Here is a 57,671-nt window from a genome sequence, read left to right on the forward strand (position 1 = left end):
TGCATTCTGGTCGCGCGGACCGGGACGCGCCAATTAGATCGCCCAGACCGATTGATTAGGCACGGTTATGGATAGCCGCCACGTTCGCATAGGCGCTCAGGTTCACGTTCCTCCAGGCGAAAAAAATGCGCCGACCAGGTCGACGCATCACTCTCTGCGGCTACTACAAAGCCATCTCACATAGGCGGCGCGACCCCGTCTTTTTCGACGACCACATTGCGAGCCTCCAGCTTTCCATCGCTAGCTGGCGCCGCAATGACGAATACCTTCTTACCCGCGACGAGGTCACCCGGCGAAGCTGGCACCGACGTGACGATCGGTACGGTCGGCGGCACGGTAATCTGATTCGATCCGCCTTTATAGGAAAGCTTCAGGTCGCGTCCGCTGGTGCCTGTTACCACGGTGTCGACATTCGCGTTCGTCATCGTGCTGTTCGCCCCAAGATCCCATCCGTAATGTCCCTCGCCAGTTCCGCGCGCCGCTTCGGGAAAGACGACCACCTCCAGCGCGGTCATCTTGCCGTCAACGCCAGTCTTCGACGCAACGCCTACATACGAGCCGGGCTTGATGTCGGCAAGCGCCACGGGTTTGACCGTTAGCACCGGCTGCGCCGGCTTGAGGCTGATCGCAACAGTGTCGCCGCTACGCCGATGCACCGTGACCGCGTCTGAAGTTGCGGATACGATGTCACCGCGGATACGCGCCGGAGCACCTGCACCTTGTGCGAAAGCGGCGGGCGCGATTGATGTCGTCACGATAGACGCCAGCGTCAATGCCGCCATGACGCCGCTCCTGTTTTGTTTCTTCATCTCTTGCTCCAAAAAAACTGCGCACGGCGCAGCAAACGGTGAAATTCACGAACCGCCGAACCAGTTATAACCCTGGTTTTCCCAGTAACCGCCCGGATAGGTGTTGGTCACCGAAATCGCCACAATATGTTTCGGGTTCTTGTAGCCCAATTTGGTCGGCATGCGCAGCTTCATGGGAAATCCGTACTTCGGCGGCAATGTCTGGCCGTCATAGCCGAGCGTCAGCAGCGTCTGCGGATGCAACGCAGTCGGCATGTCAATGCTGGTGGAATAGTTGTCGGCACATTCGAAGGCGACGTACTTCGCTGACATGTCCGCTCCAGCGCGTGCCAGAAACTGCGAAAACGGGATGCCGTCCCAACGGCCGATCGCGCTCCAGCCCTCAATGCAGATGTGACGCGTGATCTGACTCATTTTGTGGCAACGTGCCAAGCTCGGCGAGCGTCCACTGCGTCTTGCCGCTAATCAGGCCTCGTACTTCCAGCTTGTATGTCGCTCCATCGATCTGCGGCACGTCGTCGATATCGTAAAAGGCATTGAACGGAAACGGCCGTGTAACCATCGCTTCGAAATACGTGGGCGCAAGTCTGCGCGGATCGAACAGCCAGCCTTGCACCCTGTCGTTAAACCGGGAGATGTTGCGCAGCATCGCGTCGACCGATCGTTCATCGGTGAGGCTGCAACCGGACAGCAGCGCTAGGCCACCCTGAGTCAAAATGCGTTTGCCAAGCGCACGGCGCAGCGGGTCGGCCATTTCACGGCTGACGTCTTTGATAATCGACTGTGCGTCGAGCGCTGGCTTGCGTTTATCACGCACGATAGAGGCCATCGGTTACTTTCCTCGAATCATCGTCAACAAGGACCGCGGCACGATCGCGACCATCACGACATGGACGGCAACGAATCCGACCAAAGTCACCATTGCAAAAAAATGTACAACCCGTGCATCATCGAATCCACCGAGCAGATCGCGCAGGAAAGGAAGTTGCACCGGCTTCCACAGGGCGAGCCCCGAGGCAATCAGCAGCGATAGGTCGAATAGCACGAACAGATAGGCAAGCTTCTGCACGGCGTTGTAGCGCGATAGATCGTCATGAGAGAGCCTGGCGGTAAGCGCGGCACGCAAGTCAGTCCATACGCTCGACGGTGTGAGCGGGAAGAAGCGTCGCCGCCAGCGTCAAGTTAACGTATTAGCGATGACATACAAAGCCAGATTCAACGCGAGCAGCCACATCGCCGCGAAATGCCAGAGCAACGCGCCGCCAAGCCATCTGCCAAGCGTAATCGATGCGGGGAAACGGATCTGTCCGAAGATACGCGACGCGTTGTACACCTGCCAGCCGCTTGTGACCATCAGCACGACGGCGATCAGGTTGATCCAATGCCAGATTCGCAACCATAACGGGTGAATAGCGACGCGATGCGTCATGCAGCCTCTCCTTTCTCTCCATGGCGTTGCCTGCAACGCGAGATCGACGCGGCGGCACACCATAAACCGGTGTGCCGCCCGCGGCCTGCATGCGACTCAAAGCGTGCGCGTGCCGTGTCAATCGAAGTTCGTCGCTGAGGCGACCGGTTCCCAGGCAGTCACTTCCTGGCTGAACGTATCGAGCTTGCAGCGGATAAACGCGAGCGCGTCCGTCCCCAAGGGCAGATGGACCGGCGGCTTCGGCGAATCCACCAGCGTCAGGATGGCCGATGCTGCCTTGGCCGGATCTCCCGGCTGCTTGCCGCTGCGTTCCGCGCGAGCTTTGCGCAACGGTGCGAAGAGCGGCTCATAGTCCGCAATGCTTGCACTGCCCCGGTTCATCGAGCGTCCAGCCCATTCGGTGCGGAATGCGCCAGGCTCCACCGCCGTCACCCTGATACCGAGGTCCGCCACCTCCTTTGACAGCGCCTCACTGATCCCTTCGAGCGCAAACTTGCTTCCGTGATAGACGCCGAGACCGGGAAACGTGACGATCCCGCCCATCGAGGTGATATTCACAATATGGCCGCTGCGTCGCGCCCGCATATACGGCAAGACCGCCTGAATCGCCGACACGGCACCGAACACGTTGACGTCGAACTGCTTGCGGTATTCATCGAGCGGCGTTTCCTCGATCGTGCCTTCATGACCATAGCCGGCGTTGTTGACCAGCACGTCGATCGGGCCGAAACTTTCTTCGACCAGAGCCACTGCCCGGCGTACGTCATCGTGCCGCGTCACGTCAAGGCGCACACCGAGCGACAGCCCCGGCTTAAGCGCATCGAATGCCGCGCGTTGTTCTTCGCTGCGCAGTGTTCCGGCCACACGGTCCCCGCGCTCAAGTGCCGCTTCAGCAAGCGCCCGCCCAAAACCACTACTCACGCCCGTAATAAACCAGGTTTTCATCTCACTTCTCCTGTGGAATCCGCGCGGACTTGGCTCCGCGCGACAGGGGCAGTGTCGTCGAACGGCCGTGCAGCTCCCAATTCGAAATGACAGTAGTGCTGATAAGCGGCTCTAATCGGCCCGAAAGCCTTGTCCAGCAAGGCTCACGCCGTCACACTCAGGGTTGGGCCGTTGCCTTGCGAAGCTTCGTGACCTCGGCGGCATCGACTGCGGGAGCGCGGTTGTTCCAGTTGCCGCGCACGAAGGTCAGGACGTCGGCGATCTGCTGATCATCCAGCACCGGGTGATAGCGCGGCATCGGATAGGCGGCCTGCAGACCGCCGATCATCAGTGGCCCGGTTCCGTTCAGCGTCACATTGATGAGCGAAAGAGGGTTGGGTTCGAGCACGTTCGGATTACCTGCGAGCGGCGCTAGCCAAGGGGCGGCTCCTCGCCCGTCCGCCCCATGGCAATGCAGGCAATACGTCGTGTAGATCGTGGCGCCAGGATGGCCCGCCGGCCGACGCAGCAGGCCCGCAGTATTCTTCAGATCGGTCACATCGGGCTTATAGGGCTTCCATGGCGGGCCTTCTTCCGCCCGCGTCGCTGGCAGCGATTTGATGTAGTGCGCTATCGCCCGCGAATCGACATCGTTCAGCGCCTGCGTACTGTTGTTGATCACGTCGGTCATCGATCCGAAGGCGGTGGCATGTGCGTTTGCACCGGTGCGCAGGAATACGCTCAGATCCTCTTCACTCCACCGGCCAAGGCCCGTGTTCGTATTGCCGGTGAGATTCGACGCGAACCAGTTGTCGACCGCGGCGCCGCTAAGGAATGCATGTCCGCCGTCATCGCTTGCCTTTTCCTGGAACGCGATCCCGCGCGGCGTATGGCATGCGCCGCAATGGCCGAGGCCCTGCACCAGGTAGGCGCCACGATTCCATGAGGCGTCCTTGTCCGGACGCGACTCATACGGCTTATTGTCGAGAAAGACCATGTTCCAGAATTTCAGCGGCCAGCGCATGTTCACCGGCCACGGAATGTCGGAGACAATGTTGGGTTGAGCGACGGGTGCTACGCCCCGCATGAAATACGCGTACAGCGCCTTCATATCGGCATCGCCGACTTTGGCATACGACGGGTAGGGCATCGCGGGATACAGGTTGTGGCCGTCTTTCGCAACACCTTCGCGCACCGCGCGGATGAAATCCGCTTCGCTGTACGTTCCTATTCCGTGTTTCGCGTCCGGTGTGATATTGGTCGAATAGATACGACCCATCGGCGTCGCCATCGGCAGGCCACCCGCAAACGGTTTGCCTCCCGGCGCCGAGTGGCAGGCAATGCAATCTCCCGCTTTAGCCAGATAGGCCCCTCGCGTCACGAGGCCCCCGTCGCCCTGTGAAAAGGCGGGCGTCGAAAAGAGCGCAATGCCTAACACATAGAGAAAAGTCGGCGCAGCGCGACGCATCGCCCGGATAAAAGTTGAATTCAATCTGGTTCTCCTCACGCGGACTCTGAGGTCTGCAACTGATTGCCCACCGGCAGGCGTCGCACCCGCCGCCCACTAGCCGCGAAAATCGCGTTGACAAGCGCTGGAGCGACGGCGGCCGTACCTGGCTCACCCATGCCGCCCGGCGCTTCGCTGCTGGCGACAATATGCGTGTCGATATGCGGTGCTTCGTTGATGCGCATGACGCGATAGTCGTTGAAATTGCTCTGCTCCACGCGGCCGTTCGAGAAAGTGATCTGGTTGAACAGCGCGGCGCTGAGACCGAAAATTGCACCGCCTTCCACCTGCGCCCGAACCGTGTCGGGGTTCACCACCTGTCCGCAATCGACGGCGCACACAACCCGTTCTGCCCGTACGCCGCCGTTGTCCATCGATACCTGGACGACCATGCAGAAGAAACTGCCGAACGCATTCATCACCGACACGCCGCGCCCTTTTCCCGCCGGCAAAGGGCTACCCCAGTCTGCCGCCCGTGTCGCGACATCGAGCACATGCAGCAAGCGCGGCGAACGGCCGAGCAGCGCGCGCCGGTACGTGACTGGGTCGGTCTTGGTTTCGTGCGCCAGTTCGTCGATGAAACCCTCGACGACGAACGTACTGCGCGTCGGCCCGACGCCCCGCCAGAATGCTGTTGGCACACCTCGTGGCTCCTCCCGCACGTAGTCGACGAGTTGCGCGGGAATGTCGTACGGCAGCTTGTCTGCGACCTCCACCGCGTCGGGATCCAGCCCGTTCTTGAACCAGGCCGGCGCCCAACGCGCGACAATGGAAGACCCGGTGATCCGGTGAGTCCACCCGGCCGGTTTTCCGGACGAATCCAGCGCAGCGGCAATGCGGTCGTAGTAATACGGCCTATACATGTCGTGCTGAATGTCTTCTTCACGTGTCCACAGTACTTTCACCGGAGCGTTGACCTGCTGCGCAATCCTGACCGCCTGCATCAGGACATCGACCTCCAGCCTGCGTCCGAAGCCTCCACCAAGCAGAGCGTTATGCAGGACGATCTGGCCGGGCGGAAGGCCGGTGATTTTCGCTGCGGCATCCACGACACGAGTGGGCACCTGCGTGCCGCACCATATTTCGCAGCGGCCATCGTGCAGATGCACGGTGCAGTTCATCGGCTCCATCGTCGCGTGCGCGAGGAACGGCAATTCATATACCGCTTCGATCTTGCGAGATGCCTGGCTAAATGCGGTCGCCACGTCGCCGGCCTTGCGAGCCACTGCGCCCGGCCGTTGCGACGCGCGCTGCAGATCACCGACCAGCGTCATGGTCGTCATCTGGGAATTCGGGCCTGAATTCCATTCGATCGCCAGCGCACTAGCCCCCGTTTTGGCTGCCCACGTATGCGTACCGATGGCCGCGACCGCGTTGTCGAGCCTGACGATCTGGCTTACACCCGGCACCGCCCGCGCCACCCTGTCGTCGACCCGCGCAAGAGAGCCGCCAATTACTGGGCAATTGACCACCACTGCGTACACCATGCCGGGCAGTTGGGCGTCGATACCAAACCGGGCGACGCCATTCAACTTCTCCGGAGAGTCGAGCCGCTTCACCGGTTTGCCGATGATGGTGAACGCCGACGGTGACTTCAGCACGATCGACTTCGCCAGATCGGACGTCATCGCCAGCGAAGCAGCGCACTCGACCAGTTGACCGTATGTCAAGGTGCGGTTACTCGCCACATGCCGCACCACTGCGTTGCGTGCGACGCAACCCGCAGAATCGACGCCCCATGCCTGCGCTGCCGCATGCAGCAGCAGTGTTCTGCCAACCGCCCCGGCTCGCCGCATCGGCTCCCACATGGCCCGCATCGATGTCGACCCGCCCGTGACTTGCATGCCAAGCAGCCCGTCCGCGTATAACGCGGCGTCGGGTGGTGCGTGCTGGAGCGTGACGTTATCGAGCGGCACTTCCAGTTCTTCGGCAATCAGCATCGGGATTGACGTGTAGACGCCCTGGCCCATTTCGACCTTCGGTACAACGATAAATACGTGCCCTTCCCGACCGATCCTGATAAATGCGTTCGGCGCTAAGTCACCTCCCGGCGCGGGTACCTGACCGTCTCCACCTATGACGCTGCCGGCGGAGCGAATCGCCGCGGTGATGCCGCCGCTTGCGGTTGCCTCGGACGCGCTGTTTGCTTTGAAACTCACGCCGAGCAGCAAGCCGCCGCCCGCAGCAACCCCCACGCTCACGCCAAGCTGCAGGAAATCGCGCCGGCTGAACGATCGCTTGTCCAACAGTCGTGTGGCCATATCAAGCGCCCTTTGCTGCTTGCTTGATCGCCGCGCGAATTCGCACATAAGTTCCACAACGACAGATATTTCCGGCCATGGCTGCGTCGATGTCGGCGTCGCTAGGCGCTGGGTTCGATGCAATCAGTGCAGCCGCGGACATAATCTGGCCGGATTGGCAATAGCCGCATTGCACGACGTCGATGTCGAGCCATGCCTTCTGAACCTTCTGACCGGCCGGCGTCGCGCCGATCGCCTCGATCGTCGTAATCCGCCGGCCGCCGACCGCCGCGACAGGCGTCACGCAGGAGCGGGCCGGCTCGCCATCGAGATGCACGGTGCAGGCTCCGCACTGAGCAATCCCGCAGCCGAACTTCGTGCCGGTCAGTCCGACGATGTCGCGTATGACCCAAAGAAGCGGCATTTCCGGTGGTGCATCGACGACGTGGTTCTGCGCGTTGATGGTTAGTTCAATCATGGTCGGTTTCGTCGCCTGGAGTGTTTAGAAAGGATGTTTGCCGCGACCTGCACGCGTCGGCCGGATCATCCCAGGATGAGTCCGCGTGTACGCGCAATCAGCACCGCTTGTGTGCGACTCGACGCTTTAAGCTTGTCGAATGCACTGGATACGTGTTTCTTGACGGTGGCCTCGCAGATTGCAGCGCGCGCGGCAATCTGCTTGTTCGAATGGCCAAGCGCCACGCGTTGCAAGATGTCGAGCTCGCGCAACGTGAGCCTCGGTTGCTCGACTCGCGATGCCAGCTTCGCCGCAACCTGATCGGGAGGTGCGTAACACTCGCCACGCGCGACCGTCTCCAGGCAGTCCAGAAGCGTCTCGAGCGAGGCTTCCTTCAGCAGATACGCGCGAGCGCCGGCATTGAGTCCACGGTAGATGTCCTCTTCACCGTCGAACGTCGTGAGAATCACGATCCGCGACTGCGGATCGATTCGACGAATCTGCTGGATCACCTGCACGCCGCCATAGTGCGGCATCCGCAAATCAGTCAGCACGATCCGCGGGCGATGGATACGGAATTGAGCAACCGCCTGAATACCGTCGTCGGCCTGGGCAATCACGTGAAACCGGCCCGTCGACTCGAGCAACGCGGCGATACCGGCGCGGACCACGCGGTGATCGTCTGCCAGCAAGACAGTAATGGCTGTCGACGCACTCATCAGCGGGCCTCATCCGAATAGGGCACCGTCACCGTGATGCGTGTGCCTCGTCCCAGGCTGCTAATCACGTCGAGTTGAGCTCCGATCAGATCGGCACGCTCATGCAAGCCGAGAAGACCGAATCCGGAAACGGGCTGGGACAAGTCGAACCCGCGCCCGTCGTCCCTGACCTCAACCAGCAGGCCGGCGCTGCCGTCGACGATCGTGCATTCCAGCGTGTCGGCCTGCGCGTGCCGCATCGCGTTCGTTGCGGCTTCGGATACGATCATCGCGATCTCATGAACGACGTGAGCGGACAGCAATAGCACCTCATGCCGCGTGTCGAAGTACACGGATGTGCACGTTGCGCGGGCGACGCTGAGAGCAAGACACTCCCTGACGGGCCGTATCAAATCACATGTGCCGTCGGCACCGCACCCGGGGAGTGCCATCGGGGGGTCGCGCAGCTGACGCATGAAATCGTTCAGTTGTCGCAGCGCGCTCGATGCCGCAGCGAGTGCTTCGTGAACAGGGTCGCTCTCTTGCGTACCGGCATCCTGGCACCGTCCTGTTTGCAGCGCCTTCATGGAGGCCACGCGCAATTGCACGACGACACCGGTCAGCCCTTGCGCGAACGTGTCATGAACGTCTCGCGCGATCCGCGAACGGTCTGCCTGGAGCGCGCCAGCAATGAGTGCCTGCGTCCTCAGATCCGTCAGGGGCGAGGCAGCCGCCCGTGCACGGTCGATCGCGCGCCCGTCGTTCTTCGCAAAGTCGCTGATCGACTCGCGCCCGAACGAACGCAACGTCCGATCGAGAGACGGCCAGACAGGCTCCGCGCCGTCGTCCTGCACGATGGAATGACTCATGACTGCTCCCCTGTCAGTCCGACTGCGCGGACAATGAAACGCTTTCCCAAGCGGTGATTTCGGCTTTCAGCGCGGCTATTTTTTCCCGCACCCATTGCACGGCGTTCTCTCCTAGCAGCAAATGAGCGGGCGCGGCGCCGGTCCTGAGCGCCGCGAGCAATGCGCGCGCTGCGCGGCCTGGATCAAGCAGATGAGACTCCGTCACGGGCACCGCCCGCGATGCGCCGAGTGCCCATGCATAGTCCGCGTGAAGGGTCGACGTCTGCGTTCGTGCCGGGACGCCCGACGAGAAGTCCACGGTGACCGGGTTGCCTGAAGCCGCGGGGTTTGAATCGCCGGTTGATGGCTCGTTCGACCGTCCGTACCCTGGCTGCAAGCCGCCTATCTCGACAGCAGTCACGTCGATTCCGAGCAGTTTCAATTCCTTGCGCAGACTCTCTGTGAGCCCTTCGAGCGCAAAGCGGCTTGCGTGGGAGAAGCCGAAACCCGGGAGTCCGACCAACCCGCCGATCGTCGTCACATTCACGATCTGGCCGGCGCGGCGTCGCCGCATCTGTGGCAGAATCGCCTGAATCAGAATCGTCGGCGCAATCAGGTTGACCGCCAGTTGGTGCTCCAGGGCCTCGATCGGCGATTCTTCAACCGTTCCTGCATGCAGGCAGCCTGCGTTGTTGACCAGCACGGTGATTGGCCCTGCCTCGAGTTCGATCCGTTCGACGAGCAGTGCGATTGCGCCTTGATCGGCCAGGTCGAGCAGATAACCGTGCGTTTGTCCCGGAGCCAGCGCCTCGAAGGCCAATCGCGCGGCTTCGTTACGTACGGTGCCGGCTACTCGGAATCCCTCCTCGAGCGCCGCCTGTGCGAGTGCACGGCCAAAGCAGGAATTAGCTCCGGTGATTAGAATGGTCCCGCTCTGCGACATCATGCCGAAGCTCCCTATGATTCCCACTAGGCCGATTCGGCTGACTTACCGGCGACTCGAGGACTTGCTGCGAGTATGCGCATCACCCGGGGAGCCACCAAAGTGAATCGTCGTGAATTTATGTGAGAGAGCGACAGAAAATTGCATCCAGACATGCGTAAGCCTTTCTGAAGTGCTAAAACGGTTCAACGGCATTTCGCCGCCACCAGTCAATCCGACATCGATGTATCCGTCTGATATCTGTTTTGCATTCGGCGTATTTCGCCTCTTTCCTGCACAGCAAAGATTGCTGCGCAATGGCACGCCCGTCGCTGTCGGCGGCCGCGCCATGGATATCCTTTTGGCACTAGTCGAACAGGCCGGACAGGTGGTGGACAGGGAAACGCTGACTAACCGGGCATGGCCCACCACCGTAGTGGAGGACAGCAATCTCCGGGCGCAAGTCGCCGCCTTGCGGCGTGCACTGGGCGACACTGGCAGCCGGCAACAAGGCTCCCAACCGCTGATTGCAACCGTGTCGGGGCGTGGTTACCGGTTCACGGGGGTTGTAAGTCGCGATAGCGGCACTACGGCAACCGCTCTACCGGTGGCGATGGAACTTTTACGGGCAGAAACGTCGCCGCCCTCCAGCGTCGCCCGAATCCAGGGCAACCTGCCAGTGCGCCTCACACGCATGGTCGGCCGCACGGAAGCGGTGTTCGCTATTGCAGGCAAGTTGCGCGATCGCCGCTTTGTCACCATCACCGGAGCCGGCGGCATCGGCAAGACGACGGTCGCGCTGGCCGTCGCGTCGAGCTTGGCCGGCTCTTATCCCGACGGCGTGTTCCATGTCGACTTCGCACCTCTGGCCGACCCTCGCCTGCTGCCGGGGGCGCTGGCCGCGGCACTTGGAATCGCACCAGGTAACGCAGCACCGGAAGTCGCGATCGGTCACTACGTCGAGAACCGGCGGATGCTGATCGTGTTCGATTGCTGCGAGCATGTGCTCGATGCGTCGTCGTTTCTTGCCGAATCCCTGCTCAAACAGTCGCCCGGCTTGTATCTGATAGCAACAAGCCGTGAACCGTTACGCGCCGATGGCGAGCAGGTCTACAGGCTCGCGCCGCTAACGTCGCCCCCGCCCGACGTCGAGCCGTCTGCGGAACACGCATTGGCTTATCCCGCCGTGCAACTGTTCGTCGAGCGGGTCACCGCCAACCACCACCAGTTCGAACTCACCGACCCGGAAGCGCCGCTCGTGGCGGATATTTGCAGGCGCCTGGACGGCATCGCGCTGGCGATCGAGCTAGGTGCCGGCCGCGTCGATGCGTTCGGCATTCACGGGCTTGCCACGCTGCTCGATGACCGGTTCCGCTTGCTGATGCTTGGCCGCCGCACTGCGTCGCCGCGCCATCGAACGCTCGCGGCCATGCTCGACTGGAGCTATCAGTCGCTGCCGGAACGGCAGCAAGTGCTGTTGCGTCGTCTTGCATTGTTTCCGGGCACATTCGCCTTCGATGCCGTGCGCGCGGTAGCGGGCTCGACGATTGACGAAGGAGGGCTGATCTTCCTGCTCGCCGACCTTGTGGGAAAGTCGCTGGTTTCCGCTGACACCGCCGGCCCGGTCCCACGCTACAGGTTGTTGCACATCACGCGGGCCTATGCCCTGGATCGGCTGAACGACGCCGGGGAGACACGCGAGGTCGCCAGGTTCGCAGCGCGGCATCTGCTGACCCTGTTGAAGCAGCACGCGCACACGGCGGGGAAAGAGGTGAATGGCAGTGCCGCGCATAGCAGCCCAATCGCATGGGAAATCGACAACGTTCGGGCCATGCTGGCCTTGGCCTGGTCCGACGATGCTGATACGTCGCTCGCGCTCGAACTCACCGCCGCTACCGTTCCATTGTGGTCAACGCTGTTTCTCTTCGGCGAGTGTTCGCGCTGGGTGGATCGGGCGCTCGCAACGGATCCGCACACGACACTCGCCCGCTCCAGTCTGGACTCTGCGCTTCAGCTTGAACTATGGCGCGCACGCGCGGCCGCACTGACGCACCGCGACGGAGGCGGCGAGACCATGCGCGCCGCGTGGCAGGAGGTGTTCGTCCGCGCTGAGCAGATCAACGACATGGAGCGACAGGTCCAGGCGTTGTGGGGAGTATGGGCCGCACAGCGAAATGCCGGCGACTATGGTTCAGCTTTTGAAACAGCGCGTCACGCCGCTTTGCTGGCTGCCCATACCGGCAACGCCGCGCATGTGGCGCTGAGCGACCGGATCCTGGGAACGACTCATATGTACAAAGGCGAACTCGAGGAAGCGCGGTCGCGTCTGAAGTCCTCGATCGGGTATTACTCGACTGTCGAGCCGGTGAAGCGGATAGGCGAGCTGCTGCAATTCGACCAGCTCGTCGTTGCTCGTGCGTTCGATGCACAGGTTCTCATGTTGCAAGGCGATATGGAGGAAGCGCTGGCCGCAGCCGCGAGCAATCTCGACGACGCGCTGGCAACCGACCATCTCCCTACAGTCGTCTATGCCCTGGCGTACGGCGCCTGCCCGGTTGCCCTGTACACCGGCAACGCAGAAATCGCCGAGCGGTACGTAACCATGCTCCTGCACGATACTTCCCAAGCCGGCCTCGAAGCGTGGCAAGAACTCGCACAGTTGTTCGCTGGTATGCTCGCCGTACTGCGGGATGGTCCGACTGCCGGGTTGCCGGTCCTCAAAGCAGCTCTCGAAGCCGTCGCGCCGATCGGCCAAGGGCCGGTATATTCGCTTGCGCAGATGGCATACTGCGACGCGTTGACCCGCTCCGGCGACGTGGCGAATGCTCGCATCGCGGTTGACGCCGCGCTTACGCGCGCATCGGGCTGTGACGAAGCGTGGACGATGCCAGAGCTTCTTCGTATCAAGAGCGAGGTTCTGTTTCAAGATCCAGCACTGCATCCCGAAGTCGCACGCGCTGCCGCTGAAGCCCGCCTGTCGCGCGCTCTTGCTATCGCTCGCCGCAACGGTGCAGGGCTCTGGGCCAGGCGGTGCGCCGATAGTTTGATGCGGCTCGCACACGCGCGCGAACCGTCGGCATTGCCACTGACAGACAACGAATCCTGACAAATTAGCGAAGCACGCTTCCTTCTTCGTCCGAACCAATCAGTCGAGCTGCCTTGCCTTCTGACCCGGCAACCCCCACTACTTTCGACTGATGCCGCGCGTCGCGGCGTTCTCCACGCTATATCCGTATCGCGCGGGATCCGCCTGCCGTACCGATACTTATCAGTACCAGTCGCGTTTCTAATTGGCCCGGTGTACTGCGCCTGGACACAATGCTTTCCATCGGCCGGCACCCAATGCTGTTGAACTGGAGACCGGCGATACGCAAAGCAAGCCTGTGCCGCGCAACGCGTGCACCGCGGGCTCACTCAACGAATCCGCGACAAAGGAAATACTGACATGTCATCCCACACGCTTTTCGACCCGCTGAAGTTGGGCGCACTGGAACTGCCGAACCGAATCGTGATGGCTCCGTTGACGCGGCTGGCGAAAGGTCACCGATGCGGTGCACGCACGCGGCGGGCGAATGGTCCTGCAGTTGTGGCGAGCGCCGCAGTAGAGGAAGGCCTCGTCGACGCCGTCGCCTTCGGCCGCTATTTCATAGCCAATCCCGACCTCGTCGAACGTCTGCAACAGAATGCGCCGATTAACGCCTACGACCGCCCGACTTTCTACGGCGGCGACGCGACTGGCTACACCGACTATCCGGCGACGAGTACCGTCGACGCTTGACGTTCGCCGCTACAACCCGTTGCAAAGCGGACGGGGAACGTACGCCGAATCCACCAACGCGTTTTGCGTCTGGTGGATTCATGCATTCCCTCACGGTCCGTATCTCGCCCGAGTGAACCACAGCCTGCTTTCCCGGCTTCGCTCTTCTGCGATGCCTGTCATACTCCCTTCGTCTACCGTCGTGCCTCACTCCACACCACCCGGCTTGGACACCCGGTAGAATCAGATCTGGTTACCGGATTGCGCTGTACCGCATGTAGCCCGCCCTTAAAACCCGCTGTCCATTTTGCCGAGGCCTTCATGCGAGGAGTCGAACTCCGCCAGCTGCGCTACTTTTCCATCCTCGCGAAGGAATTGCACTTTGGCCGCGCCGCCGAACTGGCCTTCGTCACGCAACCCGCGCTCAGTCAGCAGATCGCCAAGCTCGAAGAACTGGTCGGCGTGCAGCTCTTCATGCGCGATCGTCGCCAGGTCATGCTGACACCTGCTGGCGCAGCGCTACGCGACGGCATCGACAAAGCGTTTTCGCAAATCGAACTATCGCTGCGTCTAGCCCGCGAAGCCGGCGACCACCAGGAATTCGTCGTGTCGATAGGACTCGTCGAATACACTAACTTGCCGTTCGTGCCGCCATCGCTGATCCGTCTTCAATCGCTGTATCCGGACGTGAAGATCGTGCGCCACGAAATGAACGCGGCGCAACAATACGAGGCGCTCCTGAAGCATCAGATCGACGTCGGCTTCGGTGTGCCGGTGGTCCCGCTGCCGCCCGGCGGCGAACTTCGCGGGGAGCCACTTGTCAGTTCGGGCTGGGCGCTGCTGATGCGCGATGATCACCGGCTTGCGTCACTCGATCGCTTGCGGCTCGATGATCTGGCCGCGGAAAAGCTGATCATCTTCAGCCGCAACGTGAATCCGCCGCTGTACGACTCGGTGGTGGACCTTTGCCGCGGAGCTGGCTTCACACCGCATTTCGTCTACGAAACCATGCAGGCGCAGATGGGCGTGACACTTGTCGAGCAAGGCTTGGGCGTCATGCTCGGCGCGACCTATGTGTTTGCGTCGTTGCCAGCAGGGCTACGCTGCGTGCCGATCGATGGCTTCAACGAACTGACCGTGCACCAGTTCTATCGTGCCGACGAAGCGAACACGTTGATTCTCGACCTCATCGACGTGGCAAACGAGGAAGCGCGGCGAACTCAACTGCGCCTGAATGCAATGGCGGGAACGCCAGAAGGCGTGTAGCACCAGGACGTACGGGAAGCGGAGCCACGCCGCCCAGCGTGGCAAGGCAAAAGAAAAAAGGGACGTGCGCAGCGCGCGACGTCCCTCTTTCTCGCCTGATGATCGGTTATCGACCGGCGAGTTCTTCCGCAGCCTGAATCGCTTTGGCCACGCCCGCACCATAGGCCGGGTCAGCCTTCGTGCAATGTTCGATGTGGCGATGCTGGATAGGTTTCGACACGCCGGTAATGGCGCGTGCGGTGTTATCAAACAGCGTCTGTTGCTGCTCTGCCGTCATCAGACGAAACAGTGCGCCAGGCTGCGAGAAATAGTCGTCGTCCTCACGATGGTCCCAATGGTCTACCGCCCCTTGCAAAGCGAGCGGCGGTTCGCGCAACGCGCGCTGGTCAGCCCACTCACCACGCGAGTTGGGGTTGTACGAGGTTGTGCCGCCACTATTGCCGTCGACCCGCATCAGACCGTCGCGGTGATAACTGTGCACGGGACATTTCGGTGCATTCACCGGAATCTGGTTATGATTGACGCTCAGACGGTAGCGCTGCGCATCTCCATACGAAAACAGCCTGCCTTGCAGCATGCGATCGGGCGAAAAGCCGATGCCCGGCACAACGTTCGCCGGGTTGAACGCAGCCTGCTCTACATCGGCGAAATGATTTTCAGCGTTGCGGTTCAATTCGACCACGCCTACTTCAATCAGCGGATAGTCTTTCTTCGGCCAAACCTTCGTGAGATCGAACGGATTGAACTGGCACGTCGCCGCTTCCTGCTCGCGCATGATCTGAACATAAAGTGTCCAGCGTGGAAACTCATTACTTTCGATGCTTTCGTACAGATCGCGATGCGAGCTCTCCCGGTCCTTGCCGGCGAGCGCCTCGGCTTCGGCGTCGGTCAGATTCTCGATGCCCTGCTGGGTACGAAAATGGAACTTCACCCAGTGCCGCTGGTTATCCCCATTGATGAAACTGAAAGTGTGACTGCCGAATCCGTGCATATGACGGAATGACTTCGGCAAGCCTCGGTCACTCATAACAATCGTCACCTGATGAAGCGCTTCGGGCAGCCCCGTCCAGAAATCCCAGTTGCTTTCCGCGCTACGCAATCCTGTCCGTGGGTCGCGTTTGATCGCGTGATTCAGGTCAGGGAAATTGAGCGGGTCACGAAGAAAGAAAACCGGCGTATTGTTGCCGACCAGATCCCAGTTGCCCTCCTCCGTATAGAACTTCAGTGCGAACCCCCGGATGTCACGTTCCGCATCAGCAGCGCCGCGCTCACCGGCGACCGTCGAGAAGCGCGCGAACATTGGCGTCGCCTTGCCGATCTCCGAAAAGATCTTCGCGCGCGTATAGCGCGTAATGTCGTGCGTCAACGTGAAGGTACCGAATGCTCCGGATCCCTTTGCGTGCATACGTCGCTCGGGAATAACCTCGCGGTCGAAGTGCGCCAGCTTCTCGAGAAACCAGACGTCCTGCAACAGCGCGAGGCCCCGCGGACCGGTAGTCTGGATATTGTTGTTGTCGACTACCGGAGCACCGAAAGCCGTCGTGAGTTTCTTCATAGATCGTCCTGACTGAAAATGATAAGGACGCCAAGTGGCGCCCGCTAGATAAAGCGCAGCGAATTATTCGAACGCACGTGCGTGAATCATCGCGTCAACGTTGACGGGCAACCAATGCCCGCGACTGCGCGGGCGGTACACAGCATCCCCCCGGCGGATCGCGACGCCACTTACAGCGCAAACACCAGACTGTCGAGCGATACAGCGCATCCAGACCTGATCGCCGTAGTGACACGCCGTGCAACGCCAACTGAGCGTTACCGCCACGCTGGAAAGACGCTCTATCAGGGTAACGACTGGCGCAGATCGCGCAGAATCGCCGGACTGTCTTGCGGTACGTGAGCGCTGGGTCCCCTCTAAATTTTCTTGTCCCGGCCCTGCGACGCCGGAAGACAGAATCCTCAGGAGTTGCAGCGTCTGACTCCATGCATCCCGCGTCCATCCGCTAGTGACAGGTATCGCACATCCATTCGCGTGCCTGCGCGAGGCGGAAGACAAAGTTTCCGATGCATTCATCGATCACCTCAGTGTGAGTTCGGTCGGTTGGAGCGCATCAGTACCGTGTTACCGACGCAATCTCGTTGTATTCGACCCACTTCGCAGAACTCGGGCCTCTGCGCAGGAGCCACTAATCGATCGTAGTCCCACGAATGAATTAAGGCGCGTGAAATGTCGTGAAATGACGCAAACCGTGAATCTGATCGATCACCCGCCGGATCTGTGTTGCATTCGATTCGCGCCGCTTATCGAAATGCCCAGCATTTCCGATTGGCTCCGCGCGTCCCACTCGGAGATGATTCGAGCATCCGCCTGGGTCTTTTCGGTCCTACCTGCACGAGCATGTGGAACGCCGCCCAGTTCGTCCCGTCTCTTCGCCAGCGAGCCATCATGGAACCTGTATCGAACTTCTTACCAGACGCGCACCGCAACGGCATGCGTTCGTCGGGTCGCCGTGGTATCTCGTGGATGAACTATGCAGGAGCCGGCGCTCTGGTTGCGGTCGGTTATATGGATCCAGGCAATTGGGCAACCGCGCTTGCCGGGGGAGCTCGATATGGATATCGGCTGCTCAGTGTGGTCGCATTGGCGAGCCTGATGGCAATGCTTCTTCAATGGATTGCCGCACGCGTGGGCGTGGTCACGGGGCGCGACCTCGCGCAACTGTGCCGCGAGCGTTTTTCGCGGCGCACCACACTGGCGCTGTGGATTGCAAGCGAGGTTGCGATCGTCGCCTGCGATGTCGCTGAGGTCGTAGGTAGCGCGGTGGCATTGCAACTGCTGCTTCACGTCCCACTATGGGTCGGAGTCTTGCTGTCGGCGCTCGGCACACTTGGGATGCTGGTGCTCCACGGACGCTCCCGCTCGCTCGAAGCGACGATCACTCTGTTGCTATTGTTCATCGCCATATGCTTTGTTGCACAACTCGCCCTGGCCGGACCGGACTGGAGCGAAGCCGCCCACGGCCTTGTGCCTTCGAGCGGATTGGTGCGCGATGCAGGCATCGTCTGGCTTGCCGTCGGCATCGTCGGGGCGACGGTGATGCCGCACAATCTTTATCTGCACTCGGCGCTCGTAAAAAACCACGGTCTGGAAGACGCAAAAAGCACATTCGCAACTGCGCGCGGCAAAGCTACCGCGCTGCTCACGCCACTGCAGACGGCCGAGACACGACGCAAACTGACCGCGACTCTCCGCGCTGTATCCATCGACACGCTCGGGTCGCTGTCGTTTGCTTTCGCAATCAATGCGTCGCTTCTCATCGTTGCCGCTGCCGTCTTCCACGCCAGCGGACACACGGACGTCAGCGATCTCAGCGAAGCACACCGGTTACTGGCGCCACTGGTCGGCTCCCATTGGGCAAGCCTGCTGTTCGCCTCCGCTCTGCTTGCGTGTGGGCTTAACTCAACGGTAACCGGCACACTCGCGGGACAGGCCATCATGGAGGGTTTTCTGCAACTGCGTCTGGCCGCCCCGCAACGGGCGCTCGTGACGCGCGCTCTGGCAATCGGACCCGCTCTCGCAGCAGTGCTTATCTGGGGCGAACACGGCTCGGCCAACCTGCTCATCGCCAGCCAGGTGGTACTGAGTCTCACGTTGCCGCTTGCGGTCGTGCCGTTGATCCGCTTCGCAGCCGATCGTACGTTGTTGGCCGATTGGAGACTTCGCGGTATCACGTTATGGCTTGCGTGGATGGCAGCTGGCATCATCGTGCTGCTGAATATCGTACTTCTCTGGCAAAGTGTTACTGGATGATAGGCACTAGCCCCTGACGCCCGTCGGTTCACATGCCGCCCGATTCGATGTGATGTTCTGGATATGCAGATGTTGAACCCGGCACCGCCCAAACGACTCAAACCTTCCAGGTAACAGACATGAGCACTGTCCCTCCTGAAACTATCGCCGCCCTTGCCCCGCACGGCGTCCTGCGCGCCGCTATCAACCTCGGCAACGCAGTGCTGGCGCAACCGCGCAATAGCACACACGGCGATGCGGCACCGACAGGCATTACGCCCGAGATTGCCTTTCGTCTTGGCGAAGAATTGGGCGTGCCGGTCCGCCTGGTGCCGTTCAATGCTGCCGGTCTCGTCGCCGAGTCCGCTGCCAACGACGTGTGGGACGTTGCATTCCTTGGAATCGATCCGCAGCGTGCAGCACACATCGCATTCACCGCGCCGTATCTACTGATCGAAGGAACATATGCCGTGCGAAAAGAAACGCCTTTCGTGAGTGTCGCAGATGTCGATCAGCCGGGTATGCGCATCGCCGCAGCGCGCAAATCTGCCTACGATCTCTTTCTCAAACGTACGCTCAGACACGCCGAACTGGTCTACACAGATACTTCTCAGGCCGTTGTCGACTTGATGCTTAAAGAGGATCTGGATGCGGCAGCAGGTATTCGTCAGCCTTTGATCGCGGCCGTGGCACTCCACGAGGACATACAGGTGTTGGCTGACCAGTTTATGTCTATCGAGCAGGCGATGGGCATGCCGCTCACCCGCCTCGGGGCAGGCCACCGTTTCCTCTGCGATTTCGTGGAGCGGGCGAAGTTCTCTGGATTTGTCGAGACGACGCTGCAAAAGTACGGTGCGAGGGGAGCGACTGTCGCGGCGAGCGCCGAATAGTCCAGCGGCTTGGTTAGGCCCGCGAACGCATTTCGTCGATCCAGCCAGGCACCGCGCCAAACAGATCGCCCACCAGACCATAGTCGGCGACGCTGAAAATCGGCGCTTCCGGGTCCTTGTTGATCGCGACGATCACCTTCGAGTCCTTCATGCCGGCCAGATGCTGGATCGCGCCTGAGATACCGACTGCCACATACAGTTGCGGCGCGACGATCTTGCCCGTCTGGCCGACCTGATAGTCGTTCGGCACGAAGCCCGCATCGACCGCCGCACGCGATGCGCCCAGCGCCGCGTTCAGCTTGTCGGCCAGTGGCTCGAGCACCTTCATGTAGTTCTCGCCATTGCCCAGACCACGGCCACCCGACACGATGATCTTCGCGCTCGTCAGTTCCGGACGATCGAGCTTCGTCACTTCGCGGCTCACGAACTGCGCGAGGCCTGCGTCGGCTGCCGCTTCAATCTTCTCGACCGCTGCGCTGCCGCCTTCGGCCGCGACGGCATCAAAACCGGTCGAGCGCACGGTGATGACCTTGATCGGGTCAGCCGATTGCACGATCGCGATTGCGTTGCCCGCGTAGATCGGACGCTCGAACGTGTCGGCGCTATCCACTGCGGTGATGTCGCTGATCTGCGCGACGTCGAGCTTCGCGGCGATACGCGGCGCGATGTTCTTGCCGTAGGCGGTAGCCGGCGCGAGGATGTGCGTGTAGTGCTTCGCCGCATCTTGCACAAGCGTCAGGACCGTTGCTTCGACGTTTTCCGCGAGGCCTTCGGCCAGTTGCGGCGCATCGGCGAGCAGCACCGTGCTGACACCAGCGATCTTCGCTGCCGCATCGGCCGCGCCCTGCGCGTTATGCCCCGCGACCAGCACGTGAATATCACCGCCGATCTTCCGTGCCGCTGCGATCGTGTTCAGCGTCGCGGCCTTGATCGACGCATTGTCGTGTTCTGCAATTACCAGGTTCGTCATTTCTTGGGTCTCCTCACAGCACCTTCGCTTCGGTCTTCAGCTTCTCGACCAGCGTCTTCACGTCCGGCACCTTCACACCGGCGGAGCGCCTGGGCGGCTCGGCGACTTTCAGCGTCTTCAGACGCGGCGTGACATCGACGCCGAGGTCTTCGGGCTTGACCGTTTCCAGCGGCTTTTTCTTCGCCTTCATGATGTTCGGCAGCGTTACGTAGCGCGGCTCGTTCAGGCGCAGATCGGTCGTGACCACGGCCGGCAGCGTCAGCGACAGCGTTTCCGCGCCGCCGTCCACTTCACGCGACACCGTCGCCTTGCCGTCCGCCACGACAAGCTTCGACGCGAACGTCGCCTGCGGCAGATTCGCGAGCGCGGCGAGCATCTGGCCGGTCTGATTGGAGTCGTCGTCGATCGCCTGTTTGCCGAGGATCACCAGTTGCGGCTGCTCCCTGTCGACGAGCGCCTTGAGCAGCTTCGCGACGGCGAGCGGCTGCAGGTCTTCGTTCGATTCGATCAGGATCGCGCGATCCGCGCCGATGGCGAGCGCGGTGCGCAGCGTTTCCTGCGCCTGCGTCACACCGGCCGACACGGCGATCACTTCGGTCGCGACGCCCGCTTCCTTCAGACGCACCGCTTCTTCAACCGCGATTTCGTCGAACGGGTTCATCGACATTTTCACGTTCGCGATATCGACGCCCGTCCCGTCCGATTTCACGCGGACCTTCACGTTGCAATCGACCACTCTTTTGACTGGCACCAAAATTTTCATCGTTCCGTCCTTACCCTTCCATCTCGTCTTCACAGGTAATACTTATGCGCTAGTTCCCGGTGATTCTCACGGAGTTCAGCGCCCGCGCCCTGCGCGATCATATGACCGTCGCGCAGCACATAAAAGCGATCGCTGACACGCGCGGCCATCGCGATGTTCTGTTCGACCAGCAGCATCGTCGTACCGCGCGCCTTCAATTCGAGCATGATCTTGCTGATCTCACCGACAAACAGCGGCGACAGTCCCGCGAGCGGTTCATCGAGCAGCAGGATGCGCGGCCGCGATAGCAGCGCCCGGCCGATGGCGACCATCTGCTGCTCGCCACCCGACATCGTTTTCGCTTTCTGACCAACCCGCTCTCGCAGACGGGGAAAGAAATCGAACACCTGCTCCATCTCGGCGTCGTCGATCCGCGAGCGCGTGACGGCACCCATCCGTAGATTTTCGAGAACCGTCATCTCGGGAAACAGTTCGCGCTGCCCCGAAGCCTGCACCACGCCAGCCGCAAACACCTTATGTGAAGAGCTGCCGCGCAACTCCGTTCCTCCGACCTTGACCGAGCCGCTCCACGGCCGCACGAAGCCACACACAGCGTTGAGCAGGGTGGTCTTGCCGCTGCCGTTCGCCCCCAGCACGGTGACCACTTCGCCTGGCTCGAGTCGAAGATCGATGCCATGCAGTACCGGAAGTTTCGCGTAGCCGGCCGTCAGTCCCGAGATATGCAGCGATGTCGTATCAACCAAGATAGGCCTCCAGTACGGATTCGTTCGAACGGATCTGCTCGGGCGTGCCGGTCGCAAGCAACTGACCATAGTTCAGCACCGCGACCTTGTCCGAAGCCTGCATAACCAGGTTCATGTTGTGTTCGATCATCAGCACGGTGACGCCACGCGACGTGACCTGCCGCAACACCTCAGCGAGCCGGTCGCAGTCGGCCACCGAAAGTCCCACCGCGGGCTCGTCGAGCATGATCAGTTCGGCTCGTGCAGCGAGTGCCCGTGTAATGTCGACCTGTCGTTGCAAGCCGAACGGGAGTTCCGAGACGAGGCGGTCTGCGTGGGATGCAAGCTGCATGTCGTCCAGGAGTAGCATTGCCCGATCCACCGCTTCGCGTTCGGCCCGGCGTGCAGACGGGAAGCCGAGCAGCGTGCCAAGGAACCCGGTGCCCAGCGTGCCCTGCATGCCGCACAGCACGTTCTCGAGTACGGTCATATCGCCGAACAGGCCGCCACCCTGGAATGTGCGGCGCACACCGGCTTTGGCAATTGCATGCGTCTTTCTGCCCGCGAGTTCAATACCGTTAAACTTGACGCTCCCCTCACTTGGCGTGACAAACCCCGTGATCGCGTTAAACAGCGTTGTCTTGCCAGCACCGTTCGGTCCGATCATCGAGCAAACGGTCGCGGCCTCGATATCGAGCGACACATCAGATACTGCGACTAGCCCGGCGAAGCGCACCGTGACGTTATTCACTGAAAGTGCAGTCGTCATCAGCGGTCTCCCGATGAAACGAACAGACGTTCCTTGCAGAACGGAAGCCGTGCCGAAAGCACACCGCCGAGACCTCGCGGTGACACGCGCAGCACCACGATCAGCAGCAGGCTGAAGATGATTTCCTCGTAGCCCGCGAAGTTGCGCAGGAATTCCGGCGCGCCAGTAAGCAGCACGGCACCGAGCACCGAACCCCACAGGCTCCCGAGGCCACCAATCATCACCATCGAATATTCGATCAACATCTCGCCGAGGCCGAAATTTTCCGGTGCAATGCGCGACGTCAACATGGCGAACAGGCCGCCCGCGACACCCACCACACACCCGCTCAGAGCGAACGCCAGAATCGTTGCTTGCGCTGGCGCCACGCCGACGGACATAGCGGCGAGGCGGTTGTTGCGAATCGCGACCAGCGCGCGCCCGAAGCGCGATCCAAGGATGTTCCGTACCAGCCACAGCATCACTGCCACCGTAACAATGAACGCGAAGTACAGCCGCGTCTGCGAGTCGACTGCCATGCCGAACAGTTCCGGCGTCGGGACGAGAAGGCCGGTTGAACCCTGGGTCACCGTATCCGCGTGGATATAAGCCCAGCGCAGCATTTCGCCAAACGCTAACGTCACGATCGCAAGGTAGTAGCCGGACAGACGTAACGCGGGCAGCGAAACGAGCAGCCCGGCAAGCGTGCCGGCCAATGCGCTGCCCAACACGACAAGCACGAACGAATGCGTCAGATGCGTGGCGACGAGTCCCGCGGTATAGGCGCCCACGCCGTAGAAGGCGGTGTTGCAGAACGCTAGCTGGCCCAGATAACCAAGCACCAGATTGAAGCCGACGGTCACCAGCACATACACAAGGATCAGATTGACTACGTACTGGATATAGTCGTTCGTTACGACCGGCACTGCGGCGAGCAAGGCAACCAGCAGGATCAGCGGCACCGCGAGCAATCTGCGGCTATACCGCGTGCCACGCACCGCGTGACGGGAGGCGAGATCAGACACGGGCAAACTCCCTTCTGCCCAGCAAGCCAGACGGCTTGACGGTCAGCACGAAGATAATCACGAGATATGCGCAGATATCGATCATCCCGGTCGACACATAGCCGCCCGATAGCTGTTCGAGTATGCCGAGCAGGAAACCGCCGAGCACCGCACCGCCGACCGTGCCGAAGCCGCCCAGCGCCATCGCCGCGAACGCCTTGATCAGGACCCCCGCGCCCATGTCCGGGTACAGCAGCGTGATCGGCGCGATCAGGATGCCGCTCGCCGCCGCCATCATGCCGGTGACACCCCAGATCATCCGATTGAAGCCAACCACGTCGACTCCGACCATTGCCGCCCCACGACCGTTTTGCGAGACCGCCTGCGCGAGCCGGCCAGGTTTCGAGCGATAAAAGAACAGCAGGAACGCACCGACGATCACGAGCGCGGCGAGCGTGATCACGATGTCCTGGGTGGTCCACACAATGTCCCCCAAAGTCACGGGCGGATACGAAAACACTGCCGGCATCGATATCACGTCGCGGCCCCAGAATATCCGCGCAATGCCGCGCAGCATGAACGACACGGCAACCGTCATCATCACCACCGAAGTGTGCGGCGCGCGCGCCATCGGCTCGATAAACAGGATATTGATGCCGACCGACATCACGCCGAGCGCGACGAGTGAACAGAGCGCTGCTAGCGCGTAATTTCCGTTGAACAGTTGCATGAACACGTACAGCGAAAACGCGCCAGCCATCAGCATGTCGCCCTGCGCAAAATTGACGACAGTCGTGCATCGAAACAGCAGAGTCATACCTAATGCGACAAGCGCGTACACACCGCCCTGCGATATGCCGCTGAGAAAGAGCTGGATCAGCATCATGAGCCCCTGGTTACTTCTGAAGCGTCTGGACGACCGTCGCCTTGCCGTTCACGTAGGTCAGCATGCTGCCAGTCTTCAGTCCCGCGTGATCGGTAGCCGTGAAGGTCAGCGGCGCAGCCATCACGCCGGTGTCGAAACTGTGAAGATTGTTCATCGCCGCGATGAATCGCCCGCGCGTCAGGTCGCGACCAGAATCTTTAAGCGCCTGCACGACGGCCGCCGCGCCACCCATACCCAGAAACGTGAAAGTCTCGGGCTGCCCCCCGCTGCCGTAGCGATTGACGAGCTTCAGCCATGGCTGCATCCGCGCATCGTCGAGCGGTGCGACAAGCGGATAGAACACGTAAAGGTTGTCGGCCGCATGCGGATTGCCCGCACGCTGACGCGTGTCGTCAAGCGAGACGCCCTGGCTTCCGAGTACCGGAACCTGGAGGCCGTACTTGTAGGCATCACGCATGAAGATCGCGAGTTCGGCTGGATAAAGCATCGCCAATACCACCTGCGCGCCGGACGTTTTGACCTTCAGCACTTGCGGCGTCGCATCGCTGGTGCCGCGCTCCATCGACAGGTCCGCTACCGGTTGCAGATTGAACTTCTGCATCAACTCCGCAACAGCAGGATCGCGGTTCGATTTGCCCCAGTCGTCCGAATGGCTGATGATCGCAACTTTGGTCGTGCCCGCCCGCGACATCGCGAAATCGGCCATGCGACGTCCAACGGCATCGGTAGTTGCGACGGGTTGGAAGATGTTCGCGGCAAACGGCATGGAGATCATCACACTGGCCGCCCCGAGATCCATGAACGGCACGCCGCTTTTGATCAGTTCGGGCCTCGCCGCGAGTACAACCCCACTGCAGACGCCACCATGAATCATGAACACCTGATCCTGCGAAACCAGTTTGCGAACTGCCGCAATGCCTTTCGACGGATCGCAGGACTCATCTTCCCTTACGATCTCGATCTTGCGACCGTTGACACCGCCCGCGTCGTTTGCCTGCTTGTAGACGGCCTCGGCGCCATACACCGACTTGCCGTACAGCGACGCCGCACCGGTCATCTCGCCGAATAGGCCGATTTTAATCGTGTCGTTGGTCACGCCTGTTTCTGCGTACGCCGGTATCGAAACGATCGATACGGTGGACACGAAAGCGACGGCAACACCAATCCACCGCACGAATGTGCGTGCTTTCATGATCGTCTCCTAGATTTTTGTATGAAGTTGGGTGCTGTGACGGGCTGCCTTCGTCAGCGTTTGCGGCTGCGTTGCGCCAAAGCGGCAGCGCGCTCGCCGGCGGTCTTGCCGAACACCGCGCCGCGCATCACCGACGTCGCACCGGTATAGACCTGGTAGTACAGACCCGCAGCCTCGCCTGCGGCATACAGACCCTCGATCGGACGTCCATCGCAATCGACGACCTCCGCGTGACGATTGGTCTTGACACCGCCGTAGGTGAAACAGATGCCAGAAATGATCGGGTATGCGGCGAACGGCCCTTTTTCGATCCGGCGCGACCAGTTGGATTTTTTGGGGAACAGACCATGTGTCGCGAGTCCATCGACCTCCAGCGCCTTGAACTCGCCCTCCCCACACGCGTCGTTGTATGCGGCAACCGTCGCTGAAAGTCGCTCCGGCGCGAGCCCGAGCTTGCCGGCCAATGCGTCGACCGTATCGGCCGTGATCGCCGGTTGATCGGTCCTGATGCTTCGCTTCCAGTTCGGCACGTCGTCAATGGAGGCGTCGTAAATGACATACGCGATCCCGCCCGGCTGATCAGCAATCGCCCGTGAGATATGGTCGTAGTGAATATCCACTGGACCAGGCGCTTCATCTACGAAACGGTTGCAGTCTCGGTTTACGAGAATGCCATAAGGGAAATTCATCACCAGCGCTTCGGGCTGCGCAGAGCGCGGGTCGAGGGGCTCCGCATGATACGCACTGAAGTCGCCTGCCGGCGCTGCGCCCGCGTCGAGCGCCATGCGGATACCCTCGCCGCGATTCTGATATCCGCCCCGCGCCACAGGACGCAGGTAGCGGGCCGCACCGCCGATATACTGAGCCAGCATTTCCGGGTTTCCCTCGAAGCCACCGGAGCCAAGGACGAGCGCTGCGCTGTTAAAAGCGATGCGTCCCTTCGCGCTGGAACAGGCGAGCAGAAACCGGTCGTCAAGAGTACGAGACAGCGACTTTGCGGTGGTCTCGTAGAAAATCTGGACGTCGAGCTTCAACGCGTGGTCCCGCAATGCCTCGATCAACGCGAGACCGCCGCCAACAGGCATCAGCCGCGGCGCAGCGGCCGTGATGAAATAAGTCGGCAGCGTGTCAAAACGCACTCCGAAGGTCTTGAGCCATTTGACCGTCTCAGCTGCGCGTCCTGCCAACTCGGAGATCAGTTCCGGATCAGGCATCCCGTGCGCCTTCACGAACGGCGGCCAGAACTGATAGGGTTGCGCAACCTGCTCGATGATGTACGGGTCCAGATGGTCGCCCGCGTTTTCGGCAAGCCGTTCCTCAAAGTCGGCGCTGACCTCGTCTTCCGATGACATCCGGAAATACGCCTCCGTCCAGCGGGTGTTGCCACCAAACTCCTCCTCCGGCGCGCGCTCGAGTACCGCGACGCGTGCCCCCGCGCTGGCCGCTGCGACGGCGGCAGACAGTCCTGCAATACCGGCGCCGACCACGGTCACGTCGAACAACTGTTGGTGCGAATCGGACATGATGTCCCCTATCCTCTTATCGGTTTAACTCCTCGTCCCGCCGCCAACGGGCAGCGGGACGACATACTTTACCCGTTACGGCTTCAGTACTTGCGGATGAACGGATCCGGCATATCGAGATCGGTCGAGATCCACACGCTCTTCGTTTCCAGATATTCCTTCACCGCGTCGATGCCCCCTTCACGGCCGATGCCGCTGTCCTTGAAGCCGCCAAACGGCGTCGTATAGCTCGTCGACCGATAGTTGTTTATCCACACCGTACCGGCGCGAAGTTTTTCGCTCATCAGCATGGCGCGCTTCAGGCTTTGCGTCCAGACGCCGGCCGCAAGGCCAAAGCGGATATCGTTGCCAATTCGCAGCGCATCTTCTTCGTCCTTGAACTTCATAACCGCGAGCACGGGACCGAACACTTCCTCCTGGGCAATGCGCATGGAGTTATCCACGTCGACGAAAATCGTCGGCTCGACAATTTGCCCGCAACCGTATTCTGGTCCCTGTGGCGCGCGCCCTCCAGCGATGCAGCGCGCACCTTCTTCCTTGGCGATGTTGATGTAACGCATCACCTTTTCGAACTGTGGACGCGTGGCAACTGGACCGACCTGGATACCTGGTTTGGACGGATCGCCGACCTTCGCGTTGCGCGTGATCGTCAACAGTCGCTCGACAAACTCATCGTGGATGCTCTCCTGAAGCAACAGACGGGAACCGGCCATGCAAGTTTGGCCGCCGGCGGAGAAGATGCCGGTGATCACACCGTTAGCTGCTTTCGCGAGATCGGCGTCGCCGAAGACAATATTCGGTGATTTGCCGCCCAGCTCCAGCGACACCCGCTTGAAGTGCTTGGCGCCGAGTTCGTTGACCTTGCGGCCGCCCTCGTCGCCGCCGGTAAAGGCAATGCGCGGCACCAGCGGATGCGTGACCAGCGGTTCGCCCGCTTCCTGGCCGAACCCGGTGATCACATTGAACACGCCTGGGGGAAACCCCGCATCGACGAACAGGCGGGCGAGTTCGAGGAGCGATACCGACGTAAATTCCGAAGGCTTGGGCAACAACGGTGTTCCCCGCCGCTAGCGCCGGCGCGAGCTTCCATGCCGTCAGTAGCAGCGATGAGTTCCACGGCGTGATGGTGCCGACCACACCGATCGGCTCGTAGCGCGTGTAGTTAAACACCTTGGGCTTGTCCATCGGGATAACCGCGCTCTGGATCTTGTCCGCGAGACCGCCATAGTAGTAGAAGTACTTTGCGACGTACCGCACCTGCCCCGCCACCTCGCTTTGCAGCTTGCCGTTGTCACGGCTTTCGACTTCGGTTAGACGTTGCGCGTTTGCATCGATCAATGCGCCTAAGCGATGCAGCAGCATGCCCCGGTCGCTGGCCGACATGCTTCCCCACGGACCGCGCATCGCTGCGTCGGCCGCACGCACCGCCGCGTCGACATCTTCGGCATTCGCCTGCGGAATCAGCGCCCACGGTTCGCCCGAAAACGGATCGAGGCTCTCGAACCATTTGCCCGAACGCGGTTCGACAAATTCGTTGTTGATGAACAGCCCGTATTTCTCGCTCATTTCACGTCCTTTCGCTTTTGAAGTCCTCAGCCAGGCAAATCGCGCATCTCAGCTTTGCGCCTTTTCCGTGGCTTCAGTGGTTGCTCTGGTGACGTCATCCTGACAACCCGATGGATCATCCTCAAACGAAAAATCGTCACAATTTAGTGACTGTTTCTCAAGTACCGTTGGCGGTCCAAACGCTGCAAGCCTTGCGGCACGGATGTTTGACGGCACCTGCAACACTGTCATGGGACGGTCTCGGACGAATGAGTTTCCGCATTGGCACCAGGGTTTATGCCGATCGATGAGCGGAATGCAGTCGTTGCTCTCAGGCGCTGTGTTGTGCATTCCATACGTGTAAAGTAACGCCTGTCGTCAGCCGATCGATGGAAAATAGTTGGAGGTGGAGACAGGAATGCGCAGGAAGATACCGACCTTGGGCGCACTGATCGCGTTTGAAGCGGCCGCGCGGCATGAGAGCTTTTCGCGCGCGGCGTCCGAACTTGCTCTGACGGAGGGCGCAATTAGCCGCCAGATATCGCAGCTGGAAGACTATCTCGGCTTGCCGCTGTTCAATCGCGTGAAAAAGCGCCTTACGCTAACGGCGACAGGACGTACCTATGCGACGAAAGTACGTGAAGATCTAAGCCGGATAGAGCGCAATACGATAGCGGCGATGATCCCGCAGGATGTCAACAAAGTCGTTGAGCTTGCGGTGATGCCGACGTTCAGCGCGAAGTGGCTAATTCCGCGCCTCGGCGAATTTCAACAGATCCATCCCGACATCACCGTCAATCTCAACGAAAGACCACATCCTTTCCTGTTCGGCGATTCGCACCTCGATGCAGCGGTTCACTTCGAACATCCCTCCTGGGCAGGCACCGTGCAGGTTCACCTGTTCGAAGAGGAGCTGGTGCCGGTGTGCGCACCAACGCTCAAGAATATCGAGCAATGCGAGAAAGCCGTAGATCTCGCCAGCTTCACACTGCTCCATAAGACCTCTCGCGAAGAGGCGTGGCCTCGCTGGTTCGAGGCTGCGAATGCGAGACGTGATTTCGATTTTCTGCGCGGACCCCGCTATGACCTGTTCTCGATGCTGATTGCTGGAGCGTTGAGTGGAGTCGGTGTGGCGCTAGTACCGCGCTTATATGTCCAACAGGAGATCGCAGACGGGCGGTTGATCATTCCCGTCGACAAGTCGATCCGAGGACTGAAACGCTACTGCCTCGTCTACCCGGAGCACAAGGAAATGTCGCCTTCGTTGCGATTGTTGGCCGACTATCTGCTCGAATGCGCGGCGCAAGCACGCGACGCGCCGTGCGCGATGTCGGTTGACACAGAAAGCGAAAATGTATCAGGGAAGTGAAAAAATAGCTGCCGCAAATAGTGAACAAATCCGGCTGCGGCTGAAGACAAACGCCCGAAACACCAGGGTGTTGTCTTCGGCGGGCGCGCGGAGCGCCGCTGTGCGTCGCTGACGACGCCGGTGTTGTCTCGATCGTCGAGCGGCTGTCGACCCACATCGGCCCTCCAGCTTTCCCAAAAGCGGTCACTCGTAAGCGAAAATCGACGATGCCGCCCTGAGCCATGCCGCTGCTGTACGTCGCTACCGCACAAGCTTATTCCGAACTTCAAGCGCGTTTACAGCACGCTTCGGACGGTCGTTCAGTTCACCGTGACAACAATCTTCCCAACTTGCTCATTCGATTCAAGGAAGCGCGTTGCATCCTGGATTCGATCGAAGTCGAATGTCCGAGAGATCAAAGGCGAAAGAGCGCCGGATTCGAGACCCTCGTTGATAAACGCCTTGGCGCGTTCCAGCAGTTCGTCGTTGCTCGTGACCTCGATGTAAAGATAGCCCTTGAAGGTCAGACACTTGCCGAGCAAAGCGAACTGCGGAAACACCCCCTCGTCGGTGCTCAACGCGCCGTACTCGAGGAGGATGCCACCGAACGACATACACTCCGCAAGTTGAGCGATTGCTGGGCCGCCGATTGGATCGAACACGACGCGCGCTCCCTTGCCATCCGTGATTTCCTTCACTCGGGCCGCCAGGTCCTCCTCGATCGTGGCGATCACGTGGTGAGCCCCGGCATCCTGAAGCGGCTGCGCCTTCGCGCTGGTGCGGGTCGTTGCAATAACGGTTGCACCGACGCTCCGTGCGATCTGGATTGCAGCGATGCCAACGCTGCTCGATGCCGCCGACACGATCACGAAATCGTCGGCGCCCAGTTTCCCTTGCACAACCAGCGCACCCCACGCCGTAACGTACTGCATCCACGATGCAGCGGCCTGTTCGAAGCTTAGCCGCGCAGGATGTTTCACAACATACTTGGCCGGAATGTTGATCACTTCCCCGTAAGTTGGCCAACGCGACATGTCCAGGGTCGGAATGACGCTCACGGCATCGTTTTCGGAAAAATTAGTAACGTTTGCACCCAGCGTCTTCACGGTGCCCGCGGCCTCGTAGCCGAGCTGGGACGGAAATGCTGCTTCTTGAAGATATCGGCCGGTGCGAAACATGACCTCGGCACGGTTGAGCCCAATGGCCTTGACGGTAATTTGAACTTCGTCTACAGCGGGTGCGGGAACGTCCACGTCTTCAATGCGCAGGACGTTCGCATCGCCATATTCATGGAAACGGACAACTCGGGTCATAAAAAAACTCCTTTTGGGGTGAACTCAGCCTGGATCGCTGAGCATTCACTCCATTGTTTTGCCACGCGCCCGGAACCGCAATACTTCAATTTTTTACATATACTACCCAAAAGGGTAGTGTGACCAGACTGCCAAATGCTGCTGGGTTTGAAGGATTCTATGCCGAAGCGTCGCAAATACGACGAAGCGCCACCGTGCGCAATAGTTGCCACACTCAACCTGATCAATGGACGTTGGAAGGGTGTGGTCCTTTACTATCTGCTAACGAAAGGCACCATGAGGTTCAATGAGTTACAAAGGCACTTGCCCGGCTGCACACCCCGCTTACTTGTGAAGCAACTGCGTGAGCTCGAGGAAGATGCCTTCATCACGCGCACCGTCTATCCTGTCGTGCCTCCCAAGGTCGAATACGCATTGACGGATGAGGGACGCACGATCGGACCCATACTCTTGCAACTCAACGAATGGGGAGTGGGTTGGCTTGAACGGCGCGGTTTGCGACAGAAGACTGTCAAAGCGGCTTGAACTGAACAGAGCTCGTCCAATGCGCCCTCTACGCCCCATACGAGCTGGAGCGCGCACCCGATTGCTCACGAATCAGCCGTCAGCAATGAGCGGCCGGTTTTGGGCGAACTCGGTCCGCGCGTTCGAGCGACCATACGAGTTCGTTCGCGACTTTTTCTTTCATTGCACGATCTGCGCGCCCTTCCACTTTTCACAACACACGGACGTCGCGAACCAGACAAAAGGATTGAAAGGGCCGGGCGAGGTCAGATCGCAATTTTTCACGAACTGTGGCAGCGGACACGAGAGCTGAGCGCCGGCGACGGGCTCACGCTTGCGCACTGCTAGGCCTTCCCGGTTCGATGAGTGATTCGATCTGGAGCGGGTATGAACTGCATCGCGTCCGCCACCACTGCCTCAAGCATGGCACGCGTAGCGCCGTCGCGTGCCTGAACGTGCAGACCTTGCAGCACAGTCATTACGAAGCGTGCGAGCCGCTCGGCGTCCGTGCCCAATGGCAAATCGTGGCCCTTGACCCCGCGCTCGATGCGCCGTCGAACGCCCGCCTGCGCGTCGATCCGGCGTTGCCGCAAATCCTCCTCAACGATACTTGACCCCGCGGCACAATTCGCCGCTGCACCAGTCAGAAAGCAGCCGCGTGGATGTCCACTCGACGTATAGATCCTCACGGCCTCGAGCAGCATTCGCTCAAGCGCTTCCCGCAAGGTGATTGACTCGTAGAGAAATCGATAGATCCTCGCCGAGTACTGTTGGGTCCAGTAATCCGCAGCTGCGCGGAATAACGTTTCCTTGTTGCCAAACGCCGCATACACGCTAGGCGCAGTCAGGCCAGTTGCATTCAGCACGTCGGCCATCGACGTTGCTTCATAACCGTGCTGCCAGAACAGGTTGGTGACCGCCTGCAGTACAGCATCCTGATCGAAGCGACGACGAGCCGGACGGCTGGGTTTAATCTTATCCATAGCGATCATTATACGATGTAGATCATGTCAAGAGGGTCCGAGGTCGCGTGGGGCGTAGCGGAATATCGTTCTTTTAAAGCAACAATGAGCAGCATACCATTAGTTTTTCTCTGCGGATCGATAAGAAACACGAATCGTCAGCTTTGATTGTTTTTCTATAATGATCGTTATAGTTAATTCAAACCGGTCACCGGGGACATTGAACTGACTATCCGATCAACGAACATCACCAACGCTATGACGACTACCGAACTTTCAATCAAGCGCCGCTCCTTTCTCAAGGCAGGCGCCGCCGCGGGTGCCGCAGCGCTTGCTAGCGCACTCACCGCTTCAACCCCGGCGCGCGCCGCGGTGCGCGGCATCGAATTACCCGCCGCAACAACCGAGCCGACGCCATTCCAGATTCATGTGCCGCAGGCGCAACTCGACGACCTTCGCAGCCGTCTTGCCAACGTCATCTGGCCGAACAAAGAACCTGTCGATGACTGGTCGCAGGGGGTGCCGCTCGCGAGCATGCGTGAACTGACGGACTATTGGCGCGATCACTACGATTGGCGCCGTGTCGAAAGCCGTCTCAACAGTCTGGGCCAGCATCGAATCGAGATCGACGGTCTCGGCATCCATTTTCTGCACATCCGATCGAAGCACGCGAATGCGCTGCCCCTCCTGATGACCCACGGCTGGCCCGGCTCAATCGTAGAGTTCATGAAAGTCATCGATCCGCTGACCAACCCGACCGCCCATGGCGGGCGTGCCGAGGACGCGTTCCATCTCGTACTGCCGACTCTGCCGGGATACGGGTTCTCGGATAAACCGACCACTACCGGCTGGGACGATGCGCGGGTCGCGCGCACGTGGAATACGCTGATGGTCAAACTGGGTTATCGACGCTACGTCGCTCAAGGAGGAGACTGGGGAGCGTGCGTGACGACCGCGCTGGGCCAGCAACAGCCGAAGGAACTCGCCGGCATCCACCTCAATTGGGCATTCGTATTTCCGAAGCAAATACCCACGAGCGGCCTGCTGCCGGACGAAGAACAGGCAGTCCGCGACGTCGCGCAGTTCCGCGAAAAGGAAGGTAGCTACTACCACCAGCAGGCCACCAAACCGCAAACCATTGGCTATGCGTTATCGGATTCGCCCGTTGGGCTCGCGGCATGGATTTACGAAAAATTTCACTCGTGGACGGACAGCGGTGGCAAGCCGGAACGTGTGCTGACTCGCGACGAGATGCTCGATGACATCACGCTCTATTGGTTGACCGATACCGCTGCCTCTTCTGCGCGGATGTATTGGGAGAATCAGGGGGATCTCTATGCTGCCGGGCAGGTCAATGTGCCCGCTGCGGTAAGCGTGTTTCCGCACGAAATCTTCCGTGCTCCGGAACGCTGGACGCGCGACACGTTCCCACAGCTCGTCTATTTCAACAAGGTCGAGAAAGGCGGCCATTTCGCAGCTTTCGAACAGCCTGAGATATTCGTTCGCGAGTTGCGTGACGGCTTCCGGAAGATGCGTACCTGAGCGCGAAATGCACGATTGCGCGCGTTACGGTGTCAGCGGTGGCCGATCAACGCAACGATCGATTAGCGCCATTTATCAATTGCCGGCGCAGTTCGAATTGGGCGCCGTGACGCGTACTCCGTATATTGCAAAGCAAGGACGCACACTTTCGTTCGCGTCCATCCTTGATAGAGAGTTGAACATGAAATCGCTTATCCTCACGTTGGTCGCAGCGTCCTCATTGATCGCCTCGGCCACCTCGTTTGCCGGCGAGTCTGCACCCCTGACACGCGCGGAAGTTCGCGCTGAACTCGCGGATGCTCGCGCGGACGGTCGTGTCGGTGTGGTCGATCGCTACGATCACATCGGCCCTTCGGTCGTGCAGTCGGAAAGCGCGAGCCGCGAGTCGATCGCCAATAGCGAGAAAAAAATCGACCGCAGTGGCTTTGGCGGCGTTCGTTCGCACAATGAAAGTGGAACGGCCGTGCGTCATCCCGCCCCCTTCGAACAAGTCTTCTTCGGCCACTGAGCGGGACGACACAGAGGCGCCGTGGCGACGCCGCGTAGTCCGGCGATCGCCCCGCTTCTTAAGCTGGGTGAATGCAAACGCCGGTCATACCTTCAACATCGCGGGATTGATCGGCAGCTTGCGGATACGCGTGCCGGTGGCAGCCGCCACTGCATTCGCTACGGCCGGGAATAGCGCCGACGTGCCCGCTTCGCCGATGCCGCCGGGCGCCTCGGCACTATCGATGATATGCGTTTCGATCGCCGGAGCCTCGTTAATGCGCATCACCCGATAGTCGTTGAAATTGCCCTGCTCAATGCGGCCGTTGCGGAACGTGATCTCGCCCCAGAGCACTGCCGACGACGCAAAGACGATGCCCCCTTCGATCTGCGCACGAATCGTGTCCGGATTCACGGTATGTCCGCAGTCGACTGCGCAGACAATCCGGCGGATCCGAACTTCTCCTTGCTCGTTCACTTCGACCTCTGCGACTTCAGCGAGATAGGACGCGAATGCAAACTGAACGCTAATGCCCCTGCCAACGCGGACTCCGGGTTTCGCTGCGGGAAGTGGCGTTGTCCAACCGGCTTTGCTTGCGACAGTCTCCAGGACACGTTTTGCACGAGGCTGATGCGCCAGCAGCGCACGGCGGTATTCGAACGGATCCTTGCCGGCAGCGTGCGCAAGCTCGTCCATGAAGCTCTCCACGACGAACACATTGTGCGTGGGGCCGACGCCACGCCACTTGCCAATCGGCATCGGCGTTTCGTAACGAACGTAGTTCACCTTCACGTTCGGAATGTCATACAGCAGATTGATCGCGCCGTTGACTGCATCGGGATCGACGCCATTCTTGAACGTACTCGGCAGATAGCGCGCCATCACCGCGGCGCCGGTCACTTTGTGAGCCCAGGCTTGCGGTTGCCCACTCGAATCGAGAAGTGCCTCGAAGCGGTTCAGGTAGTACGTCCGCGGCAGGCCGTGCTGGATATCCTCTTCCCGCGACCAGACGAATTTGACTGGCCCCTCTACCTGCTTCGCAAAACAAACCGACTGTGTCACGTAGTCCACTTCGAGACGGCGCCCGAACCCGCCGCCAAGATATTGATTGTGCACGCGGACTTTTTCCAACGACAGACCGGTGACCTCGGCCGCAGTAGCCTGCGCGCGCGCCGGCACCTGGGTACCGCACCACACGTCGCAGCCGTCCGGTGTCACGTGGACCGTGCAATTCATCGGCTCCATCGTTGCATGAGCGAGAAAAGGCAATTCGTAGCGCGCTTCGATGCGATTTCCTTTTCCGTTCAGCGCATGCGCAACATCTCCGACTTGCTGCGCAACCACGCCGTCGTTCGCCGACGCCTCTTCCATCTTCGCGATCAAGGATGCGTTGGAGAACCGTGCGTTGACACCCTCGTCCCATTCGATAACCAATGCTGCCAGCCCCTGCCTGGCCGCCCACATATGGTCGGCGACCACCGCAACCGCGTCGTCGATTTGCACAACCTGCTTCACACCCGCAATCTGCAGGGCTAGCCGTGCGTCTACGCTCTTCAGCCTGCCGCCGACCACCGGACTAGCTGCCACCGTCGCGATGCGCATTCCCGGCACTCTCACGTCGATGCCAAAGCCTGCGCTACCATCTACCTTGGCGCGCGCGTCGAGCCGCTTGACGGGCGTACCGACCAGCTTGAAAGTATGCGGATCCTTCAGCGCAACGTTGTGTGGCAAGGGGAGCTTCGCTGCAAGCACGCTCAGCGGGCCATAGCTCAACGTGCGTCCCGTCGGCACATGCCTGACTGTGCCATTTTCAGCGCGACAGCTGGCTGGGTCTACTTTCCAGTTCATCGCCGCGGCATTGACAAGCAATACGCGACAAGCGGCACCGGCCTGCCGCATCGGTAACCATTCGCTTCGAGTCGATGCAGATGCTCCGGTAATCTGACTGCCGATCACCGGGTCGCGATACAGAACGTCGTTGGCGGGCGCGTGTTCAAGTGCGATGTTGTCGAGCGCTATCTCCAACTCCTCCGCAATCAGCATGGGGATCGATGTGTAAGAGCCCTGCCCCATCTCCACGCGCGGCATGATGAGCGTGACCTGCCCCGAGGGCGCTATCCGAATGAATGCGTCGGGTGCGAACACATTTGCCTCGGAACTATCCGGGACGATCGGCGCCGCATCGACTGCGGTCGGAAAAGCGATACCGAGCATGAGCCCCCCGCCCGCCGCCGAGAACATCTTCAGGAATTGACGCCGCGATAATGGTGCGCGCGCGGGTGACATGTTAGACATACAGTAAATCCCTCCTCGATTGCGGGCAGTCGCTCAGCTGCCGTTGCCGTTGCCGTTGCCGTTGCCGTTGCCGTTGCCGTTGCCGTTGCCGTTGCCGTTGCCGTTGCCGTTGCCGTTGCCGTCAACGGTAGCGTGCGTTACGTCGAGGATAGGCGCCATGAACGCGCAATTGGGGTGAATTCTTGTGAAATGACGTGAGCGGCGCGGCCAGGCCGCGCCGCCGAGGGAACGTCAGTACATCGGCAGATAGTCCACCGGCACCCAGACATAACCTTTGCCCGCTTTGCGCAGATGGCCGATACCCGGGAACGAGATGTGCGCGGTTCCAACCAAGTAGCCACGCTCAGCCGCCTCGTCGAAAATCCTGCGGCGCGACACGATTGCCTCCTTGGAGTCGTTATCGAAGGCGATGGTGATCGACGGATTGTCGAATTGAACAGCGGGCGGATGGATAATGTCGCCGCAGATCAACATCGTCTGACCGTTGCTGTCCACGCGATAGACCGTATGTCCTTCAGTGTGCCCCGGCGCAGGAACGCTACGAATGCCCGGGATCAGCTGAGTTGCGCCTTCGAACGGCTGGAAGTGGCCAGCCTGGATGTAGGGCGTCAACGCCGCGGTTGCCTCCCCAAAGCGGAAGTCGTTGGGCGCCTGCTTAGCGTTTGCTTCATTCAGCCACTCCGCAGCCTCGTGCCGGTCCGCTCGTACGATCGCATTCGGGAAGGTCATTTTTCCGTCGGTCACCAGACCGCCGACGTGATCCGGATGAAAGTGCGTGACGTAGATTTCGTCAATCTGCTCCGGCGATAACCCGCAGCTTTTCAGGTTCGCCAGCAGATGCCCTGCTCCCGGCCCATACCCTCGATCAAAGGCTCCGAGCCCAGCGTCGATAAGCACCAGCTTCGACCCGGTGTTAATCAGGTAGGCATTGATCGACATGTTGATCGGGTTCGACAGGAACGCACGCTTGAGTCCCTGATTGACTACCGCCGGGGTGGTGTTCGTCATCAGTTTCGCGACCGGCGCAGCGAATGTGCCGTCGGAAATCGTGGTCACCTCAAAGTCACCGAGCATGATCCGGTAGTAGCCTGGCGCCGATGTCTTGACCATCGGCGCTGCCGCATAAGCAGGGGCGGTCATGACGCCAAGCAGTGCACCGGCCACGACTAGAATTAACATCTTCGAAGACCGTAGAACCTTGTGTTTGTTGAGCATTCGTTTTCCCTTGTTTATCGGTCTGATCGCACCGCGCCGGTTGGCGACGTATGCGCAATTCCGCCGCCTCGCGCGTGCGTAAGTCACTTGCGAAGCAACGGAACTTATCGACGATGCCAAGTGGACGATGCCGGCTGGGGAATACTACGAAAGATGCATGCCATGACCTGGACAAGAAGAATCAGGTCGCGAACGAAAACTGATGCTTGCGTGGTCTCAAGCCGCAAAAATCAGCCTTGTTCCGCGTTAGCCGCAGCAACGGCGTGAGGAAGATCGTGCCGCAATTCGGTCCAACGCAGGATTGCATCGAGCGCTGGGCACAGTGCCTGCCCGACTTCAGTGAGGCGGTATTCCACCTTGGGAGGCACTTCGGGATAGACCGTGCGTTGCACGACACCGTCGCTCTCCAGCTCACGCAAATGCTGGCTCAGCATTTTCTGCGACACCCCATCAATTCTGCGCTCCAGTTCTGAAAACCGCAGGACCGACTCACTGAACAGATGAAAGATGATGATCATCTTCCAGCGGCCTTCGAGAACACGCAAGGCATCCTCGACACCAGCAGCTGCCGCCTCTGGTGTCCAATCATCGTACTTACTCGCAGGTAAGTACGCCACTTTCTCGTGCGTACTTGTCATGATGTCACTTAAGGAGCGATCCTTCGCATTCGCAAATCAATGCCACAAGGCCGAAAGGAGTGCACTTGCAAGTTCAACTACCGCCGCTGATCGCGGCCTACTTCGATGCCGTCAACGCCGAAGCAATTGAGGAACAGGTCGCCTGTTTTTCGATCGACGCAAATGTCAACGATGTCGGCGAACACAAGACCATGGCGGGACATGACGCGATCCGCAAATGGCTTACCGACACCGCGAAAGCATACCGCTTTACCGTAACTCCTGCTGATTGCCAGAAATCGGGAGACACCGTCTGGACCGTCCAGACACAGATCGCCGGCAGCTTCCCAGGCAGTCCGCTTCCCTTTGCATATACTTTCACCGTCGCTGAAGGCAGCATTCACACACTGTTGATCGAGCAAAAATGACAATGCCACCCATGATCGAATTATCCCGCGAACTCATCGGTAAGCGAGCGCTCGTCACTGGGGGCACCAAAGGAATGGGCGAGGCGATCGTGCGGCGGCTGCGCGCAGCGGGTGCCACGGTCTTCACGACAGCGCGCACCGCCCCAGCGACGTTGGAACACGAAGATCTTTTCCTTGCTGCGGACATTGGCACCGCGGAAGGCGCGGCACGCGTTGTCGAAGCAGCACTCGCACGACTTGGGACTGTGGATATTCTCGTCAACAACGTCGGAGGCTCTTCCGCCCCCCCTGGCGGAGCACTAGCGCTCGACGATGCCCTTTGGCAGGCCGCACTCGACCAGAATTTGCTTGCAGCCGTGCGGCTTGACCGCGGGCTCCTCCCACCGATGCTGGCGCAAGGTTACGGTGTCATCGTGCACATCTCGTCGATTCAGCGCCGTCTGCCGCTATACGACGCAACACTGGCCTACGCGGCCGCGAAAGCCGCCTTGACCAACTATAGCAAGGGCCTGTCGAACCAGTTCTCGGGGTCCGGCATCCGGATCAACACTGTGGCGCCAGGTTTCATCGAAACGACGGCGGCTACGGCGCTCATCGAGCGAATCGCCAGTGCATCGAACACGGACGCCGATGGCGCACGTCAGATACTGATGGACTCGCTCGGTGGAATTCCGCTAGGCCGTCCCGGACGGCCGGACGAGGTCGCGGAACTGGTCGCGTTCCTTGTCTCCGAGCGCGCTTCGTCGATCACGGGCAGCGAGTACGTGATCGATGGTGGCACTATTCCAACTGTGTGAAGTTAGAAAAATGAGAGCCCCGAACGATTTCGTTCGGGGGTCTTGTGCTGCCGCTCCTAAGATGCAGCGATCCGCGTCTTTCGAATCGGACCGGGCCAAACCTCGGTTGCCTCACAACGGTGCAATGACGGCGACACCGTCGGCGGCTAGCACGCCCTCACCGGCGCGCAGAACGAAAACCAGGTTGATCTCCGCTTCGATGAGTCGCTCGCCAAGCTGCGCAGCCATTCGCGAGAACGCGACGAGCGCAGAAACTGTGGCATCGACATCCGCTCTCGGTTGGCCGCGATAACCGTCGAGCAGCGGCCACGTCTTTAGCGACTGGAGCATCGTCAATACCTCCTCGTGCGATAGAGGGGCGCTTGCGGGCAGCAACTTCATCGTCGTATCCTTGAACAGCTCCGCTGTGACGCCGCCCATTCCCAGCAGGACCGCCGTGCCAGGCGAATCTCGGTGCAGTCCAAAGAGAAGCTCAATTCCACCTGTCACCATTTGCCGGGCGTCTATCCTTAACGAAGGCTAACCGCATCGCACATCGATCAGCGTCCGGCACGCCAAGGCAGGAAGCAGAGATCACGCGTGTCGCGTTTCGCACCACGATGGACGAGTGGATAGTCCACGGACACTGCCGCGCGACGTGGCAAGCCGGTATCACATCTATCGCAGCGCTGCGACTAAAGCAGGAACCGAGCTACACATTCAAGATCACTCTCTCCAGCGAACATTTCGATTAGCCGCAAATCGAAGAAAATATCGCACCCCTCCTCCCGCCTCTTGGCGGACAGATTCGCAAACGGCTCGCTGCATCCTGCAGCCCAGACGGCGCTCGCTGGAACGTCATATTTCGTCTGTTCCGTAGGCAACCCATCAACTATTTCCTTGACGACAAAAGCGCAATCGCGCTCCAGCCCTGTCCATTAACGTTGACGCGCACGCTTAACGGAAATTCACAACGTTGCACTGTATCGGTTCAGGCCGCTCGCGCATTATCAATCTGGTCGATACCTTCGAGCTCGCCTGGCCTGTCGTGGCGACCTCAGCTAACAAGGGAGCCCGCGCCACCAGCGCATGCTCTTTCAGCACAAGAAGGAATCTTTCCCAACCTTTATGCGGGCTCAGCGATATGAACGCATCCGACACATCATTAAACGGCTCGATTGCCCTCTACAGCGATTTCGATAAGCAGTACATCTCGGGACAGTCCCGCTATGGAAACGGCAACGGCGAAATCCGGGACCTCGATCCATATACGAGTGCCGTCCTCACGGAAATTCCGGTGGCCAGCCGCTCGGATGTCGATGACGCATTTCAGGCAGCCCATACAGCGCAAGTCGAATGGGCTCGAACCAGCGCGGCCGAGCGCGCCGGAGTCCTGTTGCGCGCAGCCACGATCATGGAGCGTCGCAAGGAGGAGATCGTCGGCTGGCTGATCCGCGAGTCGGGGAGCACGCGCATTAAGGCAACACTTGAATGGCAGGCCGTCCACGCGATGATGACGCAGTTCGCCGGCTACCCTTATCAGGCTAAGGGTGAAATCCTACCCGCAGACGTGCCCGGGAAGGAGCATCGGGTGTATCGCCGTCCCATAGGGGTGGTGAGCGTAATCAGCCCGTGGAACTGGCCACTGCACCTGACTACCCGCTCAATCGCTCCAGCCTTGGCACTAGGCAACGCGGTCGTCGTGAAGCCGGCGAGCGAAACGCCCGTGACCGGCGGGCTGCTGCTCGCGCGCCTGTTCGAAGAGGCCGGTCTGCCGCCCGGTCTGCTGAATGTCGTGATCGGCAACTCGTCGGAGATTGGTGATCATTTCGTGACGCATCCGCTATCGCCATTCGTTTCTTTCACTGGATCAACGCCGGTTGGCCGACATGTAGGTTCCCTTACGATGACGGGGCCGACCCTGAAACGAGCAGCCCTCGAACTGGGAGGCAACGCCCCGCTCGTGGTGCTCGAAGATGCGGATCTGGAACTAGCGGTTCATGCGGCAATTGTCGGCAAATTTCTGCATCAGGGACAGATTTGCGTGGCCACCAACCGGATCATGGTGCATCGGTCGATACATGATTCCTTTGTTGAGGCCTTTGTGGCACGCGCATCCGCACTCAAAGTCGGCAATCCAAACGATGCTGATACGGTCATTGGTCCAGTGATCAGCCAGCGTCAAGCCGACGCACTCAAACGGTTGCTGGCCCGAGGTCTCGAACAAGGCGCCAAGCCCGTACTCGGCGGCCAATTCAATGGGTTGGTTTTACCGCCGCAGGTGCTGACGGGCGTGCAGCCTGAGCACGAACTCGCACAACAGGAAAGCTTCGGCCCCATTGCGCCAATACTGAAGTTTAACAACGAAGAAGAGGCATTGGAGGCAGTGAACGGCACGGAATTCGGCCTGTCCAGCGCGGTGTTCACCCGCGACCTAGAGCGCGGCGCACGCTTCGCGAGTCAGGTGGAAGCGGGTATGACCCATATCAACGACTTCACGGCCAACGACTACCCGAACACGCCGTTCGGCGGCGAAAAGAATTCCGGACTCGGCCGCTTCGGCGGACAGTGGATCATTGACGAGATGACCCGCACACACTGGGTTTCCGTGCAGCACGCACCACGGACGTACCCGTTCTAACGCACCGCCCCACAAGGAGTACCGCATCATGCCTCAAGACATTCGCAAGACCTTCTTCATCACAGGTGTGAGCACCGGCTTTGGGCGCGCGTTTTCCGAAGCGGCACTAGCCGATGGCCACCGCGTTGTCGGCACGTTGCGCAACGAGCAAGCCCGTGCTGAATTCGAGCAATGGGCACACGGTCGCTCGTTCGGCCGCCTGCTTGACGTCACCGACACAGATGCCATCGCACCGACTGTGGCAGAAGTCGAAAAGAACATTGGTCCGATCGACGTGTTGATCAACAACGCCGGCTACGGTCACGAGGGTACGATCGAAGAATCGCCACTTGAAGACTTGCGCCGTCAGTTCGACGTCAATGTGTTCGGCGCAGTCGCGGTAATCAAAGCTGTGCTGCCGTTCATGCGCGAACGCCGCTCGGGGCACATCATCAATATCACATCGATGGGCGGTTTCGTAACGTTCCCTGGACTTGGCTATTACAACAGCAGCAAGTTCGCGCTGGAGGGCCTGTCCGAAGCGCTTGCGAAGGAAATAAAACCCTTCGGCATTGCCGTCACGGCGGTCGAACCGGGCGGTTTCCGAACCGATTGGGCAGGCCGGTCGATGATCCGCGGCGCACGCAGCATAGCCGACTACGACGCCACCTTCGAGCCTATCCGCAAGACGCGTCAGGAGCGCAGCGGGAAACAGATTGGCGATCCGTCCAAAGCCGCACGAGCCATCCTGACGCTTGTGCAGTCGGTCAATCCGCCATTCCATTTGCTGCTCGGTAGCGACGCACTTGGTTTCGTGCGTGAAAAGCTTGCGAGCCTCGACAGCGATATTAAAACGTGGGAACCACTCACGCTGTCGACCGACGTTGACGCTTAGATCGCGTCAACGCCTGATGTAGGCGTGCCCTAGCCGGGCCTGGAAGCGCACCTGTCTCAGCCCTATCCCGTCAAATTTAAGGATTTCACCATGTCGAATCACATTTCCGCAGCACATGCCGGTCAGTTCATGGTCGGTGGCGATATTCCCGTCAACCGTCTCGGCTTCGGGGCAATGCGTATTACCGGCCCCGGCATCTGGGGCGAACCGGAAGACCCACAGGGCGTCCGGGACACGTTGCTGCGCTTGCCGGAGATAGGCGTCAATCTTATCGACACCGCCGACAGCTACGGCCCATTCGTCAGTGAAAATCTGATTCGCGAAGTCCTGCATCCGTACACCAACATGTTGATAGCGACAAAGGGCGCGCTCACCCGGCCTGCAGCGGACGCATTCTGGGAACCGGTTGGACGCCCGGCTTACTTGCGGCAATGCGTGCGGATGAGCCTGCGACGATTGAACGTCGATCGCATCGATCTCTGGCAACTGCATCGAATCGATCCTAAAACGCCTCGTGAAGAGCAATTCGAGGTGGTTGCCGAGATGCGCAAAGAAGGTCTGATTCGCCACGTGGGTCTAAGCGAAGTTAGCGTCGAGGATATCGAGGCCGCCCAAAAGTACTTCCCGGTAGCAACCGTGCAGAACGAGTACAACCTCGTCAATCGAAAGAGCGAAGCCGTGCTGAATTACTGCGAGCAACACGGTATCGGCTTCATTCCATGGTTTCCGCTCGCCGCGGGCGATCTTGCGCGGCCGGGCTCAGTTCTGTCGGATATCGCGGAGCGGCTCGGTATCACGACGTCGCAAGTCGCGCTGGCCTGGATCCTCAAACGGTCCCCAGTGATGTTGCCGATCCCGGGAACATCGCGCGTGAAACACTTGGAGCAAAACGTGGCGGCGGCGGCAGTCCCGCTGGCCAAGGCCGACTTCGACGCGCTCGAAAAGGTGGGGCAAGCAAGCACGTAGAACAAGCGCGGCCTCAGCGCACGCCGAAGTGATCCGGACAGCGGCGACCGGTGGGAGGGCAGGTATGTGTGCCGATGGTGGCAGCCCAGCCTGACGTTTGGACAAGCAAACATCACCGCAAGGCGGGACGTCGCTATGCGGCGCCCGCCACCATTATTGATTCTTGTACGGCTGCGCTGATCCCCTCGCCACGCTCTAGACGTTCGTCCTGCTTGACCGCCGTCGGGCAGCGCCGAGTACGGCTCGGGCTTCGCATTCGCGGCGATCAATCCGTCCACGCGTGCTTCATGCGCTTAAACCGGGGATACCCACCATGGATTTTAGTGACGCAGTTGATCTGTCACGCGTGCAGTTCGCAATGACAGCGATTTTCCACATTCTGTGGCCAATCCTGACGATCAGCCTGGCTGCCTTCCTCTTATTGATCGAGCTGCTATGGCTTAAAACTAACGACGTCATGTACTACCGGCACGCGCGATTCTGGAGCAAGCTGCTCCTCTTGAACTTCGCCGTTGGCGTGGTAAGTGGAATTCCGATGGAGTTCCAGTTCGGTACCAACTGGGCAGGATTCTCGAAATATAGCGGCCAATTCGTAGGCAACATTCTCGGCTTTGAGGGCGCGATGGCTTTCATGCTGGAAGCCGGCTTCATCGGTGTGATGCTGCTCGGCTGGGGACGCGTGCCTCGCGGTGTGCACCTGTTCGCCACCGCGATGGTTGCGTTGGGCTCCAGTATCTCCGCGTTTTGGATCATGGTTGCAAATTCATGGATGCAGACGCCCGCAGGTGTCACGGTAGTGAACGGCAAAATCGTCGTGACGGATTATGTCGCCGCTATTTTCAATCCGGACATGGCATGGGGCGTTTCGCATATGTGGATGGCCGCAATCGAGACCGGCATGTTCGTGATCGCCGGAATTTCCGCCTACAACCTGCTGCGCAGGCGGCATACCGAGTTCTTCGTCCGCTCGTTCAAAATCGCATTGCTCGCGCTGCTGTTCGTCGCTCCGATTCAAATCTGGTTGGGCGACTCGAGTGGCGGCGCCGTGTTCGCATCGCAGCCCGCAAAGGGTGCGGCTATCGAAGGCCACTGGAAGACTAACAAACCCGGTACTGGCGCCCCATGGTCGCTGCTGGCGTGGCCGAACCAAAGAGAGCAACGCAATGACTGGTCGATCGAGGTCCCGGGTCTATTGAGCGTTATCGCCACCCACTCTCTGGATGGACAGGTGAAGGGGCTGATGGAGTTCCCCGCTACCGACCAGCCGCCCATGTTGCCGTTGCTCTACTACGCATTTCGTGTGATGGCGGGAGTCGGCTTCGTAGTTATGTTACTGGTCTTCTGGACAGTCTATGGGCTCCGCAAGACGCGTGGCAGTCTCGATCGGCTATTGGCTCAGCCGAAGCTTCTGCTCACATGGGTCTTATGCATCCCGCTGCCTTACCTCGCTGTGGAGTGCGGCTGGATCGTCCGTGAAGTGGGACGGCAACCGTGGGTGGTGTACGGTTTGCTTCGTACCAGCGCCGCGGCGTCACAAGTTGGCGAATCTGCGGTGTCCGGAAGCATCGCGATGTTCTTCACGTTTTATCTTGTGCTTTTGGTCACCTTCTTCGCCCTGGCTCGGGCGTGGCTACGCAAAGGTCCGGACCTCACAATCCTTCCGCCGACTATCGTCCTCACACAGGCCGTAGTTACAGTCGACTAATCTTAGGCGGCCACTTTTCAGAAGCGAGGATGTCCCATGGAAAGCACCACTCATACAATGCTCGCGATCACCTGGTTCGGCTTACTGGGTCTGATGCTGGCGTTCTACGTCGTGACGGATGGCTTCGATCTCGGCGTTGGAATTCTAAGCCTTCTAAGGCGAAATCGCGAAGACCACGACGTGATGGTCAAGACTATCAGCCACGTATGGGACGCCAATGAAACCTGGTTAGTCGTGCTAGGTGGAGCGCTGTTTGGTGCGTTTCCCGCCGCATACGCATTGTTGCTTCAAAACCTGTACGTGCCAGTGATGGCGCTGATCGCCGGATTGATCATGCGCGGTGCGGCAATCGAATTCCGTCACAGCGTGGAGCACGGCCGACTGTGGGATACGGTGTTTGGCATCGGCAGTCTGGTCGCGGCGGCGTCGCAGGGTATTGTGCTCGGAAAAATCCTTACTGGCCTGTTACCTGGTGGTCTCAGCGGGCTCTTCGTGACCGTTTCGGCAGGCGGCGTGGTTGCGGGCTATTCGCTGCTCGGCGCAACGTACCTCATGAAAAAGACGGTCGACTCCATCGAACGATGGGCGCGGCGCATAGCTCTGATATGCGCCTTGCTGACGGTCGCAGCCGCGCTGCTGATGACGGCGGCGACGTGGTTTTTCAGTGGCATCGGTCACATTCGCTGGACTCAGCCTGGAGTCTTCCACCTGTTGATCGCACTCGGTTTCGCAGCAGCACTATGCTTCGCCTATCTCGTCGTTTCGCTCAATAGTGGCAACACGTCCGGACCATTTCGTGCGTCGGTTGCCCTGTTTCTCTTCTCGTTCGCCGGGCTCGTCATCAGCCTGTTTCCCGATTTCATTCCCGGTAAGTTAGGCATTGTGGATGCCGCGTCCGATTCGCCGACGCTGATCTTCATGCTCGTGGGCATCGGACTGATTTTTCCGGTGATGATCGGCTATAACCTTTTCCAGTACTTCATCTTCCGTGGGAAGGTCACCCGTAGACCGCATTAAAACTGTCATCGTTGCGTCAATACGGTGTCAACAGGCGACCCATGCGAGTCCTCAAGTGCGGCGGAACCTTACCGGGCAATCGTTTGGAGCGTGAGAAATAAATTCGTTACCGGCCTGCGCCGGGTGGGCGCCGCTTCCTCAGGTGGGAGCCGAGTCCGCGGACGCGGACGCGGACGTAGCCGACGGTACTCGGCCGCGTGAGGCAGTTCATGCACGCTCCGAGTGCGACGCCCATCCGGCCAAGTTCCGCCGGATAGCAGTCACTGGTCACCGCCTCGGGCCACGGAACAAGCCGAACCGCTCTTCAACGCTCGAAGTAGGTCAAGCCCAAAGCGCTTTTCACCTCGGACAATGTCTGGCCCGCCACATCCCGGGCGCACACCGTGCCTCGATTCAGGATGGCAAGCACCTCAGCCCTGTCTCCCGCTAGCTCGCGACAGCGTGCGCAAATCGGTTCAATAAGCGATTGGAGGCGCTCGTTCAACACTCGGTTGACCGCGCTATCGCCCAGTCCACCTAGCGATAGTGCGACATCAGCTCGTCCACCTTGGGCGCGTCGTTCGCCTCTTCCTCGGTTTGTCCGGAAATGAAAAGGGAGATAGCCGCAATTGTGTACCCTTCATCTACGGACTGAAGCAGCGATTCGATGGATCTGAGCGACGTGGGCGAGTTGCACCCTCTCGCCGCCGTCTTTCACGGATACGCGGTGCGGTCGTGCTCACTCCTCGTTAATTGGACCCTCGAACAGATCCAACGTCGTGCCACGCTGCAGCGGCGGCAGTGCCCCGCTGCGGACCTTGGCAACCACTTCTTGCGGCAGCCACGCGTCTTCCATCGCGTCGACGCCTTTCTCGATCAACTGCTTGAGAAAAAACGACTGGCTGCGCCCCGTGACTTCCGCCAACAGTCTCAATCGCTGCTCGATCGCCGCCTCGACGCGTACCGCGATGACGTGCGAGCTGTTCCCTGACTTCCTTCTCAACCTCTACTCCTGATCGCATGTGCGCCGCGGACCGGCGCATTCGCGCGCTGTTTTACCACAATCCTACCGAGCGGCGTCGGGGAGCGGAGATCGCTGCCCGGACTCACACCGCGTCGACGGAGAACGGTGATCCACGCCAGTTCCCATCCCCGCGCCACGCTGAGTAATAAAGAGCTACCGACTGTATGTCAATGCGGACACCGGCCTATCCATCACAACAGCGCCGCGCCCCAATCTGTGAAGATGCATTTGCGAAAAGCGCATCCGAGACCCGGTCAATTAGATAAGTTTGCCTATATTAATAGCTCCCTATTCAAGCAACTCCTAGTCTTCGCGAAGGAGGCTGCCATTCCGCCCGGACAACCGACTCGTGCCGGACCCAAGACAGGAGCTTTGGCTACCGAAACGACCTCTATGAAGACACGGCCGCCTACATTAGGATTACGAACTAAACAGGAGGCCTGTCGCCCCTCCCGCTAATACAACAATTGCTGCCTGCGTTGGAACACCGCCGCTATGGATCGACAGCATGTGGTGCGGGCAACTGACAATGTCCGTAAAGCCACGCACAAACCGGAAATTGGCGCATGGTCACAGCTTCGAATCCTGTACGGCCTACCAGCGATTATCTGTTGGGAAAACCAAGGGCCTGCGCAAAACGGGCCCCTGATCAATGACGCTCCTGAGACTTCAACCGAAGATTTCAAGACCGTTCCTTTGCACGAGCTGAAGCATACGCGCCACGATGCCACTGGACTTCTTGTCGCCTTGTCCGAATCCCTGTCGAATCGAACGTCGACGCTGGCGACCGGATGAAGCCTGTCACCAGGAATCTCCTTCGCCAGACGCATTTCTACTTCCTGCCAGTTCTGGCGCCTGGCAGATCGCCGCGGCAGTCGCGCTTCCGCATCTGAATCGATCACGTTGCATTCGTCAGTCAAACGTCTATATTTCGCAGATGAAACCTCGCTGCTGCCTGAGCCCATGTCTTGGCCGGAGCAGGTTTATGCCGCAAAGCGTGCCTGAAGGAGCGAATCATGGGTTGGCTGAAACTCGCGCTGATCGTCGCTATCGTCGTCGCTGTCGCAAAAGGCCTCCAGCTGTTCAACCGGCACTGCCGGCGCCGGTTCGGCCATTCCTTCTTTACAACACGCGGATTCTGGCTCACCGCCATCGCGATCAATCTGCTCTGGTGGGGCTTCTATTTCTGGGGGAAAGCACACCTTCAGCACACGACAACATCCGACGGAATCATCCTGATGATCTTCGGGCTTGCCGCCGTTGCGTGGCTGCTGTACGAGAATATCCGCGACACCGATCTCGTCCACGGAATCGGTGGCTCAACGCTGCAACTGCTCCTGTTTTTTCCGCTCGCACTTTACAGCTTTCCGTTGCTGATCATGGGCATGGTCTTCGTGCTGGTCGCCTCGTACAAGGCGGGCCCCGCACTGCTCATGGATCGCTGACACCAGAACGTGAGTCGAAGCGCGGCGCCAGACGCGCTCAAACTGGCGCCGTTACCAATGTCAGAATGGTCCCACAGGGTCTTTCGACCGGTCCCCGCCGTAGATAATGAGTTCGCTGCGCGGCGCGGTATTTCCTACGCCGCCAACGGTGTACTGGATATCGACGCATTCCATATCAAACTGCGCGAACAACGCCCTCATCGCCGGGTGGTTATTGAGCGTCAGGATCGCCCGCCCCCGCGACCCGCCCAGCATTCCCGCCATACGCTCGTACTGTTCAAATTCAAACGGCAGGCCGCAGCCCTCTGTTTCCCAGTATGGGGGGCAAGATAGAAAAAAGTGTGTGGCCGATCGTACCGGTCCATGCAGGCATGCCGGTCCAGCTTTTCGATATACGCTCGCGACAGCCTGAGATGGGCCGCCGACAGCGTCTCCTCCAGGCGCAACAGATTGAGCCCCGGCGACGAGGTCGTCGCGGTACCGAAAGTCCGCCCTTCAACCCGGCCACCGAATCAGTTCTGCTGGAGGTAGTAGAAGCGCGCTGCACGCTGGATGTCGGTCAGTGTGTGACTCTTCGAGGTGATGCTGCACCACGCGGTACAGGTTCACGAGCTCATCGTTCACGTCGTTCAGGACTTCGACCGCCGCGGGCGGCCGCATGAAGAAGAGCGCCGCTGCACCCGCGAAGACCTCAACGTAACAGCTGTGGGCCGGAAACCGCGGAATGAGTACGTCCGCGAGCCGCCGCTTGCCGCCTATCCACGGAATGATCGGCATCGCCATTCACATCTCCTCTGCTCACCGCTCCACGCGGACATCCAGATCGTCCAGAAACAGTTCCTGCTGGGTCTCACCGCGGTCCGTGCGACGTAATCCACGCTCACGCATCGAGCTACGACGACGTATCCCTTCATTCGGGCCGGTGCGTCCGGTGTCGGGCCGGTCGTACTGGACCGGCATCGTCTGCACAAACTCTGTGATCATTTCCGCCAGGTTCCGGTCATCAGCACTCTGCGAGCCAGCCATCGCGTGAACGACGCCTTGCCATGCTTCGAGCGGCCCAGCGTGTGCGTGCCACAAGGCAAGGCGGGTCGGCTCGTCCAGCCCCGATCGCCAGTAACGTGGTATTTCTCCGCGCGCGGTCAGATGCACGACAGCCTGTTTCGGATAGCGCCGCGTTTCGCCACGGGCGAGTCGCGGCGTCGCGTTTGCCTCAACTCCGTGCTCCCGCAACTGCCCGGCAAACCGTTCGCGCCAACGTTGCAGGTCCTTCCTGCGCGGGTTGAGCCGCCTGCCGTCCGTCCCGCGTGCCTGCACGCTCAGATGCACGTGCGGGTGCGCTTCGTCATCGTGCGCCGCAAAGACATACCGTTTACCGTCACCGAATTCCGCAGCCGCGAACGCGCGCGCGGCGTTGCGCACCGCCTGCCGGTCCGTCCCCGGTGGCATTGACAGCAACACGTTGAACACCTCCCGCCTGCGGCTTTCCTCTGGAATACCCCATCCACCGAGGTGCCACGCGTCCGCGAGATCGTGCAGCGCCTCGCGACCAAGCACGGTCATCCCGTCCTGGTCCTCGAGTTCCACCTTACCGTTGCGCGAGATGTAGCGCAGATGACGGCGCACAGCGCCCATGCCCTGCGCGCTCGACGCCTTGTTCGTGATCTTGACCATCACCTCGGGGATACGCCTGAGCGTGCGGGCGAGCTGCTCGCGCATGTGTCGCACATCCCGCTGGAGTTCGCCGCGCGACACACGCGGCGCCCGCACGTGCCGCAGCGGGTCGTGAAAGAGCCGGTCACCCCAGTTCAGCAGCATCTGATCGACGTATGTCTTCGGAAAAGGCATGCTAGCGGCTCCAGCGATCGAGATTGGCGCGCAACACCAACATGACTGCACGCAAGTGCGTATCGATCACGGCACGGGCGCCCTCGATCATGTGCGTCATGTGCGCCGCGTCGCGCGCATCACCATGCGCCTGCAACCGTCCGAGCAACGTCACGATCGTGGCCAGATGCTGGTTTGAATCTGCAAGCAGTCGCATCTCCCGCTCGCCCAGTTGCGGCTCGTGCACAAGCTGCGCGCGGATCACGGCAACCACCCAGCGGTTGACATTCAGTCCACTTGCCAATGCACGCTGTCGGGCCGCTTCGAGTTCCTCCTGTGTGAGGCGAACTTCGATGCGTTCGCGATGCCCGTCGACCGGAAAATGGCCTTCATGCCCGGCGAACCCGTCCGGCGACTCGTCCTGCCCCAGCACACCGTGGACCAGTTGCCGCACACCATCGGCCGCCGTGACGCCGTGAAGGACGCACCACGCCTGCCAGCGTGGCTTCGCCGGCCCGAGATCCACACACAGTCGCATACGCGTGGTCATGCGCGTGCTCCTACAGGGACGGATGCGCCGGTTCTGCCGGACCACGTTCGACCTCGCGGGTCGGGACGCGCTGCGCTGCCGTGCGAGTGCGGCGGTTGCGTGCGGAAGGGGCCTCGGGATCAAACACGCGCGGTCGCGGCACGGTGACGCCCTCCGCCACGAATGCGGCCAGCAGCCGTTGCGCGTGCTGCTGCACGCGCGCAATGGATCGCTCGCTGAAACCCTGCTGCCGCATCGCGGCGGTCAGCACAGCCATCTGCACGGCGTGCTCTTCGGGTGACGCGACGGGAGTTTCACGCCGCACGGCCTGGGTGTGCTGCGGAGTTGCCGGCCGCGCAGTCCCGCTCCTTCCCGCCTCGCCCCTACTGTCGGACGCCTCGCGACGCGACTGCGTCGGCTCCTTCCCCACGACATCGACCTTCCACGTATTGCGATAGACCTCCTTTTCCTCTTCGCCAATCACATTTCCCGTCGCGTCGAGAACCGGCACCATCACCGTCACGAGACGCCGGCCAAGGTTTTCAAGCATCGCCTGCTGTCCGGGGAGTGCGCCGGACTCCGCAACGGCCCGCTCCAGATCCGCACCCCAGACGACACGGTCCGCACCACCCGCATCGCGATAGACAACGTAATACGAGTCACTGCGCGCAGGATTGTGCTGATAGGGCGCGCCGCCGTACTCGACCAGTTCGCCCACGTAGCGCTGACGCTCCTGCCCCTCAGATTCAGCAACGTGTGGCCCGGTTTTGGCGGCTGGAGCAGCATGCGGCGGTTCGCCAGCCGCCGGTCGCGCGGCGGCGCCCTTCTCCAGTTGCCGGGAGGCATCGCGCTTCGCTGGTTGCGCCGCCTGCGATTCCGTGGGACCAGTCGTCACCGCAGGCGCTTTCGGGGAATCCGCAGGAACCCGCGCAGCCTCAGCCGTTTGCGACACGTCAATGCGGTTCGTCATCCGGTCACGACGACCTTCGGCCAGACGCGCCAGGTCGACTGCCTTCGGCTCGTATCCGCTCACCTCGATGCCGAGCAGCATCGCCCGGACCCACACCTCGCGCCGGAACTGCTCGTGGCCTGACACCCGCACGCGCCCCCAGGCCTTGGCACGAACCATGTCCACCATCGACTCAACGACGTCCGGCCGGTTGTATTCCGTCACCAGGCAGGGACCGATATCCTCGAATGCGAGCTGATGCGGCGCATCCTTCAGGAAATACTGATTGCCCGCCCGCAGGTAGCGCTTTCGCACTGTCTCTGGCGGATTCCCAAGCGGCGCCCATCGCATGGCGGCCGCATCGTCGCTGCCACGCGGCGTCGCTTCCGATGCCGGTTGCCGTGCCGCAACCTGCGGCGGGGCCTCCGCCTGGATGGCCTGATCGCGCAGCCGCGCCCGCGCGGCATCGAACTCGCGGCGCCGGCGTGCGCCCAGCGCATCGGCCGCCGTCTGGTCGAAGCGGTCTGCGCCCGCAGCGCCGCCCTGCGGATCCTGAAGCGGCGGCGGATCTGGTTCGATCACGTTGATAACCGGATCGTCCGCAGGCGTGCCGGTCGAGGTTGTGGTTTCATCCATCATGGATCTCCCTCTGGTCGCTGGCTGACACAGCGTCGCGCGCGATCAGCGTTGCTGCCCTTCACCCTGTTCGCGGCCGGCGCGCTCCTTCGACTGCGCGAGGGCGGCTGCCCGTGCTTCCCTCACCCGCGTCCATGACACGCCCTGCAACTGGTCGAGTGTCGCATCGAGGTCGTTGCCGAAACCCACCTCGCGTGCGGACTTCTTCAGGGATGCAACCGTGCGCTCGAACAGATCGCGCGCACGGTCCCACGGATACACCTTCCCGTGGTTGCCGTCGTAGCCAACCTGCACCTCCGCCCCATTGAGGCGCTGGTTTTCGTCCATCCACCGCAGCCGGTCCGAGACGAATTCCACACTCGCCTTCGCGTGGAATACCACGCTACGCGTCGACACTTCCTGGATCAGGTAGTGCTCGGTGTTGATCACCTCGCCACGGTACGGACCACCATTCTCACGGGGCGTCGCCATGCGGATCTGTGCGCCGAAACGATGCTGGGCCAGCGCCTTGATCTCGCCCGGCACCTCGTCGAGTCCATACAGCGGTTCGCCCACCTGACGGCGCACCGGCGCATCCGGCGCACGCGCTGGTGGAGACTCAACGTTCGGCGCCTTGGTCACGCGCCGGTCCTGTTCCGGCGGCTGGGACTGTGGCTGCCCGGCTGCAGGCGCCGGGTTTTCCTGCAGTGCCAGTCCTGGCGCGTCCTGATTCGCCGCCCGCCGACGCGAGGTACGACGCCGGCCCGACGCCTCTGCGTCACCCACGAGTTTCTCTTTCACGTTACCCATTTCACCCTCCTTCAGTGCATCGCCCGATCCGTCTTCAGCCATGGCCTGTCCAGTCACTTCCGCATCCACAACCGCCCGCCCAGGCGCCTCGTAGAGTGACTGCCGTAAAAGCTCACCAACGGCACGGGATCCGGACAGCACGGTCATGTCATCGAAGTCAGTCGGCATCTCGCCGACAATGCGGGCCTCCGGTGCAAAGTGCGGTTCTGCCAGCAGCGACGACGTGCCGAGCGCGGCCTGCTTCGCATGTTCATACCCGGCACCGAGATCGGCGAGCACCGCGATCTCCCCTTCCGGGTAACGGCCGCGCCACATCGCTGCCACCGGCCGCAGGTTGCCGCTCGACAGCGCGGCGACGCTGAACCAGCCAGTCGCCTGCCAGACTGCCAGTGCCGTTGCCACCCCTTCGGCGATCAGGATCGGCGTGACCGCACCCTCGCGAAACTGGCCCGGTTCAACCACCCAGTAGCCGCCCGACTTGGCACCACCGGCCAGCGCAGACTTGCGTCCTTCGGCATCGATCAGTTCCAGTGTCGAAAGGGTCTCGCCGATGCGGACCGGCACCACCAGCACGCGGCCGGTGAGCGGCTCCCCGGCACTGCGCGGCGCATATCCGAGCAGCGCATGCAGCTCCTCGGCCTCGAGTTCGCGCAGCGTGGGGACCGCCCTGACCTGCTTGCGTTTGAGATACGGATGTCCGGGCCCCACCGGCCGTGCCCACTTCCAGATCGCCAGTGCCTCCCGCGCGACGGCCGCCTGTCGCGCACGCACACGCGCCTCAACTATGTCCTCCTGCTGCGCCTGGTCCACGGACGGACGCGCTGATGGCACGCGCGGTCGGTCCGTCGGTTCCATCGCCGCGCGCGACGCCCTGACATCGAAGCCGTGCTGCTGCGCCAGCCAGAAGAGCGACGCGAGTGTCTTGCCGCCCGACTCTCCGGCCGAGCGCCACGTCACCCGCGCCGCACGCTCGCTATAGTTGTGGGCGGTGCGGCTCCATTCGTCCCAGATGTCGAAGCCGGCCTCGCCGAATCCCTGCTTGAGCGCGAACGCCATGTCGACCCAGGTGGTGTAGTCTTCGGCTGGAATCGTGGCCAGTGCCGCGCGCGCACGCTCCTCTTCACTCAGGTACCGGGCATTCATTGGCGTTCTCCGTGAAGCGGCACGACATTCGAACTGTCACCCACATGCGATGCAGCTCGCCCGCGCTGGGTGCGACATGCGCCCGCGGCGCGCGCAGACTTCCGCCTAAGCGTGCCATCCGAGGGGCGCAGTTCCGCGACGTCGAGATCAGACGGCGACAGCCGCCGCGCCGCGACGGCAATGCGCGCAGCCGGCACCCCTAGCAGCATGAAATGCCGCTCGGCATAGGCGGCGGCCTCGTCGTCGCTCATGTCGTTAAGGTGCCGTGGCAGGTCGCGCGGATCCCAGGCCTGGAGCACTTCCAGATACTCCGGCGGAATGTGCATCACGCCGGCTTCATCCACGTCGTCAGGTTGCACATCCCTCACGCGCCGTTCGACCTGAGCCACAAAACGCACGAGATCCATCGCCGGGACGGCTGGCGCCGTGCGCAGGCGGGAGGTGAACACCGGATCACGCCAGTAGCAGATCCGTTCGGCCAGGATCGGCTTCGTGTTTTCGAGCAGGATGATTTCCTTCTCGCGCCCCAGTTCCTTCAGTTCCTGAGGCAACAGCAGGGGCCGGCGCTGCTCGGAGAAGCTCTCGCTCGAGCCGCCCCGGCCGCCAAAGATCGCGGTCGACCGGCTCACACTGCGCGAGCGGTCCGTGAAGGTGCCGAGCATCTCCGAGTATTCGTTCGCATCCTTCTGCTCACGTGGTGCGTAGATGATCTGCATCGCGTGATTCGTGACGAAAGTCCTCGCGTCCGCGCGGCCATAGACCGATTCAAGCTGTGAGATCGACTGCACGATCGAAAGCAGCCGCAGGTTGTATCCCGCCATATAGGCGACAGCGCGGGCGATGATGTGAATCCTGCCGACCGACGTGAATTCGTCCATCAGCATCAGGCACTGTACCGTCAGCTCCGGGTTGTCCTGGGGCAGTTGCCGCGTGTTCAGATTGACGAGTTGCGAGAACACCAGGTTGACGACCAACGCGGCCTCGGCCAGATGGTCCGGCGTGATGCCGACATACACCGACATGCGGCGCCTGCGCACGTCGCGCAGGTCGAAGTCATTGGCGCTCGTCGCGGCATCTACGATCGGATTGGCCCAGATCGTCAGCGTCGCATTGAACGTCGCGAGTATGCTCGCAAGGACCTTGTCGTCGTTCGCAAGAAAGCGGTTCAGCGCGTCGACGCACGCACCAGTGAGCAGCCGCCGGTTCTGCAGCAGCGCCTGCTGGAGATACACCTTGACGGGCATGCCGTTACCGGACGACTGCCGCAGCACCTCGCCCATCGTCACCGGATAGTCGGGCACATCGGTGTCGCCGCTGCGGCGCGCATCGCGCCACTCGCATAGCAGCAGTACGATCCCGAGAAACAGGTTGCGGGCCTGATCCTTCCAGAAGTCGTCGTGACCGCCGACCGGATACAGCGCATATCCGATTGCAAGAATATCGCCGACGCGGAACGATCCGTCCGGGATCGGCGACAACGGGTTATACCGGTGCGTACGGCCATCCTCGGCAAACGGATTGAACAGGTACACGTCATGGCCGTGTGCGCGACGAAACCCTGCCGTGAGGTTGAAGTTCTCCTGCTTGATATCGAGCACGACCACCGAATCCGGGTAGCTGAGCAGGTTGGGCACCACGATGCCGACGCCCTTACCCGACCGTGCCGGCGCCGCAAGCAGCACGAACTGCTGGCCCGTGAACCGAAGGTAGCGGCCACGCCAGACGCCCACGACCAGCGGCGGGCAGCTGAATGCTTCTGATGTCGTCACCGTG

Annotated in this window: 47 protein-coding genes and 7 pseudogenes (1 of these 54 only partly in view); 18 read left to right on the plus strand and 36 right to left on the minus strand. The window is 60.8% G+C overall.

Annotated features, from left to right (window positions below; all coding sequences use genetic code 11):
• Positions 1–176: 176 nt before the first annotated feature.
• From OKW29_RS27475 to OKW29_RS27520, 10 genes and pseudogenes are all read right to left on the minus strand, one after another.
• Positions 177–782, minus strand: a complete 606-nt coding sequence (locus OKW29_RS27475; protein WP_429294949.1) for a hypothetical protein — start codon at positions 780–782, stop codon at positions 177–179.
• 72 nt (positions 783–854) lie between these two features.
• Positions 855–1,638, minus strand: a pseudogene (locus tag OKW29_RS27480) (molybdopterin-dependent oxidoreductase).
• A gap of 3 nt (positions 1,639–1,641) precedes the next feature.
• Positions 1,642–2,238, minus strand: a pseudogene (locus tag OKW29_RS27485) (cytochrome b/b6 domain-containing protein).
• Between the two features lie 117 nt (positions 2,239–2,355).
• Entirely contained in the window at positions 2,356–3,183 is an 828-nt protein-coding gene (locus OKW29_RS27490) for an oxidoreductase (RefSeq protein WP_429293319.1), read from the minus strand.
• 157 nt (positions 3,184–3,340) lie between these two features.
• Positions 3,341–4,630 carry a c-type cytochrome gene (locus OKW29_RS27495; RefSeq protein WP_429294950.1) on the minus strand — a complete coding sequence of 430 codons (1,290 nt, stop codon included), beginning with the start codon at positions 4,628–4,630 and terminating at the stop codon, positions 3,341–3,343.
• Positions 4,631–4,665: 35 nt separating this feature from the next.
• On the minus strand, positions 4,666–6,930 hold the full coding sequence (locus OKW29_RS27500; RefSeq protein ID WP_429293320.1) for a molybdopterin cofactor-binding domain-containing protein: 2,265 nt from the start codon (positions 6,928–6,930) through the stop codon (positions 4,666–4,668).
• A gap of 1 nt (position 6,931) precedes the next feature.
• Positions 6,932–7,387 carry a (2Fe-2S)-binding protein gene (locus OKW29_RS27505; protein WP_429293321.1) on the minus strand — a complete coding sequence of 152 codons (456 nt, stop codon included), beginning with the start codon at positions 7,385–7,387 and terminating at the stop codon, positions 6,932–6,934.
• A gap of 65 nt (positions 7,388–7,452) precedes the next feature.
• Positions 7,453–8,085, minus strand: coding sequence for a response regulator (locus OKW29_RS27510; RefSeq protein ID WP_429293322.1), 633 nt, complete (start codon positions 8,083–8,085; stop codon positions 7,453–7,455).
• Positions 8,085–8,918, minus strand: a complete 834-nt coding sequence (locus tag OKW29_RS27515; RefSeq protein WP_429293323.1) for a sensor histidine kinase — start codon at positions 8,916–8,918, stop codon at positions 8,085–8,087. Before OKW29_RS27515 ends, OKW29_RS27510 begins: the two co-directional genes overlap by 1 nt.
• Positions 8,919–8,946: 28 nt before the next feature.
• Positions 8,947–9,858, minus strand: coding sequence for an SDR family NAD(P)-dependent oxidoreductase (locus OKW29_RS27520; protein WP_429293324.1), 912 nt, complete (start codon positions 9,856–9,858; stop codon positions 8,947–8,949).
• Positions 9,859–9,967: 109 nt separating this feature from the next.
• Between OKW29_RS27520 and OKW29_RS27525 the strand changes: the two genes are divergently transcribed.
• From OKW29_RS27525 to OKW29_RS27535, 3 genes and pseudogenes are all read left to right on the plus strand, one after another.
• Positions 9,968–12,940 (plus strand): ATP-binding protein, encoded by a 2,973-nt coding sequence (locus OKW29_RS27525; RefSeq protein ID WP_429293325.1) that lies wholly within the window; start codon positions 9,968–9,970, stop codon positions 12,938–12,940.
• A gap of 504 nt (positions 12,941–13,444) precedes the next feature.
• Positions 13,445–13,612: pseudogene (locus OKW29_RS27530) on the plus strand (alkene reductase); the annotation flags it as partial.
• A 72-nt stretch (positions 13,613–13,684) separates the two neighbouring features.
• Positions 13,685–14,857 carry a LysR substrate-binding domain-containing protein gene (locus tag OKW29_RS27535; RefSeq protein WP_429294951.1) on the plus strand — a complete coding sequence of 391 codons (1,173 nt, stop codon included), beginning with the start codon at positions 13,685–13,687 and terminating at the stop codon, positions 14,855–14,857.
• Positions 14,858–14,963: 106 nt separating this feature from the next.
• On the opposite strand, the gene OKW29_RS27540 is transcribed toward OKW29_RS27535, so the two are convergent.
• Positions 14,964–16,412 (minus strand): catalase, encoded by a 1,449-nt coding sequence (locus OKW29_RS27540; RefSeq protein ID WP_429293326.1) that lies wholly within the window; start codon positions 16,410–16,412, stop codon positions 14,964–14,966.
• A gap of 63 nt (positions 16,413–16,475) precedes the next feature.
• Positions 16,476–16,928 carry a DUF3331 domain-containing protein gene (locus OKW29_RS27545; RefSeq protein WP_429293327.1) on the minus strand — a complete coding sequence of 151 codons (453 nt, stop codon included), beginning with the start codon at positions 16,926–16,928 and terminating at the stop codon, positions 16,476–16,478.
• Positions 16,929–17,345: 417 nt separating this feature from the next.
• Between OKW29_RS27545 and OKW29_RS27550 the strand changes: the two genes are divergently transcribed.
• Complete coding sequence (locus OKW29_RS27550) at positions 17,346–18,665, plus strand: Nramp family divalent metal transporter (RefSeq protein ID WP_429294952.1); 1,320 nt, start codon at positions 17,346–17,348, stop codon at positions 18,663–18,665.
• 119 nt (positions 18,666–18,784) lie between these two features.
• Positions 18,785–19,534, plus strand: coding sequence for a transporter substrate-binding domain-containing protein (locus OKW29_RS27555; RefSeq protein ID WP_429293328.1), 750 nt, complete (start codon positions 18,785–18,787; stop codon positions 19,532–19,534).
• Between the two features lie 13 nt (positions 19,535–19,547).
• Here the strand turns inward: OKW29_RS27555 and OKW29_RS27560 are convergent, their stop codons facing one another.
• The 9 genes and pseudogenes from OKW29_RS27560 to OKW29_RS27600 all read right to left on the minus strand — a co-directional run bounded on the left by OKW29_RS27560 (position 19,548) and on the right by OKW29_RS27600 (position 28,908).
• Positions 19,548–20,504, minus strand: a complete 957-nt coding sequence (locus tag OKW29_RS27560) for an electron transfer flavoprotein subunit alpha/FixB family protein (protein ID WP_429293329.1) — start codon at positions 20,502–20,504, stop codon at positions 19,548–19,550.
• 13 nt (positions 20,505–20,517) lie between these two features.
• Positions 20,518–21,267, minus strand: a complete 750-nt coding sequence (locus OKW29_RS27565) for an electron transfer flavoprotein subunit beta/FixA family protein (protein WP_429293330.1) — start codon at positions 21,265–21,267, stop codon at positions 20,518–20,520.
• A 29-nt stretch (positions 21,268–21,296) separates the two neighbouring features.
• Entirely contained in the window at positions 21,297–22,010 is a 714-nt protein-coding gene (locus tag OKW29_RS27570; RefSeq protein ID WP_221307730.1) for an ABC transporter ATP-binding protein, read from the minus strand.
• A complete protein-coding gene (locus OKW29_RS27575) occupies positions 22,003–22,758 on the minus strand; it encodes an ABC transporter ATP-binding protein (protein WP_184068063.1) in 756 nt (251 codons plus the stop codon). The genes OKW29_RS27570 and OKW29_RS27575 overlap by 8 nt, the downstream gene beginning before the upstream one ends.
• Positions 22,758–23,762: a branched-chain amino acid ABC transporter permease gene (locus OKW29_RS27580; protein WP_184067847.1), complete on the minus strand. Its 1,005-nt coding sequence runs from the start codon at positions 23,760–23,762 to the stop codon at positions 22,758–22,760. Before OKW29_RS27580 ends, OKW29_RS27575 begins: the two co-directional genes overlap by 1 nt.
• Positions 23,755–24,627 carry a branched-chain amino acid ABC transporter permease gene (locus OKW29_RS27585; protein WP_184067844.1) on the minus strand — a complete coding sequence of 291 codons (873 nt, stop codon included), beginning with the start codon at positions 24,625–24,627 and terminating at the stop codon, positions 23,755–23,757. The genes OKW29_RS27580 and OKW29_RS27585 overlap by 8 nt, the downstream gene beginning before the upstream one ends.
• Before the next feature lie 10 nt (positions 24,628–24,637).
• Positions 24,638–25,819, minus strand: a complete 1,182-nt coding sequence (locus OKW29_RS27590; protein WP_184067841.1) for an ABC transporter substrate-binding protein — start codon at positions 25,817–25,819, stop codon at positions 24,638–24,640.
• Between the two features lie 53 nt (positions 25,820–25,872).
• Positions 25,873–27,321, minus strand: coding sequence for an FAD-dependent tricarballylate dehydrogenase TcuA (tcuA, locus tag OKW29_RS27595; protein WP_429293331.1), 1,449 nt, complete (start codon positions 27,319–27,321; stop codon positions 25,873–25,875).
• Between the two features lie 104 nt (positions 27,322–27,425).
• Positions 27,426–28,908, minus strand: a pseudogene (locus OKW29_RS27600) (aldehyde dehydrogenase).
• A 418-nt stretch (positions 28,909–29,326) separates the two neighbouring features.
• On the opposite strand from OKW29_RS27600, the gene OKW29_RS27605 reads away from it, so the two are divergent.
• A complete protein-coding gene (locus tag OKW29_RS27605; RefSeq protein WP_260336450.1) occupies positions 29,327–30,256 on the plus strand; it encodes a LysR family transcriptional regulator in 930 nt (309 codons plus the stop codon).
• 299 nt (positions 30,257–30,555) lie between these two features.
• Here the strand turns inward: OKW29_RS27605 and OKW29_RS27610 are convergent, their stop codons facing one another.
• Positions 30,556–31,548, minus strand: coding sequence for a zinc-dependent alcohol dehydrogenase family protein (locus tag OKW29_RS27610; protein ID WP_184067827.1), 993 nt, complete (start codon positions 31,546–31,548; stop codon positions 30,556–30,558).
• Between the two features lie 135 nt (positions 31,549–31,683).
• Here OKW29_RS27610 and OKW29_RS27615 point away from each other — a divergent pair, with 135 nt between their 5' ends.
• Positions 31,684–32,073 (plus strand): winged helix-turn-helix transcriptional regulator, encoded by a 390-nt coding sequence (locus OKW29_RS27615; protein WP_429293332.1) that lies wholly within the window; start codon positions 31,684–31,686, stop codon positions 32,071–32,073.
• Between the two features lie 323 nt (positions 32,074–32,396).
• Here the strand turns inward: OKW29_RS27615 and OKW29_RS27620 are convergent, their stop codons facing one another.
• Positions 32,397–33,035: a TetR/AcrR family transcriptional regulator gene (locus OKW29_RS27620; protein ID WP_184067821.1), complete on the minus strand. Its 639-nt coding sequence runs from the start codon at positions 33,033–33,035 to the stop codon at positions 32,397–32,399.
• 237 nt (positions 33,036–33,272) lie between these two features.
• On the opposite strand from OKW29_RS27620, the gene OKW29_RS27625 reads away from it, so the two are divergent.
• Both OKW29_RS27625 and OKW29_RS27630 read left to right on the plus strand, forming a co-directional pair.
• Positions 33,273–34,556, plus strand: coding sequence for an epoxide hydrolase family protein (locus OKW29_RS27625; protein WP_184067817.1), 1,284 nt, complete (start codon positions 33,273–33,275; stop codon positions 34,554–34,556).
• A gap of 7 nt (positions 34,557–34,563) precedes the next feature.
• Positions 34,564–35,064, plus strand: a complete 501-nt coding sequence (locus OKW29_RS27630) for a DUF4148 domain-containing protein (RefSeq protein WP_429293333.1) — start codon at positions 34,564–34,566, stop codon at positions 35,062–35,064.
• Between the two features lie 84 nt (positions 35,065–35,148).
• On the opposite strand, the gene OKW29_RS27635 is transcribed toward OKW29_RS27630, so the two are convergent.
• The 4 genes from OKW29_RS27635 to OKW29_RS27650 all read right to left on the minus strand — a co-directional run bounded on the left by OKW29_RS27635 (position 35,149) and on the right by OKW29_RS27650 (position 39,191).
• A complete protein-coding gene (locus OKW29_RS27635) occupies positions 35,149–37,338 on the minus strand; it encodes a molybdopterin cofactor-binding domain-containing protein (RefSeq protein WP_429293334.1) in 2,190 nt (729 codons plus the stop codon).
• Between the two features lie 33 nt (positions 37,339–37,371).
• Positions 37,372–37,497, minus strand: coding sequence for a hypothetical protein (locus OKW29_RS27640; RefSeq protein ID WP_429293335.1), 126 nt, complete (start codon positions 37,495–37,497; stop codon positions 37,372–37,374).
• A gap of 72 nt (positions 37,498–37,569) precedes the next feature.
• The gene (locus OKW29_RS27645; RefSeq protein WP_429293336.1) at positions 37,570–38,553 is read right to left on the minus strand and encodes an MBL fold metallo-hydrolase; all 984 of its coding nucleotides are present in this window, start codon (positions 38,551–38,553) and stop codon (positions 37,570–37,572) included.
• 230 nt (positions 38,554–38,783) lie between these two features.
• Positions 38,784–39,191 (minus strand): winged helix-turn-helix transcriptional regulator, encoded by a 408-nt coding sequence (locus OKW29_RS27650; protein WP_429293337.1) that lies wholly within the window; start codon positions 39,189–39,191, stop codon positions 38,784–38,786.
• 65 nt (positions 39,192–39,256) lie between these two features.
• Here OKW29_RS27650 and OKW29_RS27655 point away from each other — a divergent pair, with 65 nt between their 5' ends.
• Both OKW29_RS27655 and OKW29_RS27660 read left to right on the plus strand, forming a co-directional pair.
• Positions 39,257–39,598 carry a nuclear transport factor 2 family protein gene (locus OKW29_RS27655; RefSeq protein ID WP_429293338.1) on the plus strand — a complete coding sequence of 114 codons (342 nt, stop codon included), beginning with the start codon at positions 39,257–39,259 and terminating at the stop codon, positions 39,596–39,598.
• Positions 39,599–39,600: 2 nt separating this feature from the next.
• Positions 39,601–40,395: an SDR family oxidoreductase gene (locus OKW29_RS27660; RefSeq protein WP_184068059.1), complete on the plus strand. Its 795-nt coding sequence runs from the start codon at positions 39,601–39,603 to the stop codon at positions 40,393–40,395.
• A 111-nt stretch (positions 40,396–40,506) separates the two neighbouring features.
• On the opposite strand, the pseudogene OKW29_RS27665 reads toward OKW29_RS27660, so the two are convergent.
• A pseudogene (locus OKW29_RS27665) lies at positions 40,507–40,887 on the minus strand (acetate--CoA ligase family protein); the annotation flags it as partial.
• Positions 40,888–41,518: 631 nt separating this feature from the next.
• Here OKW29_RS27665 and OKW29_RS27670 point away from each other — a divergent pair.
• The 5 genes from OKW29_RS27670 to OKW29_RS27690 all read left to right on the plus strand — a co-directional run bounded on the left by OKW29_RS27670 (position 41,519) and on the right by OKW29_RS27690 (position 47,577).
• Positions 41,519–43,015, plus strand: a complete 1,497-nt coding sequence (locus tag OKW29_RS27670) for an aldehyde dehydrogenase family protein (RefSeq protein ID WP_429293339.1) — start codon at positions 41,519–41,521, stop codon at positions 43,013–43,015.
• A 28-nt stretch (positions 43,016–43,043) separates the two neighbouring features.
• Positions 43,044–43,889, plus strand: a complete 846-nt coding sequence (locus OKW29_RS27675; RefSeq protein ID WP_429293340.1) for an oxidoreductase — start codon at positions 43,044–43,046, stop codon at positions 43,887–43,889.
• A 90-nt stretch (positions 43,890–43,979) separates the two neighbouring features.
• On the plus strand, positions 43,980–44,855 hold the full coding sequence (locus OKW29_RS27680) for an aldo/keto reductase (RefSeq protein ID WP_429293341.1): 876 nt from the start codon (positions 43,980–43,982) through the stop codon (positions 44,853–44,855).
• A 313-nt stretch (positions 44,856–45,168) separates the two neighbouring features.
• Positions 45,169–46,560 carry a cytochrome ubiquinol oxidase subunit I gene (locus OKW29_RS27685; protein ID WP_429293342.1) on the plus strand — a complete coding sequence of 464 codons (1,392 nt, stop codon included), beginning with the start codon at positions 45,169–45,171 and terminating at the stop codon, positions 46,558–46,560.
• 36 nt (positions 46,561–46,596) lie between these two features.
• Entirely contained in the window at positions 46,597–47,577 is a 981-nt protein-coding gene (locus tag OKW29_RS27690) for a cytochrome d ubiquinol oxidase subunit II (protein WP_184067786.1), read from the plus strand.
• A gap of 304 nt (positions 47,578–47,881) precedes the next feature.
• On the opposite strand, the pseudogene OKW29_RS27695 reads toward OKW29_RS27690, so the two are convergent.
• A pseudogene (locus OKW29_RS27695) lies at positions 47,882–48,135 on the minus strand (tryptophan--tRNA ligase); the annotation flags it as partial.
• 160 nt (positions 48,136–48,295) lie between these two features.
• Entirely contained in the window at positions 48,296–48,559 is a 264-nt protein-coding gene (locus OKW29_RS27700; RefSeq protein ID WP_429293343.1) for a hypothetical protein, read from the minus strand.
• Between the two features lie 516 nt (positions 48,560–49,075).
• Between OKW29_RS27700 and OKW29_RS27705 the strand changes: the two genes are divergently transcribed.
• Entirely contained in the window at positions 49,076–49,375 is a 300-nt protein-coding gene (locus OKW29_RS27705) for a hypothetical protein (protein WP_184067780.1), read from the plus strand.
• A 221-nt stretch (positions 49,376–49,596) separates the two neighbouring features.
• Positions 49,597–50,025 carry a hypothetical protein gene (locus OKW29_RS27710; RefSeq protein ID WP_184067777.1) on the plus strand — a complete coding sequence of 143 codons (429 nt, stop codon included), beginning with the start codon at positions 49,597–49,599 and terminating at the stop codon, positions 50,023–50,025.
• Positions 50,026–50,085: 60 nt separating this feature from the next.
• Here OKW29_RS27710 and OKW29_RS27715 read toward each other — a convergent pair.
• The 6 genes and pseudogenes from OKW29_RS27715 to OKW29_RS27740 all read right to left on the minus strand — a co-directional run.
• Positions 50,086–50,808, minus strand: a pseudogene (locus OKW29_RS27715) (DNA adenine methylase).
• Between the two features lie 15 nt (positions 50,809–50,823).
• Positions 50,824–51,873: a relaxase/mobilization nuclease domain-containing protein gene (locus OKW29_RS27720; protein ID WP_429293344.1), complete on the minus strand. Its 1,050-nt coding sequence runs from the start codon at positions 51,871–51,873 to the stop codon at positions 50,824–50,826.
• 1 nt (position 51,874) lies between these two features.
• Positions 51,875–52,402 carry a plasmid stabilization protein gene (locus tag OKW29_RS27725; protein WP_184068056.1) on the minus strand — a complete coding sequence of 176 codons (528 nt, stop codon included), beginning with the start codon at positions 52,400–52,402 and terminating at the stop codon, positions 51,875–51,877.
• Between the two features lie 10 nt (positions 52,403–52,412).
• Positions 52,413–53,969 carry an LPD7 domain-containing protein gene (locus OKW29_RS27730; protein WP_429293345.1) on the minus strand — a complete coding sequence of 519 codons (1,557 nt, stop codon included), beginning with the start codon at positions 53,967–53,969 and terminating at the stop codon, positions 52,413–52,415.
• 42 nt (positions 53,970–54,011) lie between these two features.
• On the minus strand, positions 54,012–55,898 hold the full coding sequence (locus OKW29_RS27735; RefSeq protein WP_184067768.1) for a PriCT-2 domain-containing protein: 1,887 nt from the start codon (positions 55,896–55,898) through the stop codon (positions 54,012–54,014).
• Positions 55,895–57,671, minus strand: the 3' portion of a protein-coding gene (locus tag OKW29_RS27740) for a type IV secretory system conjugative DNA transfer family protein (protein WP_429293346.1). Its footprint extends 5 nt past the window's final position; 1,777 of the gene's 1,782 nt are visible here — the last part of the coding sequence; the start codon falls outside the window, past its right edge — the gene reads right to left on this strand; the stop codon is at positions 55,895–55,897. Before OKW29_RS27740 ends, OKW29_RS27735 begins: the two co-directional genes overlap by 4 nt.

The sequence above is a fragment of the Paraburkholderia sp. CI3 genome (genome assembly GCF_050436505.1).
GTDB classification, from domain to species: domain Bacteria; phylum Pseudomonadota; class Gammaproteobacteria; order Burkholderiales; family Burkholderiaceae; genus Paraburkholderia; species Paraburkholderia tuberum.

Bases quoted from the DNA above. Each gene is read 5' to 3' on its own strand.
- OKW29_RS27475 (WP_429294949.1), bottom strand. From the start codon at position 782: ATGGCGGCATTGACGCTGGCGTCTATCGTGACGACATCAATCGCGCCC.
- OKW29_RS27490 (WP_429293319.1), bottom strand. From the start codon at position 3,183: ATGAAAACCTGGTTTATTACGGGCGTGAGTAGTGGTTTTGGGCGGGCG.
- OKW29_RS27495 (WP_429294950.1), bottom strand. From the start codon at position 4,630: ATGCGTCGCGCTGCGCCGACTTTTCTCTATGTGTTAGGCATTGCGCTC.
- OKW29_RS27500 (WP_429293320.1), bottom strand. From the start codon at position 6,930: ATGGCCACACGACTGTTGGACAAGCGATCGTTCAGCCGGCGCGATTTC.
- OKW29_RS27505 (WP_429293321.1), bottom strand. From the start codon at position 7,387: ATGATTGAACTAACCATCAACGCGCAGAACCACGTCGTCGATGCACCA.
- OKW29_RS27510 (WP_429293322.1), bottom strand. From the start codon at position 8,085: ATGAGTGCGTCGACAGCCATTACTGTCTTGCTGGCAGACGATCACCGC.
- OKW29_RS27520 (WP_429293324.1), bottom strand. From the start codon at position 9,858: ATGATGTCGCAGAGCGGGACCATTCTAATCACCGGAGCTAATTCCTGC.
- OKW29_RS27540 (WP_429293326.1), bottom strand. From the start codon at position 16,412: ATGAAGAAACTCACGACGGCTTTCGGTGCTCCGGTAGTCGACAACAAC.
- OKW29_RS27545 (WP_429293327.1), bottom strand. From the start codon at position 16,928: ATGAATGCATCGGAAACTTTGTCTTCCGCCTCGCGCAGGCACGCGAAT.
- OKW29_RS27550 (WP_429294952.1), top strand. From the start codon at position 17,346: ATGCGTTCGTCGGGTCGCCGTGGTATCTCGTGGATGAACTATGCAGGA.
- OKW29_RS27555 (WP_429293328.1), top strand. From the start codon at position 18,785: ATGAGCACTGTCCCTCCTGAAACTATCGCCGCCCTTGCCCCGCACGGC.
- OKW29_RS27560 (WP_429293329.1), bottom strand. From the start codon at position 20,504: ATGACGAACCTGGTAATTGCAGAACACGACAATGCGTCGATCAAGGCC.
- OKW29_RS27565 (WP_429293330.1), bottom strand. From the start codon at position 21,267: ATGAAAATTTTGGTGCCAGTCAAAAGAGTGGTCGATTGCAACGTGAAG.
- OKW29_RS27575 (WP_184068063.1), bottom strand. From the start codon at position 22,758: ATGACGACTGCACTTTCAGTGAATAACGTCACGGTGCGCTTCGCCGGG.
- OKW29_RS27585 (WP_184067844.1), bottom strand. From the start codon at position 24,627: ATGATGCTGATCCAGCTCTTTCTCAGCGGCATATCGCAGGGCGGTGTG.
- OKW29_RS27590 (WP_184067841.1), bottom strand. From the start codon at position 25,819: ATGAAAGCACGCACATTCGTGCGGTGGATTGGTGTTGCCGTCGCTTTC.
- OKW29_RS27610 (WP_184067827.1), bottom strand. From the start codon at position 31,548: ATGACCCGAGTTGTCCGTTTCCATGAATATGGCGATGCGAACGTCCTG.
- OKW29_RS27615 (WP_429293332.1), top strand. From the start codon at position 31,684: ATGCTGCTGGGTTTGAAGGATTCTATGCCGAAGCGTCGCAAATACGAC.
- OKW29_RS27620 (WP_184067821.1), bottom strand. From the start codon at position 33,035: ATGGATAAGATTAAACCCAGCCGTCCGGCTCGTCGTCGCTTCGATCAG.
- OKW29_RS27625 (WP_184067817.1), top strand. From the start codon at position 33,273: ATGACGACTACCGAACTTTCAATCAAGCGCCGCTCCTTTCTCAAGGCA.
- OKW29_RS27630 (WP_429293333.1), top strand. From the start codon at position 34,564: ATGCACGATTGCGCGCGTTACGGTGTCAGCGGTGGCCGATCAACGCAA.
- OKW29_RS27635 (WP_429293334.1), bottom strand. From the start codon at position 37,338: ATGTCTAACATGTCACCCGCGCGCGCACCATTATCGCGGCGTCAATTC.
- OKW29_RS27640 (WP_429293335.1), bottom strand. From the start codon at position 37,497: ATGGCGCCTATCCTCGACGTAACGCACGCTACCGTTGACGGCAACGGC.
- OKW29_RS27645 (WP_429293336.1), bottom strand. From the start codon at position 38,553: ATGCTCAACAAACACAAGGTTCTACGGTCTTCGAAGATGTTAATTCTA.
- OKW29_RS27650 (WP_429293337.1), bottom strand. From the start codon at position 39,191: ATGACAAGTACGCACGAGAAAGTGGCGTACTTACCTGCGAGTAAGTAC.
- OKW29_RS27660 (WP_184068059.1), top strand. From the start codon at position 39,601: ATGCCACCCATGATCGAATTATCCCGCGAACTCATCGGTAAGCGAGCG.
- OKW29_RS27670 (WP_429293339.1), top strand. From the start codon at position 41,519: ATGAACGCATCCGACACATCATTAAACGGCTCGATTGCCCTCTACAGC.
- OKW29_RS27675 (WP_429293340.1), top strand. From the start codon at position 43,044: ATGCCTCAAGACATTCGCAAGACCTTCTTCATCACAGGTGTGAGCACC.
- OKW29_RS27680 (WP_429293341.1), top strand. From the start codon at position 43,980: ATGTCGAATCACATTTCCGCAGCACATGCCGGTCAGTTCATGGTCGGT.
- OKW29_RS27685 (WP_429293342.1), top strand. From the start codon at position 45,169: ATGGATTTTAGTGACGCAGTTGATCTGTCACGCGTGCAGTTCGCAATG.
- OKW29_RS27690 (WP_184067786.1), top strand. From the start codon at position 46,597: ATGGAAAGCACCACTCATACAATGCTCGCGATCACCTGGTTCGGCTTA.
- OKW29_RS27705 (WP_184067780.1), top strand. From the start codon at position 49,076: ATGGATCGACAGCATGTGGTGCGGGCAACTGACAATGTCCGTAAAGCC.
- OKW29_RS27710 (WP_184067777.1), top strand. From the start codon at position 49,597: ATGGGTTGGCTGAAACTCGCGCTGATCGTCGCTATCGTCGTCGCTGTC.
- OKW29_RS27720 (WP_429293344.1), bottom strand. From the start codon at position 51,873: ATGCCTTTTCCGAAGACATACGTCGATCAGATGCTGCTGAACTGGGGT.
- OKW29_RS27725 (WP_184068056.1), bottom strand. From the start codon at position 52,402: ATGACCACGCGTATGCGACTGTGTGTGGATCTCGGGCCGGCGAAGCCA.
- OKW29_RS27730 (WP_429293345.1), bottom strand. From the start codon at position 53,969: ATGATGGATGAAACCACAACCTCGACCGGCACGCCTGCGGACGATCCG.
- OKW29_RS27735 (WP_184067768.1), bottom strand. From the start codon at position 55,898: ATGAATGCCCGGTACCTGAGTGAAGAGGAGCGTGCGCGCGCGGCACTG.